The sequence below is a fragment of the uncultured Microbulbifer sp. genome (genome assembly GCF_947498635.1).
In the GTDB taxonomy this organism is placed as follows: domain Bacteria; phylum Pseudomonadota; class Gammaproteobacteria; order Pseudomonadales; family Cellvibrionaceae; genus Microbulbifer; species Microbulbifer echini.
Map to the genome: position 1 here is coordinate 1 of NZ_CANMKV010000028.1, position 56,776 is coordinate 56,776.

Annotated in this window: 42 protein-coding genes; 26 read left to right on the forward strand and 16 right to left on the reverse strand. The window is 51.7% G+C overall.

All coding sequences use genetic code 11. The features are described 5' to 3' along the window. Positions 1 to 1,179 precede the first annotated feature (1,179 nt). The gene (locus Q1A69_RS14230; protein WP_299586608.1) at positions 1,180 to 3,171 is read left to right on the forward strand and encodes an alpha amylase C-terminal domain-containing protein; all 1,992 of its coding nucleotides are present in this window, start codon (positions 1,180 to 1,182) and stop codon (positions 3,169 to 3,171) included. Positions 3,172 to 3,245: 74 nt separating this feature from the next. On the opposite strand, the gene Q1A69_RS14235 is transcribed toward Q1A69_RS14230, so the two are convergent. Together Q1A69_RS14235 and Q1A69_RS14240 are read right to left on the reverse strand one after the other, a co-directional pair. Next, positions 3,246 to 5,147, reverse strand: coding sequence for an alpha-amylase family glycosyl hydrolase (locus Q1A69_RS14235; RefSeq protein WP_299586611.1), 1,902 nt, complete (start codon positions 5,145 to 5,147; stop codon positions 3,246 to 3,248). Positions 5,148 to 5,198: 51 nt separating this feature from the next. Further along, the gene (locus Q1A69_RS14240; RefSeq protein WP_299586614.1) at positions 5,199 to 7,703 is read right to left on the reverse strand and encodes a TIM-barrel domain-containing protein; all 2,505 of its coding nucleotides are present in this window, start codon (positions 7,701 to 7,703) and stop codon (positions 5,199 to 5,201) included. Positions 7,704 to 7,824: 121 nt separating this feature from the next. Here Q1A69_RS14240 and Q1A69_RS14245 point away from each other — a divergent pair, with 121 nt between their 5' ends. Together Q1A69_RS14245 and Q1A69_RS14250 are read left to right on the forward strand one after the other, a co-directional pair. Further along, positions 7,825 to 9,330, forward strand: coding sequence for an MFS transporter (locus tag Q1A69_RS14245; protein WP_299586617.1), 1,506 nt, complete (start codon positions 7,825 to 7,827; stop codon positions 9,328 to 9,330). Between the two features lie 164 nt (positions 9,331 to 9,494). After that, a complete protein-coding gene (locus Q1A69_RS14250; protein WP_299586712.1) occupies positions 9,495 to 10,898 on the forward strand; it encodes an alanine/glycine:cation symporter family protein in 1,404 nt (467 codons plus the stop codon). A gap of 56 nt (positions 10,899 to 10,954) precedes the next feature. On the opposite strand, the gene Q1A69_RS14255 is transcribed toward Q1A69_RS14250, so the two are convergent. Next, the gene (locus tag Q1A69_RS14255) at positions 10,955 to 11,401 is read right to left on the reverse strand and encodes a L,D-transpeptidase family protein (protein WP_299586620.1); all 447 of its coding nucleotides are present in this window, start codon (positions 11,399 to 11,401) and stop codon (positions 10,955 to 10,957) included. A 945-nt stretch (positions 11,402 to 12,346) separates the two neighbouring features. Here Q1A69_RS14255 and Q1A69_RS14260 point away from each other — a divergent pair. Next, positions 12,347 to 12,535, forward strand: coding sequence for a hypothetical protein (locus Q1A69_RS14260; protein WP_299586622.1), 189 nt, complete (start codon positions 12,347 to 12,349; stop codon positions 12,533 to 12,535). Between the two features lie 33 nt (positions 12,536 to 12,568). Then, positions 12,569 to 13,249 (forward strand): hypothetical protein, encoded by a 681-nt coding sequence (locus Q1A69_RS14265; protein WP_299586624.1) that lies wholly within the window; start codon positions 12,569 to 12,571, stop codon positions 13,247 to 13,249. Between the two features lie 74 nt (positions 13,250 to 13,323). Here the strand turns inward: Q1A69_RS14265 and Q1A69_RS14270 are convergent, their stop codons facing one another. Next, on the reverse strand, positions 13,324 to 13,989 hold the full coding sequence (locus tag Q1A69_RS14270) for an outer membrane beta-barrel protein (RefSeq protein ID WP_299586627.1): 666 nt from the start codon (positions 13,987 to 13,989) through the stop codon (positions 13,324 to 13,326). 287 nt (positions 13,990 to 14,276) lie between these two features. On the opposite strand from Q1A69_RS14270, the gene Q1A69_RS14275 reads away from it, so the two are divergent. Further along, the gene (locus tag Q1A69_RS14275) at positions 14,277 to 15,701 is read left to right on the forward strand and encodes an aryl-sulfate sulfotransferase (protein WP_299586630.1); all 1,425 of its coding nucleotides are present in this window, start codon (positions 14,277 to 14,279) and stop codon (positions 15,699 to 15,701) included. 195 nt (positions 15,702 to 15,896) lie between these two features. Here the strand turns inward: Q1A69_RS14275 and Q1A69_RS14280 are convergent, their stop codons facing one another. The 3 genes from Q1A69_RS14280 to Q1A69_RS14290 are packed head-to-tail and all read right to left on the reverse strand — an operon-like array spanning position 15,897 to position 17,483. Further along, the gene (locus tag Q1A69_RS14280; RefSeq protein WP_299586632.1) at positions 15,897 to 16,199 is read right to left on the reverse strand and encodes a putative quinol monooxygenase; all 303 of its coding nucleotides are present in this window, start codon (positions 16,197 to 16,199) and stop codon (positions 15,897 to 15,899) included. A 20-nt stretch (positions 16,200 to 16,219) separates the two neighbouring features. Then, complete coding sequence (locus Q1A69_RS14285) at positions 16,220 to 16,798, reverse strand: DMT family transporter (protein ID WP_299586634.1); 579 nt, start codon at positions 16,796 to 16,798, stop codon at positions 16,220 to 16,222. 10 nt (positions 16,799 to 16,808) lie between these two features. Further along, positions 16,809 to 17,483 carry a type 1 glutamine amidotransferase domain-containing protein gene (locus tag Q1A69_RS14290; protein ID WP_299586637.1) on the reverse strand — a complete coding sequence of 225 codons (675 nt, stop codon included), beginning with the start codon at positions 17,481 to 17,483 and terminating at the stop codon, positions 16,809 to 16,811. A 119-nt stretch (positions 17,484 to 17,602) separates the two neighbouring features. Between Q1A69_RS14290 and Q1A69_RS14295 the strand changes: the two genes are divergently transcribed. The 4 genes from Q1A69_RS14295 to Q1A69_RS14305 all read left to right on the forward strand — a co-directional run bounded on the left by Q1A69_RS14295 (position 17,603) and on the right by Q1A69_RS14305 (position 21,601). Continuing rightward, positions 17,603 to 18,484: a LysR family transcriptional regulator gene (locus Q1A69_RS14295; protein WP_299586640.1), complete on the forward strand. Its 882-nt coding sequence runs from the start codon at positions 17,603 to 17,605 to the stop codon at positions 18,482 to 18,484. Positions 18,485 to 18,535: 51 nt separating this feature from the next. Next, positions 18,536 to 18,850, forward strand: coding sequence for a cupin domain-containing protein (locus Q1A69_RS14300; protein WP_299586643.1), 315 nt, complete (start codon positions 18,536 to 18,538; stop codon positions 18,848 to 18,850). Positions 18,851 to 19,050: 200 nt separating this feature from the next. After that, entirely contained in the window at positions 19,051 to 19,470 is a 420-nt protein-coding gene (locus Q1A69_RS20410) for a DUF1203 domain-containing protein (protein ID WP_366525589.1), read from the forward strand. A 298-nt stretch (positions 19,471 to 19,768) separates the two neighbouring features. Further along, positions 19,769 to 21,601: an Ig-like domain-containing protein gene (locus Q1A69_RS14305; RefSeq protein WP_299586646.1), complete on the forward strand. Its 1,833-nt coding sequence runs from the start codon at positions 19,769 to 19,771 to the stop codon at positions 21,599 to 21,601. 859 nt (positions 21,602 to 22,460) lie between these two features. Here the strand turns inward: Q1A69_RS14305 and Q1A69_RS14310 are convergent. Then, entirely contained in the window at positions 22,461 to 23,342 is an 882-nt protein-coding gene (locus Q1A69_RS14310; protein ID WP_299586648.1) for a polyphosphate kinase 2 family protein, read from the reverse strand. Between the two features lie 49 nt (positions 23,343 to 23,391). After that, complete coding sequence (locus Q1A69_RS14315) at positions 23,392 to 25,929, reverse strand: plasma-membrane proton-efflux P-type ATPase (RefSeq protein ID WP_299586650.1); 2,538 nt, start codon at positions 25,927 to 25,929, stop codon at positions 23,392 to 23,394. Positions 25,930 to 26,543: 614 nt separating this feature from the next. On the opposite strand from Q1A69_RS14315, the gene Q1A69_RS14320 reads away from it, so the two are divergent. Continuing rightward, the gene (locus Q1A69_RS14320; protein ID WP_299586652.1) at positions 26,544 to 27,053 is read left to right on the forward strand and encodes an NAD(P)H-dependent oxidoreductase; all 510 of its coding nucleotides are present in this window, start codon (positions 26,544 to 26,546) and stop codon (positions 27,051 to 27,053) included. A 212-nt stretch (positions 27,054 to 27,265) separates the two neighbouring features. On the opposite strand, the gene Q1A69_RS14325 is transcribed toward Q1A69_RS14320, so the two are convergent. Together Q1A69_RS14325 and malT are read right to left on the reverse strand one after the other, a co-directional pair. Beyond that, complete coding sequence (locus tag Q1A69_RS14325; RefSeq protein ID WP_299586654.1) at positions 27,266 to 28,906, reverse strand: alpha-glucosidase; 1,641 nt, start codon at positions 28,904 to 28,906, stop codon at positions 27,266 to 27,268. A 201-nt stretch (positions 28,907 to 29,107) separates the two neighbouring features. Next, positions 29,108 to 31,828 carry an HTH-type transcriptional regulator MalT gene (malT, locus tag Q1A69_RS14330; protein ID WP_299586656.1) on the reverse strand — a complete coding sequence of 907 codons (2,721 nt, stop codon included), beginning with the start codon at positions 31,826 to 31,828 and terminating at the stop codon, positions 29,108 to 29,110. Positions 31,829 to 32,412: 584 nt separating this feature from the next. On the opposite strand from malT, the gene Q1A69_RS14335 reads away from it, so the two are divergent. The 8 genes from Q1A69_RS14335 (at position 32,413) to Q1A69_RS14370 (ending at position 38,270) form a co-directional block, all read left to right on the forward strand. Beyond that, positions 32,413 to 33,063: an MBL fold metallo-hydrolase gene (locus Q1A69_RS14335; RefSeq protein ID WP_299586659.1), complete on the forward strand. Its 651-nt coding sequence runs from the start codon at positions 32,413 to 32,415 to the stop codon at positions 33,061 to 33,063. A gap of 46 nt (positions 33,064 to 33,109) precedes the next feature. Beyond that, positions 33,110 to 33,721 carry a DUF2799 domain-containing protein gene (locus Q1A69_RS14340; RefSeq protein WP_299586661.1) on the forward strand — a complete coding sequence of 204 codons (612 nt, stop codon included), beginning with the start codon at positions 33,110 to 33,112 and terminating at the stop codon, positions 33,719 to 33,721. Positions 33,722 to 33,797: 76 nt separating this feature from the next. Beyond that, positions 33,798 to 34,226, forward strand: coding sequence for a hotdog fold thioesterase (locus tag Q1A69_RS14345; RefSeq protein ID WP_299586664.1), 429 nt, complete (start codon positions 33,798 to 33,800; stop codon positions 34,224 to 34,226). A 19-nt stretch (positions 34,227 to 34,245) separates the two neighbouring features. After that, complete coding sequence (locus Q1A69_RS14350; RefSeq protein ID WP_299586667.1) at positions 34,246 to 34,953, forward strand: SprT family zinc-dependent metalloprotease; 708 nt, start codon at positions 34,246 to 34,248, stop codon at positions 34,951 to 34,953. A gap of 43 nt (positions 34,954 to 34,996) precedes the next feature. After that, positions 34,997 to 36,364 (forward strand): 23S rRNA (uracil(1939)-C(5))-methyltransferase RlmD, encoded by a 1,368-nt coding sequence (gene rlmD / locus Q1A69_RS14355; protein WP_299586669.1) that lies wholly within the window; start codon positions 34,997 to 34,999, stop codon positions 36,362 to 36,364. Positions 36,365 to 36,519: 155 nt separating this feature from the next. Further along, positions 36,520 to 36,888 carry a DUF2750 domain-containing protein gene (locus Q1A69_RS14360; protein WP_299586672.1) on the forward strand — a complete coding sequence of 123 codons (369 nt, stop codon included), beginning with the start codon at positions 36,520 to 36,522 and terminating at the stop codon, positions 36,886 to 36,888. A 55-nt stretch (positions 36,889 to 36,943) separates the two neighbouring features. Beyond that, complete coding sequence (locus Q1A69_RS14365) at positions 36,944 to 37,327, forward strand: VOC family protein (RefSeq protein WP_299586675.1); 384 nt, start codon at positions 36,944 to 36,946, stop codon at positions 37,325 to 37,327. A 13-nt stretch (positions 37,328 to 37,340) separates the two neighbouring features. After that, the gene (locus tag Q1A69_RS14370) at positions 37,341 to 38,270 is read left to right on the forward strand and encodes an SDR family oxidoreductase (RefSeq protein WP_299586677.1); all 930 of its coding nucleotides are present in this window, start codon (positions 37,341 to 37,343) and stop codon (positions 38,268 to 38,270) included. Positions 38,271 to 38,355: 85 nt separating this feature from the next. Here Q1A69_RS14370 and mnmH read toward each other — a convergent pair whose 3' ends face one another. Then, the gene (gene mnmH, locus Q1A69_RS14375) at positions 38,356 to 39,459 is read right to left on the reverse strand and encodes a tRNA 2-selenouridine(34) synthase MnmH (RefSeq protein WP_299586680.1); all 1,104 of its coding nucleotides are present in this window, start codon (positions 39,457 to 39,459) and stop codon (positions 38,356 to 38,358) included. A 1,033-nt stretch (positions 39,460 to 40,492) separates the two neighbouring features. Between mnmH and Q1A69_RS14380 the strand changes: the two genes are divergently transcribed. Next, positions 40,493 to 42,349, forward strand: coding sequence for an SLC13 family permease (locus Q1A69_RS14380; protein WP_299586683.1), 1,857 nt, complete (start codon positions 40,493 to 40,495; stop codon positions 42,347 to 42,349). Between the two features lie 2 nt (positions 42,350 to 42,351). On the opposite strand, the gene Q1A69_RS14385 is transcribed toward Q1A69_RS14380, so the two are convergent. After that, the gene (locus Q1A69_RS14385) at positions 42,352 to 42,801 is read right to left on the reverse strand and encodes a CBS domain-containing protein (RefSeq protein ID WP_299586685.1); all 450 of its coding nucleotides are present in this window, start codon (positions 42,799 to 42,801) and stop codon (positions 42,352 to 42,354) included. A 547-nt stretch (positions 42,802 to 43,348) separates the two neighbouring features. Between Q1A69_RS14385 and Q1A69_RS14390 the strand changes: the two genes are divergently transcribed. Together Q1A69_RS14390 and Q1A69_RS14395 are read left to right on the forward strand one after the other, a co-directional pair. Further along, the gene (locus Q1A69_RS14390) at positions 43,349 to 43,825 is read left to right on the forward strand and encodes a hypothetical protein (RefSeq protein WP_299586687.1); all 477 of its coding nucleotides are present in this window, start codon (positions 43,349 to 43,351) and stop codon (positions 43,823 to 43,825) included. A gap of 186 nt (positions 43,826 to 44,011) precedes the next feature. Then, on the forward strand, positions 44,012 to 44,581 hold the full coding sequence (locus tag Q1A69_RS14395) for a histidine phosphatase family protein (RefSeq protein ID WP_299586689.1): 570 nt from the start codon (positions 44,012 to 44,014) through the stop codon (positions 44,579 to 44,581). Positions 44,582 to 44,643: 62 nt separating this feature from the next. Here the strand turns inward: Q1A69_RS14395 and cobB are convergent, their stop codons facing one another. From cobB to selD, 3 genes are all read right to left on the reverse strand, one after another. Continuing rightward, positions 44,644 to 45,348 (reverse strand): Sir2 family NAD+-dependent deacetylase, encoded by a 705-nt coding sequence (gene cobB, locus Q1A69_RS14400; RefSeq protein WP_299586691.1) that lies wholly within the window; start codon positions 45,346 to 45,348, stop codon positions 44,644 to 44,646. A gap of 216 nt (positions 45,349 to 45,564) precedes the next feature. Beyond that, positions 45,565 to 46,872 carry an NAD(P)/FAD-dependent oxidoreductase gene (locus tag Q1A69_RS14405; RefSeq protein WP_299586694.1) on the reverse strand — a complete coding sequence of 436 codons (1,308 nt, stop codon included), beginning with the start codon at positions 46,870 to 46,872 and terminating at the stop codon, positions 45,565 to 45,567. A gap of 174 nt (positions 46,873 to 47,046) precedes the next feature. Then, a complete protein-coding gene (gene selD, locus Q1A69_RS14410; protein ID WP_299586698.1) occupies positions 47,047 to 49,332 on the reverse strand; it encodes a selenide, water dikinase SelD in 2,286 nt (761 codons plus the stop codon). Positions 49,333 to 49,591: 259 nt separating this feature from the next. On the opposite strand from selD, the gene Q1A69_RS14415 reads away from it, so the two are divergent. The 4 genes from Q1A69_RS14415 (at position 49,592) to Q1A69_RS14430 (ending at position 56,527) form a co-directional block, all read left to right on the forward strand. After that, positions 49,592 to 54,769, forward strand: coding sequence for a DUF748 domain-containing protein (locus Q1A69_RS14415; RefSeq protein ID WP_299586701.1), 5,178 nt, complete (start codon positions 49,592 to 49,594; stop codon positions 54,767 to 54,769). Between the two features lie 387 nt (positions 54,770 to 55,156). After that, positions 55,157 to 55,522, forward strand: a complete 366-nt coding sequence (locus tag Q1A69_RS14420; RefSeq protein ID WP_299586703.1) for a hypothetical protein — start codon at positions 55,157 to 55,159, stop codon at positions 55,520 to 55,522. A gap of 64 nt (positions 55,523 to 55,586) precedes the next feature. After that, a complete protein-coding gene (locus Q1A69_RS14425) occupies positions 55,587 to 56,009 on the forward strand; it encodes a GFA family protein (RefSeq protein ID WP_299586706.1) in 423 nt (140 codons plus the stop codon). Positions 56,010 to 56,221: 212 nt separating this feature from the next. Beyond that, positions 56,222 to 56,527, forward strand: a complete 306-nt coding sequence (locus tag Q1A69_RS14430) for a hypothetical protein (protein ID WP_299586709.1) — start codon at positions 56,222 to 56,224, stop codon at positions 56,525 to 56,527. The last annotated feature ends 249 nt before the right edge of the window (positions 56,528 to 56,776 follow it).

A 56,776-nucleotide genomic window follows, 5' to 3' on the forward strand; every position in this document is an offset into this window, starting at 1 on the left:
GGTTATGCATTTTCTAAAATGCCTCTTATAATTTAAAAGTGGCACCACTCCCGCGCAGCGGGTTTGTACAACATTTATATAGTGGTCATCATGACTACTATTATCCTGATAACTATCCTGGAAGCAATTATACGTCAGCTTCCTCAAAACTTAGTTAAATCAATTGGTTACATAAACTTGGTACGTATGTCACATTTGGGATAGTGGTCATCGTTACGACTATCCCAATATTTTCTTGAAGTTCTATTATGTTGAATTTAATCATCTTTTTTCTTCAACTTCGTCAGATTCAGAAATAACAGTCACGGTGTACAAAAACTCTAGGCCAATTTGGTCACAAACGTGACAGGGGCTGATTTCTTCGGGTAGAGCTGAAACCGTTAGCTTTAAGCGGAATAGGGTCGTCTGGAAAATAGAGAGCAGATAATTTTGAGGGCCGGACTTAACTAGTAGCCAACCCACTTATAGCGCTTGAATCTCGTAGACTTTATGGGGGTAGGGTTGTAGTTACTCCAGCTACCAGGGGCTGAGAATGATCAAGTTAAAGTGATATTGGCTCAAGCCCTGCACAGCTATGTTTAAAGGGGCTCTCCCCTTTCCGTTTCATGGGTTTATCGTAACCAGTGGGCTGTCGTTTAAATTTAAGTGTGTTGTTTTTCTGAACACTAAATCTCTTCACTTGACGCTAAGTTCAAATTTCTGCAGGGAAAGCCACTACGCCCCCCTGAAGGGGGATGTGTGCGTTAGTACCATTTCTTTACCCTGCTACAGGTCATACCCCAGAGAGGGTGGTCCTTTGTTCCGGAGTCACTGGGTTAGAAGCGCGCATTCGGATTAGATATAACAACAATAACTAGGTTTATAGATCTCTCTGGTCGCCTTTCTCTGGCAGTCATTTGCACTCACTAATACAAGGCATCCGCTTGATTAGGGGGAGCTGCTGAGCTGTTGCTGTGGGTGAATAGCGACTTGAATCTGAAGTTAATTGTTGTGGTATTGGCTTCTTTTATTTCCTGTATTGAAGCTTTTCTGACCTTTAGGGGTGCTGTTTCTAAATTAGCGATTCTGGTGCTCAGATTCGGGAAATCTTAATCCTCGATCAACGGCTTGTGTGCTTGCGGGTTAAGAGGCCTGATACTTAAACAATAACAGCGAAAAGATGACTAAGAGAAAGCAATAATGAACAACCCCTTTCCCCTAAAAAGGCTATTGGCCAGTACTGGCCTTGTGCTTGGTACACTATCTAGTGCCAACGTTAATGCCGGTACCGCTTTTGTCCATTTATTTGAGTGGAGCTGGAATGATATTGCCAGCGAGTGTGAGAACTTTCTCGGCCCCAAGGGCTTCGATGCGGTGCAAATATCACCACCCAATGAACATATCAGCCACTCCACCTGGTGGGCTCGCTATCAGCCAGTGACCTATACGAACCTTACCAGCCGCAGTGGCACCGAGCAGGAACTGCAAAGCATGATCAACCGTTGCCACGCAGCGGGTGTGAAAGTTTATGCCGATGCGGTGATTAACCACACAGCGGCCTGGAATGGTGGCGGCACCGGTTGGGGAGGTACCCAGTGGACATTACTGGACCATCCGGAGTTTTCTTCTAACGATTATCACTCCGATTGCACCATCAATAACTACAATGATGCCAATCATGTGTGGAGTTGTCGTTTGAGTGGTTTACCGGATTTGGATACCGGTTCCGGCTATGTGCAAGGGAAACTAGCCGGTTACCTGAATAAATTAAAAGGCATGGGAATTGATGGTTTCCGTATTGATGCGGTCAAGCATATGTCCCCCGGCGATTTGCAGGCCATTGTGAATCAAGCTGGCAATCCCTGGGTTTTCTCTGAGGTTATTGGCGCTGCCGGCGAGGCTTCGGAAATTCAGCCATACAATTATACCTTCCTAGGCCGTGTCACCGAATTCAAGTATGGCACCGATGTGGCTAGTAACTTTAATGGTCAGATTAAAAATCTTGCCACTATTGGTGAGAGCTGGGGGCTGCTCTCCTCTGGCGATGCTGTGCATTTTATCGATAATCACGACCGCGAGCGGGGCCACGGCGGTGGTGGGAATCTAACCTATCACGAAGGGGCCAAATACAATCTGGCCAATGTTTTTATGCTGGCACATCCTTATGGCTATCCCAAGGTAATGTCGGGATATGATTTTTCCGATACCGATATGGGTCCTCCCAGTAATGGTCCCAATAATTGCCAGAACAGTGAGTGGGTCTGTCAACATCGCTGGGGTAATATTGCCAATATGGTGGGCTTCCGTAACTATACCCACGGCACTTCTATGGATAACTGGTGGGACAATGGCAATAACCAGATTGCCTTTGGTCGTGGGAATAAAGGCTTTGTGGTGATCAATAATGAGAGTGACCCCATAAGCCAAATGCTCTACACCGGCTTGCCCGCGGGCGACTACTGCAATGTACTGGCTGGCGATAATGAGTGCGGTGGCGATGTGATTAGCGTAGAGAGCAACGGTTACGCGACCTTTAATGTGCCTGCCAACTCTGCTGCGGCGATCCATGGTGGACAGTTGGCGACACCCTGTAACGATTGCACTGCCCCTGGCTTCCCCAGCCTTTACTTCCGCGGTACTGCCAATAATTGGGCTACTCAGGCGATGACTCGGATAGACGATAATATTTGGCGTACTACGGTGATGTTTGATGGGAGCCATAATCAGCGGTTCAAGTTTGATGTGGGTACTGACTGGAGCGAGAACTACGGGGACAATAACGCCGACGGCATTCTTGAGTCGGGTGGTAACGATATTTACACCAATGTGGTTGGTACTTATATCGTTGAGGTGAACGATAAAACACTCAGCTATACCCTGACCTGCGCAGACTGCGGCGGCCACGCTGCCAATTTTGCCTCATTGTATTTCCGTGGGACACCGAACCATTGGGGCACCGTGCCCATGCAACTGGTATCGGATAATGTTTGGGAAGTTCAGGTCAATTTTGATGGCCAATCCCAACAGCGTTTTAAATTTGATGTTACCGGCGATTGGAGTGAGAACTATGGTGATAACAATGCCGATGATCATCTTGAGCAGGGTGGTTCTGATATTTACACTTCTGTTGTAGGCAGCTACACAGTGCAGGTGAATGATCAGACGATGACGTATCGTTTAATCGCCCAGTAGATAATTAACTGATGTTGAAACAGAAAACCTGGTTGTAAGCCGGGTTTTCTGTATTAGATAGTTACATTCGATGGTCAATGTTCAAGCCTGAAGAGGTGACTCTCAAAGGGAAGCAGGTTGAGTTTTATTCGCCCCAGGCCATTGTGGATAATCAGTTGCTGCTCTGCGCCTCCGATCTGCCCCTTCAATCGATAGCTACCGTCTTTTAGTGCCCACTGCTTAAGTAACTCACTGGGGATAAATAATTCGAACTCGGTGTTCTCTTGATCAAAATTTGCAACGACTAAGAGTTTTTCCGTTTTATCCCAGCGCGCAAAAGCAAATTTTTTTTCCCCATAGCCTGTACCTTGCTTGCGGTTGTAGCTATGCAAGTCCAGATACTCGCCACGCAGGGCCGGGCTCTGTTTGGAGAAGTTGAGCAGACGCTGGTAGAAGCGGCGTAACTCCTTTTCATTTTCTGTTAGCAGAGCGGTGTCAAAAGTGCCCCCATTGTTCCAGCGGCGCACGCTGGGTACTGACCAGTAGTCGAAAATGGTGGTGCGGCTGGCTTTACCAAATCCGGCATTTTCTTTGGCGGGTTCTCCTAACGCCTGGCCAAAGTACACCAGCGTAGGGGCTGGAGAGAGTGCGGCAGACACCAGCATTGCGGGTTTGCCCGCTTCGGGGTTGCCGGCAAATTGTGGGCTGGCAATACGCTGTTCGTCGTGGTTTTCCATAAAGCGCAGCATATGAGAGGAAATATCTACCAGGCTCGCCTGTACCTCTGCGATTTTATCTGTACTGCCCTTGTTCTCTATGACCGCGCGAATCGCATCGTAGGTGCCGACTTTATCGTAGAGGTAATCCATTTTCCCCAGACGCAGGTAATCACGGTAGCGCTCCGGGGTATAGATTTCGGCGAGTAGCAGCGTGTCGGGATTACGTATTTTGATCGAGGAGTTCAAATAACTCCAAAATTCCACGGGGACCATGCCGGCCATATCGTAGCGGAATCCATCTACGCCAAAATCCAGCCAGTAGTGGGCAATATCGCGGAATTTTTTCCAGGTATTCGGTACTTCCTTGTTCGCCCAAAATTGGGCGTGGGCGCGGTAGTCAAGCTCAGCATATTCCTGGGGTAATTCGGAAAAATGATTACTGCCGTCGGGGCGAACGCCAAAATTAATTTTTACCGTCTCATACCAGTCGTGCATGGCCGGTTGAGCGCTGCGTGCACCATTACCGGTCCATTTGGCTGGGCTCTCGGTAAACTGCCCATCGACAAGATCGTTGGCTTCGCCATTAAGAGGTTGGTAGCCTTTCTCCGTAACGGGCACGCGAAAGTCTTCACCCACTGCATAGTAAAAATTGTTGTTGCGGGCGTAGGTGACCAGGGTATTGTCCTCGGCCCCAAAATCCTGCACGCCTTGGGGTTTGTGCAGGGAGTGATAGGCGCGGGCTACATGGTTAGGCACTATATCAATAATTACTTTCAGGCCGGCCTCGTGGCTGCGGGCCACTAGTGCCCGGAACTCCTGCAAGCGCTCTGCGGGATTATCGGCCAGGTCCGGGTTTACGCTGTAGTAATCCTTGATGGCGTAGGGGGAACCGGCGCGGCCCTTGACCACGTCTGGGTCGTCGTGACTGATTCCATATTCGGTATAGTCGCCAACGAGTGCGTGGTGCAGGGCGCCAGTAAACCAGATATGGGTGGCGCCCAGGGCATGAATTTCACTCAGTGCTTTTGGGGTAAAGTCGGAGAACTTACCCACACCATTTTCTTCGAGTGTGCCCCAGGGTTTGTTCGTGCTATTAGTGTTGCCAAACAGACGCGGTAACACCTGGTAGATAACCGCTTTTTCTCCGGCGGTTTCTTGATAGGGTGTTATCTCTTTTGGATTTTTTTCCTGTCCGCAGCCCCCAGCGCTAAATAGAGCAGCGCTCAATAGGGAAGCCGAAAAGAGTTTGGCAATAAACAGGGAATGTAACTTCTTCATGGTTTCCTGGTAACTTTAAATTTCTTAGTCAGTGACAAGCAGGCTGCTGGATTATGGATTTGTGAGCAATAAATCCAGCGGCTCTTTAGACCAGTTAAATTTCACTAGCAGTTGTTGCTTGCGCTCGTGGTACCAGGCCCCACGGTTAGCCTGAGTAAAGTCTTTTTCACTGTCGAAAATAGGCAGGGGTTCGCCGGTAATATCCAGTTGCGATGGTTCCTGCTGCCAGTTGTGAATTTTCAAAGTGACCCTGCGGGATTCCGGCATACCAGTATAACCCTCGCCTTCACGTCTAAAGGTAAAGGTTAAACCCCGCTGTTTGTTTTCAGCGAAAAAATGCAGCTTCTCGTATTGACCTTTTTTAAAGGCCTGCGCGGTAGCACCATCATCCTCATACACATAGCGCTCGGACTTTGCTGCTGATGGGTGGGCATAGTAGTCCAGGGTCAGGTTTTTACTGGAGTAATCACGGCTGCTGTGGATATCGTCAATGGTGGGAATAATGGCGCCGGCCCGCACCAGTACAGGAATGGTTTTCAGGTCAACTTCTACCAGGGTCTGGTCGCCAGAATGTTGTTCATCAGTCCAGTAATCGAACCAGATACCGCCGGGTAGTTTTATCGCGACTTCATTCAGATCTTCCTCTACTACTGGTGCGACGAGGAAATCCATACCCCACAAGTAGGCATCCTTGTAGTCCAGTAGGGACAGGTCACTTTCGTTTTCAAAAAAAAGCGGACGCATCAGCGGCAGGCCGGTCTGGCTGTTTTCGAAGGCGAGGGTGTAGTTGTAGGGCAGCAGGCGATAGCGCAGCTTGACATATTCGCGCAGGATATCGCGGGTGCGGCGATCGTGGAAAACCGGCTCGGAGGCAATATGCTCCTGGGCGTGAGGGCGGTAAACCGGTTGGAATACGCCGTATTGCAACCAGCGAATATAGAGCTCGCGATTGAATTCCTCACCGCCGGCAAAGCCACCGAGGTCTGAATGGGTATAGCCAAAGCCGAGCAGACCCATACTCAGAGCCAGTTCCACCTGAGGTTGCAGACCGCCCCATTCGCGTGCTACGTCGCCGGTCCAGGGGATCATGCCGTAGCGCTGGGAGCCGGCAAAACCGGCGCGCATCATAATAAAGGGGCGGCGCTCCGGTTGTTTTGCGGTTTGGCGTTCGTGCAGTAATTGCGCCCAGGCGTGGCCGAAGGCGTTGTGGATTTCATCGGCCATGCCGATTGCGTGAACGGTATCAGAGGGGTGAACTTCCGGTTCACCCAAATCGCCCCACCAGCCGGCTACTCCCTGTTCCAATAACCCGTCGTAAATATTCCAGAACCAGTCGCGCCCGTCTTCGGAGAAGACATCGATCAGGCCGGTATTGCCAAAATAAAAATCAAAACGCTTCGGTTCTCCGGCCAGGTTTTTGGCCAGGGCATTATTTACTACGGCTTCCTGCCAGCGTTCGGAGGTGGAGAGGACAAAAGGCTCGGTCACCAGGATAGTGTTGATACCACGGGCTTTCAGGTCGGCCATCATCTTCTCTGGCTCGGGGAAGGCTTCTCTATCCCAGGCCAGGTTGCCCATATGGCCTTTGATATCTGGGCCGAACCAGTAGAGGTCTAACACTAGGGCATCGAGGGGGAAGTCTTCTTCAGTAAACTTGTCCACCGTCGCGCGCACTTCGGCCTCACTGTGGTAGCCAAAGCGGGAGGCAAAGTTACCCAGGGCCCAGCGTGGGGGTAGGGGCTGCTTGCCGGTGGTGGTCACATAGTTTTCCAGCAGCTGTGGATAAGTCTCGCCGGCCACCACGATATAGGCGGTGCGCCCGGCCACAGCTTCAAACTGCAGTATGTCCTCTTCACTGGCGCCCAGGTCCAGAGTGCCGGTGGCAGAGTTGTCGAACAGTAGAATGTATTTGTTGCTGGACAATATGGCCGGCAGGGAGAAATACATTTGGTTGGATTCGGTGGTGTAGCCGTAATGAGCGCGGTTATAGAGCGGTAGGCGTTGACCGCGGCGATCCATACCCAGTATCCGCTCGCCACCGCCCAGCAGTTTTTCCTCGGGCGACAGGGCAAAGCGGAAGCCGCGCATCGTTTCGGTGGCGAAGAAGCCGCTCTCCTCGCTCAGGATTTGCTCTGCTCCGCGCAGGTATTCAATGCGGAAGGGGGACTTGTGGATGACAGCACTGAGTGAACCGGTAGTGTAAACCAGCTTATCCCCCTGCTGTTCGAGCTTGGCCTTTGTCTGCTGGGTATTCTGCGGCGCTAGGGCAAAGGAGGGCAATTGCTTCAGGCCTTTGCGACGATAGAGTACCGATAGTGCTGAGGGGCCTACCGGGGTGATAGTGACCTCGCCTTCACTCGTCTGTACAGTTAGTGAGTCTTCGCTCATCGTGTGGTCGCGGTATGTGCGTTGTTCTGAGGCCTGGGCTTGCGTGCTCAGGCAGAGCATGGTGGCAAGGCACAGCAGACGCAGGAGTGGGAATTTTAGGATCATCGCGCAGGACTTCAGTTGCTTGTTTGGGCTTGATGGTTTTGCGGTGGCCCGGCGCGAACGCATGGGCCTGAGTTTATCCTAAAGGGCTGGTTCTGACCCGCATCCCCCCCGTTGGGGGAGGATGTGGGCTGTGGTGGGCGTGTCAGAATGGCAGAATAAGCATAACGAGAGATGCGGTGACCTTATGAGCCAATTAGAGACCAGTACTGTTCAGCAGCCGCGTCTGCCTTTCTGGCAGGTGTGGAATGTCAGTCTTGGCTTTCTCGGCGTGCAGTTCGGCTTTTCCCTGCAAAACGCCAATGCCAGCCGGATCTTGTCCGACTTGGGCGCGGATCTTCACTCCCTCTCCCTGTTTTGGATTGTGGCACCACTGATGGGATTGATCGTGCAGCCTATCGTCGGTTCTGCTTCGGATCGCACCTGGAGCCGTTTCGGCCGCCGCAACCCCTTTATCCTTTTCGGTGCTATCGCTGCAGCCCTGGGCATGGCGTTTATGCCCAACGCCGGGATTGTTGTGGCAATCGTGGCACCTATTATTTTTGGCGGTGTGATGTTGGCGCTGATGGATGCCGCTTTTAATGTCACCATGCAGCCATTTCGCGCGCTGGTGTCCGATATGGTGCCCTCTGAGCAACGTACTTTGGGTTACTCGGTTCAGTCCCTACTGATTAATATCGGCGCCATCTTCGGTTCGATGCTGCCGTTTATCCTTACCAATGTGATTGGTCTGGAGAATACCTCCCGCGCCGGTGAGGTGGCGCCCTCGGTGATTTGGGCCTTTTACATTGGTGCGACGGTACTGTTGGGCAGCGTGCTGTGGACTGTTATGCGCACCAAAGAGTATCCGCCGGAGCAGTACAATGCCTACAAGGGGATTGATACACAGAAACAGCAACAGGAGCGTGAGCGAAAGGGCTCTCTGTTGCAGCGCCTGACTGGTTTTTTCCGTTTGATGCTGAATATGCCGCGGACCATGCGCCAGTTGGCCCTGGTGCAATTCTTCTCCTGGTTCGCTCTGTTTATTATGTGGGTTTACACCACTCCTGCTATCACCCAGCACGTCTGGGGGGTGGAGGCCAAGTGGTTTGACCCTGCGTATCTGGACAGTATCGGTGAGATTCCCGCGCATATTGCTGCGGCTAAAGGTGCCGCTGGTGACTGGGTGGGTATTATCTTTGCGGCCTACTCACTGTTCGCTGCGATTTTTTCCATTGCCCTGGCGCGCTTGGCCCAGGTGATAGGGCGCAAGCTGATCTATGCCCTGTCGCTGGCACTGGGCGGTTTGGGGTATATCAGTTTCCTGCTGTTCCAGGGGGGCGAGCCTACCCAGGTGAACTTGTTGATTACTGAGGTCTCCGTACCCAGCGGTGCCCTGGGTCTGCTGTTGCCAATGGTGGGAGTGGGTATTGCCTGGGCTGCAATTCTGGCGATGCCCTACGCGATTCTGTCCGACGCATTACCGGCGGATAAGACCGGGGTGTATATGGGTATCTTTAACTTCACCATTGCTGCGCCACAGATAATTTCTGCGCTGTTAGCAGGGTTGATCCTGAAGTCCGTTTTCGATAATCAGGCAATTTATATTATTGTACTGGCCGGAGTGAGCATGCTGCTTGGGGCGTTTTCGGTGTTTTTTGTCCGAGAGAGTGCTGAGGCAGAACCCGAGTTAGAGACCGGCACGGTGTTCTGAAAGTAAAACCGGCACCCAGCGTATAAAGCCCCTCTGATAGGGGCTTTTTTATTGCTGCTTATGCTCTTTGAATATTGACCGGCCCTCTAAGAAGTTCGCGCGCTTTGACAGCCCGGTATCCGCCTACCTAGACTGGCGGTCTCTCACAGTGAAAACCAATGCTTATGTCTTTTTTCGATGCCATTGATCGGGCCCTGCAGGCCTTTGCCAGTTTTGTCTGGGGGCCGCCCCTGTTAGTACTGCTGGTTGGCGGGGGCCTGGCGCTGTTGATTTATTCCCGCGGTCGTCCATATCGCCACCTCGGTCATAGTATTGGCTTGTTGAGCGGTCGCTATGATGACCCGAATGATCCGGGCCAGGTCAACCACAGTCAGGCGCTCTCTACCGCGCTCTCCGGCACACTGGGCTTGGGGAATATCGCCGGTGTGGCCATCGCCATTACCGCCGGTGGTCCCGGAGCGATTTTCTGGATGTGGGTCACGGCTCTGGTGGGGGTGGCTACCAAGTTTTATACCGCGACTCTGGCGGTGATGTACCGCGGTCACGATGCCAATGGGGAGCTGCAGGGCGGCCCCATGTATGTGATTCGTGAGGGCTTGGGGAAACGCTGGATGCCGTTGGCGGTGCTGTTTGCGGTAGCGGGGCTCTGTGGCATGTTGCCGGTGTTCCAGTCTAATCAGACAACCCAGCTACTGCGTGAATCTTTTGCCGAGCCTCTGGGCTGGGTGGCTCCGGGCGGCTCATTGGTGTTTGATTTTGCCATTGGCTTATTGATCGCAATCGCCTCCGCGTATGTGATTGCCGGGCGCATCCAGCGCATCGGTAAATTCTCCGCGCGTATAGTGCCGGGAATGGTGTTGTTCTACCTGGTTATGACTTTGATCGTGATAGGCAGTTTTTGGGAGCAGGTACCCGCGGCATTTATGCTGATTTTTACCGATGCGTTCAGTGGACAGGCTATTGCCGGGGGCGCCCTGGGCACAGTGATCACCATTGGCGTGAGCCGGGGTGCATTTTCCAATGAAGCGGGGATTGGTACCGAGTCATTGGCGCACGGTGCGGCGAAAACCCGCGAGCCGGTGCGTGAAGGGGTGGTCGCTATGCTGGGACCCATCGTCGATACCCTATTGATCTGCACCTGTACTGCCCTGGTGATATTACTCACTGGGGCCTGGCAACAGGGTGAGGGCGTGGCAGGAGTGACTTTGACTGCGCAGGCATTTTCTCAGGTGTTCGGTTCAATGGGGCCTATTCTGCTGCTGATTATGGTTTTCCCCCTGGCTTTTAGCACTATCGTTACCTGCTGGTACTACGGCATGAAGTGCTATGTATTTCTTTTCGGTGGCCGCTGGCAGGGGCTGTATACCGGAATTTATATGGTGCTGATTGTGTTGGGTGCAGTGGCCTCTCTGAATGCGGTAAACAGCATCATAATTGGTATGTACGCGGTGATGGCTGTGCCCACCATGATTTCCACTTTACTCCTGGCAAGATACGTTAACCGCGCGGCCCACGATTATTTTACCCGTATGGATATTGCTTCGCGGAATAGGGTTGAGACCTCATAATAAATAAGAAAGGCGGACTGAAAAGTCCGCCTTTCTTTCCGTCACCCCAGTATTCATTAAGGCACCACAGATACCCGCGTTCCGACTCTGGCATGACGATAAAAGACCTTCGCCATATGCCAGGGAATACGGATACAGCCATGAGAGGCTGGGTAGCCGGGCACATAACCGGCGTGCATGGTGACTGGGCCATTAATTCGCATCATATAATCCATGGACGCTCCGCGGAATCGAGACCCCGCAGGCTTGCGGTGGCGGCGTACATCCACATTACTGCGCAGCACATAACCGCGACGGCTCACATAATGACCGTACAGGTTTGAGCGATGGCTGTATTTCTTCTCGGAAATACGGAAATTTCCTGTCGGAGTGCGATGCCCGGCTTTACCGGTAGAAACCGGGGACATACCGGCCAGGCGTCCACCTTTATAGAAGTAGGCCATTTGGTCGCTGAGGTCGATCACTATGCGAGGTGTTCCCTGCACGTGAGCTTTAAACCACATATGTCGACCATACCGAGGTTGTTCCCTTTGGTACCTGCCGTATCGTGAACTCGCCCTTTGATTTCTGCTGTATCTCGAATGTCCCCTGTATTCCCTGTTGTATCTGGAATGTCTGTCATATTGCCCTCCATGGTTCTGTTGAGCGACGTATAGTGGGCCTTGACGGGAGTTGGGGTTGGAGTAATCCACTGCGAAGGCTAATGGAGCAAGGATTGCTGAACCCACTACCATTACTGCAGCGGCGAAAGAAGCCTTTTTGCGCGTATTCCCGTGTCCTAATGGCAGGGATGGTTTCTGTTGTATGGATATAGTTTGATGATTTTGCAGCGAAGGTCGGCTATGCATTACACACCTCTCTAGTGCCAGTGGTCCGTGTAAACAACCGTGAGTTTTGATTTCAACCTTTGCCTGCCGGGTGTAACAATCCTTGTGCACCGAATAAAAGAGGGCACAACGCAGGTTGGATATTTCCCCAAAGCAGATTGCCGTATACTCGGCCTCGGCTGCGGGAAGCGTTAGCAGAGGTTTTCACCAATGCGGGTCCATGGGATGGTAAGGTCGCTGGTGTAGGCCGGTCACATCAAAAAGGAATAAGTGATTTATTGGTTATTAATTTAAAAGCCATCAGGGTAGTTGCTGGTAGGTTGGTAATCTGGTGGTTAGTACCAGCCAGGTTTCCAAATGGAACAATCCGAATAATTCGCCCAGTCTGATGCCTATGCAGCCGATGCCTATCAGCGGAAGTAACCAAGTTAAATCTGCAACCGAAGCCTGTATATATGCGGAGGTCAGAGAATCGTATTTCAGTGCCTGAACTTACAGAAGAACTTTATGTAGTGAAATAGGGAAACTCCATAACAGGGATTAAATGGGCCACCAGGAAATAGTCAATTGCAAGCTTAGGGCCATACCCTTTTAGTTTTTTTACCCAATGAATAAGTAGATATGAAGGATTATTTCGATAAAGGCAGGAAGAGCCTGGTTGAGCTTTCCCGCAAAGTACCCACAGATATCACCAGTAGGTTAAACGTTTTTCAAGAGGTGGTAGCTGGACTGCCGATATTTTCGTCGGCAGAGCGCAGTAATCAATTTGTGCAAAGCTATGATGAAAGACACTATTTTGTTATTCCCTAAAAACTCTCAAAGGTTGGTTTTACTCTTCATACCATGCGAGTCTTACCCGACGATGCCCCCGAGATGAATGACCTGCCCAAGCGCAGAGTTTTTCATTTTCCCAATACGCATTATGAGGACAGTTTGCGTAAGTTTATGGTGGAGAGTGCGGTAGAGTTATCCTTGGAAAGCAATAACTCCAATAAGAGCTCCCTGGAAAGGCTTGCGGATGATATCGATAATCTCGATAGAAAACTCACCCTTGGCATGTTGCTGGTTGGGGGGGTAGCTGCGGTATTTAATCCCCTCATCGGCGCCGGCCTGGTAGCCAAGGCGGTACTGCCCGGTGTGAGTGGCCTGGTCAATAAGTTCGGCTTGCGCCCAGCCGGAGAAAAATTATCGGAGCTGCAGAGCAAGAAAATGCTTCGTCAGGCGGAGGAGGATGTAGCGAGACAATTCTCAGAGGCCAATACCCTGAAAGTGACCAACCCGATTCTCCAGGAGTTGGAGCTAGCACTGAGAACTACTGAAACTCAGCACGACCCATTGACCGATCCCAATTTGGCCGATGGCTCAATTCCTGAGTTGGATAGTGAACGCTGGCGCGAGCTGACTGAGCGGGCAGTTTACCATGTCTATAAGGATGTTTATCTGGATAAGAAACTGGCCAAGAGGGCTCAGTTGGGGCCGGAGGATTTGCGTTGGTTTGAGGTTCTGTTTACGGGAGCTAAGTAGCTTTACCGTGATTTTTTAGAGGAAAAATTCAGCAGCCGGATTGGCTGCTGAGAAAAATTATACAACGGATTTCTTTAGAAGTTGTATGTCAGTGCCAGGGAGGAAAGACTGGGCTTTCTGTCATCCATTTCGAAAATAGTGTGCTCCAGGCTGAGACTCCAGTTGTTGTAGTTCCAGCCAGCGGAAACACCGTAGTAGAGGTCGGTGCCATCAGTGGTCTCATTATTAGAGAAATCTCCCTGATAATATAAATCATCTGCCACTTGGTCGAACTCATCATTCCATTCAAAGCGTTCACTGAAGCTTCCACTTTGCTTTAATTCGGCATCCCATACTTGATATCCAGCACGTAGACCGGCATAAAAAGTTTTACTGGTGTCGGTGGAGAGGAATACGCCTAACATTTTAGTTTGGGCGTCAATGGTGGCCTTGTAACTAGAGTCGAAATAGTAAGTTCCGTAGCTATCAGGGATGAAGACATTTTGACTGTCTTTTGCTTCTGCCTCGCCCAGATCAGCATAACCGCCCTCAACCGCAAAAAAATTGTTTAGGCGGTATCCCAGTGTGAAAGACCAGCCGTTAGGATCGGAGAGTTTTGTCCCAAACGTGTCTCGTGCTTCTTGCGCGGAGATATCTGTATCTACCTTTCCATAGGAGGATTTTAGATAGAAGCTATTTTCCATTGCCGTAGTGTTGGATGCTGAGAAAGCGATAGCGGAGGCCAGAATAAATCTTTTCAAAGGATATCCTTAAATCATTGTAAAAATGCCACATAATGGGCTTAAATTTGAGAGGGCCAGGGGGGAGCTAGTACCCGCAGAGTGAGGCTTGCCTCAGTCATTTCTTTTAAAAACTGGTATTTATGTACCAGCTCTCAATTTTGGCGGATTTTCCAACATTCAAAGATCTTAGTCAATAACTATCCATTACAGTTTATTGCAAGATATTGAGAAAATTTGTGTCTCCTAAACCACACTGGTATCGCGCCATTTAACAATGCTGTTCGAAATCTTCAGTGAGGATTGCAATGAATAAATTTAGCCATTTGGCTGTTCTTGAAATATTTTTCTTCCTGTTTTTTGTGGTGGGGAGTGTGATGACCTATGGCCAGGAAGGTATTACTGTTCAGTTAACACTCAATACCCATCCTGAAAATACTTTAATGGTTAACGCCAGCGTAATTACTTCTGATAATGCAAGGGTGGCTATCAGATTTAAATCTACGAATACCGACCAGCAGCGTACGGGCTACAGTGAGCTTGCAACAGATCACGAAATGACGGTCGTAGGCTTGCGGGCCGATACGACTTACCGATTTACCGCAGTCGCTCTTCTGGAGACTGGTGAAAGGGTACGCAGTGAGGTGGTGGAATTTAAAACGGGGCCGCAACCCACGGGCGTGCCGAGAGTAGAGCTTCTAAATCAAACGGCAAGCAGTGAGGGCGGGATTACTATTTTTGCACCATCTGCAGATCGGGATAGCACCTTCTACGGGTTCGATGAGGCGGGGGAGCTTGTCTGGTATCTACATGGAAATGTGCCATTGTCAGGTGCGCCGGTAGCGAGAAATTTACACGATGGGCGCCTGCTCTTGTTGCTTGATGGGGAAGCGAGAATTATCTCTTATACAGGAGAGATACTGTCCACTTTCGCTTTACCCGCTTATCACCACGATGTGCAGCTTCTTGAAAACGGAAACTTACTGGTCTTAATCAATGAGACGGGATTCTTCGCTGGAAACTTTCTGCAGGGCGATGCGATTATAGAAATTGACACAAGTGGAAATACGGTTTGGGAATGGTCCGCATTTGACCACATGGATACAGATCGTTTTCCTGGTGCGTTGGCTAACAGGATTTTGTCTAACGGGGCGCTTGACTGGACTCATTCCAATGCCCTCTATTACATCCCTGAGAATAAGTCTATTCTGCTCTCGAGCCGCTCCCAAAGCTGGGTAGTCAATATTGATCATCTGAGCGGCGATGTGAATTGGGTTATGGGAAGGGATATCGATGTTACCGCTGGTTTGGCAGATAAATTCTTTACTTTGGATAGCGGTAACTGGATGGCCTCCCAGCATGCGGCTATGTTGACCGGCAGTGATGAAATACTGATTTATGATAATAGAAATGAATCTGAGTTGAGTGGCAATATTTACAATAGTCGCGCGGTTAAATTTAAACTAAATAAGGCGTCTATGACGGCTGAGCAAACCTGGGAGTTCGTTGCCCCTAAATATACCCAGTCCCTGGGGGATGTGGATGAGCTTCCCGGTGGAAATATACTGTTGTGCGCGGGTGGTCCATCGGATATCAGTACGGGTAGTGATCGGAATGCTTATCTAGTGGAGGTTACTCAGGATGAGATACCGGAGGTTACTTGGCAGTTAAAAGTCAGCGATACAACCATATACCGCGCTGAGCGTATACGTTGGTCGGAATTACTTGAGTAAAGCTTGGATATGGTTAACTAGAGGTGTTAAAACGCTCTCCTCTCCTGTTTTTCTGCAAGATATTAAAGATGTTCTCAAGGAGCAGGAGAGGGAGATTTTATCGTGTACTTATTGAGAGGTTATCTAATTCTTATAAATAGTAACCGTGTTGGATTTTCCTTATTCTATAAATAAGAAATAATTAGCCTAAAAATCTTATTTACTCTTTAGCGCGTCACTGTATTTTTCAATCCTAGGTGCTTCTGCGAGCAGAGGTTGTAATTTTCCCAGTGTATTTTTTAAATGTGCCATATCCCAATGTTGCTGCTCACTTTCCGCAGATTCCCACACCTCAAGGGTAATAAAGGTGTTGTTCTCTTCCCGGGATGGTAGGATTTGATAGCTCAGGCAGCCACTCTCCCTTTCCGAGTCTTCGGCCAGAGTTTTCAATAATTCTACAGCTTGCTGGGTATGGTGTGAAAGTATACTGACTTTTGCCATTACAAATAATTTACTCACTCAAATTCTCCTGTCTATCTTCAACTATTGCGTTTAACAACAAATAAAACACCAATTATCATCATAGCCAAGCCAATAAGACGCTTAATATCCAGGCTGTTTTGTTGGGCGCCAAGCAGGCCAAAGTGATCAATGGCGGCAATGGCAATAAGTTGCCCGAGAAGGACAAAGGATATCGTGTTGCCAACGCCGAACTTGGGCGATACCCAGGTCACGCTAAGAATATAAAAAGCGACTAAAATTCCACCAAGGTACAAATACCACGAGATTTCTTTCTGAAAAATACTCGCGTTAAATCCTTCGGTCTTTAGCAGGTATATTACAGAGATAAGCAGTCCAACAAAAAATAAAACTGTAGTTGCAAGTGCGGAACTGCCGAGTTTGACGCCAAGGCTACTATTCAGGGTAGCCATCACCGGTATACCGATACCAGCCATTAACATCAATGATGGATAGATAATTGAGCTTGGCACTGTATGAGCCTCATAGCAAAGGGATTTGCCCAACATCGAAAGAGGACTGAAAAAATATATCAATGGCGGGCCAATGGTTGGCTTGCTCCAATGAAGACTGATGCAGAGTCCTGCACTAGTCTTCATTGTTCGGTTTTTAGCTGGCAAGCTGCTTAGCGATGGCCTTACCAACGGCGTGTGCACTGGCTGGGTTTTGCCCGGTAATCACACGTCCATCTTCAATAACAAATTCCTGCCAAGGTTGCGCTTTGTTAAATCGAGCAGCTTTTCTGCTAACGGCTTCTTCAAGTAGGAACGGGATGTCCTCAATAGTGCCGAAATCGATCTCTTCCTCGCGGGTAAAAGAGGTTACTGACTTGGTTGCCAGTAAACTCTCACCATTGCTCAAGGTGATGGGCAGTAAGCCTGCGGGGCCGTGGCAAACGGCAGAAACAATGCCTCCGTTTTCGTAGAGCTCTGCACTTAATTTGGCAAAATCTTCATTGCTCGCCAAGTCGGAAAGAAGACCGAATCCTCCTGGGTAGAAAACCGCATCGTAATCTGCGCGACTCAGTTGGCTCACTGGAATGGTGTTATTGATACGATTCTGGAAATTCGCATCGGCAAATACTTGGCTGTTGATCTCGTCGCCCTCAATGTCGGTACCGTAAAGCGGAGCCTTGCCACCTTTAATGGAGGCGATATCGTAATCAATGCCATTTTCATTCAGTACATGTACAACGTGAGTCAACTCTGGGGAATAGGTACCGTTGGCTTGGTCAGTCTCACCAAGAGTTGCGTGGTTGGTTACGGGTATTAGTACTTTCTTCATTTCTCTGTCCTCTGTGCTAATCAATCAGTGGGGAGGATTCTAGATTGTCCTAGTAAAGATGATAATATGCATTTTCAGTGAAATACCTTTGCTATATAGCAATAATCAGGTTTGACAATATGGACAGTTTTGACGGTGTGGTCGAATTTGTGGCCGTAGCAGAGAGCCAGGGATTTTCAGCAGCAGCCAAACACTTGGGGTGTAGTACCAGCCATGTCAGTAGGCAGGTATCGCGTCTGGAAGAACGCCTGGGCAGTGCCTTACTGGCCCGCACCACGCGCTTGGTCAGTTTGACTCAAGCCGGGACTGTTTATTATCAGCGCTGTAAAGAGCTGGTGGTTGGTCTACAGCAGGCCAATGAGCAGGTTAGTCTGCAACAATATGAGCTTAGTGGCACACTGCGGGTGAGCTGCGCGGGAATTTTCGCCGAGCAGTATGTGGCACCGGCGTTAATGGCATTCGGTTTAGAGCATCCAGACCTGAGGATCGATATGGATTTCAATAGCCGAATGGTCAATTTTGTAGAGGATGGTATCGACTTTGCTATCCGTTATGGCCGCCTGGAAGATTCTGGGCTGGTTGCGCGAAAGTTAGCTGACAGGCAGATGATGGCCGTTGCGAGTCCGGATTACCTAAAGCAATTTGGCCGGCCGGCGGGCCCCGGTCAGCTAAAGTCCCACAGCTGCATTGTCGCGAATAATGAAAGTTGGGTCTTCGATATAAACGGGGCCGAGGAGTCAATCCGGGTCGATGGGCGCTGGAGAAGCAATAATGCCCATGCAGTGGTCGAAGCCTGTGAAAAGGGCTTGGGTATTGCCTATATGCCGAAAAGTAGCTTTAGCCGTTCTATAGAAATGCACTTGTTGGAACCAATACTGGAGTCTTTTTGGGGGCGGGGGGCCAGTAGTTGGATTGTTTATCAGAATCGACGTTTCCTACCAATACGTGTACGTATGGCTATTGATTATCTGGTGGACTACTTTTCCGATTGGGAGGAGTAGATGCTATTGAAAAAATCCCCAGTTATGTTCGTCCATCAAAAGTAATTCAAGATGAATAATATATTCGCCCAGCTTCCAATAGACACTAACCGCGAACATTTTTCAGGTATAGTAAAGTCAAAAAATGTACGTATTGAAAGAATTGTATCCTTTGGTCAGTCTTCACCTGAGAAGGGTTGGTATACTCAGGATGAGCATGAATGGGTAATGGTACTATCGGGGTATGGAGATATTGAGTTGGGTTCTGGCAGGGTTGTACGTCTAAAAAAGGGAGATTTTCTTGAGATTAAAGCTGGCCAAAAGCATAGGGTACTAGCGACTGCGCAGGGCATAGCAACGGTTTGGCTGGCCATTTTCTACAAATGAACAGTCTGCTTGAATATATAGACTGAAGATATAAATGCGTTAGCTTTTTCTGTATAGCGATTTGGGTGTAGGTTTTAGTTCCGAATTTGGCCAATATAAGTCTGGCATAGGCAGTAAACTCGGAAGCTAAAGCATACAGGATTGACAGAACTATGGATTTCTTAATAAGAGCGCTCTCGGCAAAAAAATTTCACCGCTTGATGTCGCTATCAGGCTCTCAGCTAAAGCGCCAGAATATATGCTGGAAATATGTAGACAGTAGTCCTGGGTATCCCTGCAGAGTTTCGCTGCAAGACGCTTTACTTGGAGAGCGAGTGCTCTGCATGCCTTTTGCTCACCTGAAGGCAAAGAATTTTTATTGTGCTTCGGGTCCGATATTTGTTCGGGAGAACGCAAAAGAACAATCGTTGAATATGAATGAAATACCAACGATGCTGCGGCACAGGCAGTTGTCTCTGAGAGCATATAGCAGTGAAGATTTAATGGTGATGGCTACGATATGCGAGGGTGTGGAGCTGGAGGGAGAGATAAATAAATTATTGTGCTCTGCAGCGGTCAACTATATTCATATTCACAATGCCATTCCCGGGTGCTTTAACTGCGCGGTCTATCGTGTTTGATTCCTAATATCTGTTTGCTTTTCTTTAGTTGTCTAGTGATTTTTTATCAGGATTATTTAATGCGTCAATGAAGTTCTATTGCATTGGTATATCTTAAATATCTATAGAGCTTGGTTGAATACTATCCTCACCTTTGTTTAAATAAGTAATTCCTGCCACATTTAGAGCCTATTCGGACATTGTAGGATTTTCCCTTTCACACTTGATTGTATGAGCGTAATGTAATTTTATGCGCCATACAATTTTAATTGGTGGCCCTATCTTTTTAAGCCTTTCATTATTAGCCTGGAGTATTTAGATGAAAGTTGGTTTTTTGAAGGCGATACTATATGTGGCAATTGTATCGTCGCTTACAGCTTGTAGTGGTGGTTCAGGCAGTAATGATTCTGTAGATACAATATCGCCTAGTGTTACTTTAAATCCTGCCAGTGGCGATACCCTGTCTTTGACTGGCAGTGTGACTTTGGACTTTAGTGAAGCGATTATTCTTAGCGATATTATTTTAACTGGCGATATGGAGAGACGTGGAGTACTTACCCAATTCGATGCTGACACCTTGAAGCTCTCCCCGAAGGAGAAATGGGAAGAGGGGAAGGTTCTATCCCTTCTAATTAATGCCAAAGATACTGCGGGGAATAGGATGCAGGAGGTGACCGCAAACTATCAGATTGAGGCGGTTGCCCCAGAACTAGTGAGCATTTCACCAGCCGGAGAACGCCTGGAGAAGGGAGGCACAATTACTGTGCAATTTTCTGAGACTATGAATCAAGAAAGCTTGCAGCTTACCGGGTCGCTAACGGTTGATGCATATGATCTCGTCTGGTTAGAGGGCAGCAGGGTAAATGATACGCTCCGTATTTCCCCAAAAAAAGGATGGATATCTGGAAAGGACCGAACTTTTGCCCTAGAAGTTGAGGATAGCGTTGGAAATAAGCTTTCCAATTTTGAGGCAAGTTTTACAGTCCCATTATATTTTAAAAATTTTGATGCTGCTCAGGTGGTTGTTGGGCAGGAAGATTTCTCTAGCACTGTATCGGGACTCAATGAAAAGAATATTGCTGAGTATCCTATAGGTTCTGTAGCAGTGAGTGATAATGGGAAGCTCTTTATCAGTGATACAGGAAATAATAGAGTTCTAGGCTATAATGAAATTCCAAAAGTTAACGGTGCTCCAGCCAATTTTGTTCTTGGCCAAGAGGATTTATATAGCGCTGTATCGAATAATGACAGTACCCTTACTAAGGGATATGGTAAGCCCACGAGAGTGAGTATTTCGAAAAATAAGCTTTTAGTTACTCAGGCCTTTATTCGGCGTAGTTTTCTGTATGATGAGGTTCCAGAAGATGGAGAGGCCAGTCCGCATCTGGCGTTGGGGTTAAGGGACGGTGATGGTGATACTTGCAATAGTTCTGAATTTAGCTTTTTAGAGTCTTCAATTGTGGTCAACGGAAAGATCATTGCCGCGGATACGGGTAATTCTCGTATATTGATATGGGATGAGTTACCGAATGAGCATGAGGCCCCTGCAAATCTTGTACTTGGTCAGTCATCATTTAATCATTGCCTTGCCAATGATGATAAGCAAGATGGCTCTAGTAGTGCCACTACTGCGAGAACACTTTCCCAGCCCAATGATATTTGGAGCGATGGAGAGAAATTGGCTGTTGTTGATACCTTGAATAATCGAGTTCTGCTATGGAATACTTTTCCTAAGAGTAATTTTGTACCAGCGGATGTGGTTCTCGGACAGAAAAATTTTTCTGTTAACCAGGGTGGATCTGGCACTGGGGACGCCGCCGATTGGCCGGTGACCAATAAAACCTTTAATGAGCCCTATTTGGGAATTTGGTCTAATGGGTTACAGTTGTTCCTGGTCGATGGTGTAAACCATCGGGTACTGATTTGGGATCAATGGCCAGAGAATAATTTTGCCGCGGCAGATTGGGTTATAGGGCAAAGTGATTTCGAAAAAAATGCTTTTAATGATACCGATCAAAACGGCACAAATAACCAAGGTGAATTACCAAGTGCATCCACATTGAAATGGCCAGAGGGGGTAGTTGGATATCAAGACAAGTTATTTGTTACCGACAGTGGAAACAATCGTATATTAATATTTAAGTCTCGTTAGGCTGTTGGCTGTTGGCTGATGCGGGCTTAATTAATAATGTCAATGTTTTATAAAGTATATGCTAGCAGGCTCCAGTCGGAACCTGCTGGTATAGTTAATGCGTTTAGGGGTCTCTGAGTTATTATCTAATATCTCCGTGTAGCGTGTGTAGTCTGCAGGAGTAAGTGTTACCTCAGGGGCTTTTCTGGATATTCACACGCTGTGTTACTTTTTCTTAAAGATCTAGATGTTTCTACGGGGCGGAGCCTGGACTGTAAGTCTCTCTAAAAGTCAGAGATATTGCAGGAGTATTGGGAGTTTTTTTTAAATAAAAAAGATACTTACAATGTGGCCCGCGAAGAAGATCATGAAGGTCATACTTAGAAATATGTTGTTCTACCTGTATAGGTAGATAAATGTTGATGTGGGATTTTTATGCAGGGTAGGGGTTGTGTGCACTCTGGTTGTTGTTTGTCTGCCCCGGAGAGATGGCCTTCGATGTTTATCCAACACCAGGTTCCGATAGATTTCTGCTTATAGGGAAAATCTACACCAAAAATCCTAAGCGTTTACCTACAGATGTTGGATGGGGGAATATAGTTACAGGGCTCCCCTTGAAATAAAAATACCTAAAGGTGTTTTCTACTCTTATTTTTTAGAGCATCTTTCGGTCAAGGGTTTTTCGATACACCACGTAATGCAAGGTTGATATTAAGGGTTGGTGATATTTTTCGATGGATGCTTCCTGGCTTTGAATGTCATGTTTATCAATATATCATCACTCCGTCGGATGTTACGGCCTTTACGTTTATATGGGGTTCCATTCTGGGTTCTGAAATACATTCTAAGGGTGTCAAACATAGTATGACTTCTTGATCGGTCAGCCGTTCTTTCTACTTTTAGTGGAACTCTCCAACAGGCCCTCTTTTTCCTCCAAGTTGTCCAGTTTGAAATATTTTCGCTTTATTTCGTTAATATCTACACTGGGTTTTGGAAAACTCATGCTTAAGGATTCCATGGCGTCAGCTACTATAGAGGCAACAGCCAGATTCCTAAACCACTTATGGTTAGCTGGAATCACAAACCAAGGTGCGTGGGGTTTGCTACAGCGTTTAAAAACCTCCTCGAAGGCTTGCGTATAAGGGTCCCAGTAGCTGGCTTCCGTATAATCACTTTCACTAATTTTCCAGTGTTTACTGGGATCGTCGATGCGTTGTTTAAAGCGTTTAAGCTGCTCATCTGCATCAATATGCAGAAAAAATTTCAGAACCAGTGTTTGTTGATCTGCGAGCAATTCTTCGAAGTGATTGATATGATCATAGCGCCTGGACCAGATACTCTCCGGTACCATATTATGTACCCGCTGGACTAAAACATCCTCGTAGTGCGAGCGATTAAAAATAGCTACATGCCCCTGGGCTGGAGTTACTTTATGGCAGCGCCAGAGAAAGTCATGGGCGGCTTCCTCTTTGGAGGGTTGTTTGAAACTGGTAACCGTACACCCCTGGGGGTTCATGGCCCCGAGGACATGGTTGATGGTGCCATCTTTACCCGCTGCATCCCGCCCCTGTAGGCAAATTAATAGGGAGTGCTTGTGTTCGGCATACATCAGGTATTGCTGAGCGCGAATCCTTTTATCTAGTTGATCAATGATCGGTTGCGCTTCTTCTCGATTACTGTAGCAGTCTTTAAAATTGGCATCGATATTATCTAGTTGTATTTTGCTTCCGGGTTTTACCTGGAATGCTTCGAAGCAGTTCATAATTTTCATTCTTTATTTTGTATTAAATAGTTCAGTGGCTCGCGGCGGGTTAGATATCCTGTAGACGGCGATAAAGTAGTTTTTTTATCAGGTCCAGTATAAACATCCACAAAATCATATAGAGCCAAACGAGCCCGATAATCCGCCAGGGTATTGCGGGTACCAGCCAGCCAAAACCACACATTAATACCGTCAAAATCTGGGTGCTGACGATGGCTATAAATAATTTCATTGCGGGTAACGGCTTGGCAAAAAAGGCGGCACGGGAGCGCACGACAAATAGTAGTAAGTGACCGCCGGCGACAATCTGTAAAAATATAATTGTTTGTATTTGGGGTTTGCTCAATGTAATCCAAGATTGCCAGTGACTGTTTTGTAGCCACTCCATACCAATCAACAGTAACCCCATAGTTTGCGCAATAGAAAAAACGCCGATAATGGTTGATCCCAATAATAAATCGCGCATTTCCCAGTGAACTGGCTCTTTTGGCAAGAGGGTATTGTCGTAGGCGATGGTCATAATGGGGATATCGTCGAGTAATGCCACCAGTACGATCATTACCGGAGTGAGAGGAGAAAACCCGAAGAGAATGGTGGCAAAGACCACCACGACCATGATATCCAGCGTCATGGACACTCTGAAGAGCACATAATTAATAATACGTTCAAAAATTTTGCGCGACTCATCAATGGCATCCACAACAGTAGAGAGGCCTGGTGCGGTAAGAATAATGGCAGCGGCAGCTCGGGCAGCATCTGTGGCGCCACTTACGGCGATACCACAGTCGGCCTGTTTCAGGGCGGGAGCATCGTTCACGCCATCGCCGGTCATTGCTACCTGGTGGCCCCGTTCTTGTAGGGCTTTTACGATTGCGTATTTGTGCTCAGGAAAAACGCGGCCAAAGCCGTCGGCACGTTCGACACAATCGACCACTTGCTTGGATAAGTGGTCCATGTTTTCTGAGTCAGTGAACACATCGGCGGCGGCATAAATTTTTTGACCTATACCCACCTGAGCGGCAATTTCCTTGCCGATGGCGACATCGTCGCCGGTGATCATTTTTACCTGTAGGCCGTGTTCCCTGGCCCGACTAATGGTCTGTTTAGAGTCATCACGAGGCGGGTCCTCTAAAGATAAGATGCCAAGAAGCTCCCAGGTTTTTCCATCACTGGAGCGCGCTACGCCCAGAGAGCGTAAACCCCGAGCGGCGAGTTCTTGAACGCAGGCTGAAGCTTTCCCTTTGGCTTCACTGCTGAGCTGACTTAACGCCATCACAGCCTGGGGCGCACCTTTGCAAAAAAACAGGGTATTTCCGCTGGCATCTATTACCTGCGCCTGTGCCCGCTTACTCACCGGGTCGAAAGGGGTGAATTCTTTGAGTTGGTAATTGTTCAGCGTACTCTGATCCTTGAGACCGCTGAATATCGCCTGATCGATGGGGTCACTTGAGCCTTTTTCTGAGGCGATTGCAGCGGCGAGGGTTAATTGCTCTGGATTATCAGCGGCAAACAATTTGGGGTCGTGGAGGCTCAGTTGGTTCTTAGTGAGTGTCCCCGTTTTATCTGAGCAGAGAATATCGACACCGGCAAGCTCCTCAATAGACTCTAATCGCGACACTATCGCTTTTTTGCGGGACAGGGCCAGGGCGCCGAGGGCGTTAGTGACGGTAATCACCGAGGGCATGGCCACGGGAATCGAGGCAATTAATAGAACAAGGACTGTACGTAAAATATTAACAATGTCCGACCAGTGCCAACTGGGGGCCACCACTATATCCCGATAGAGCTGGGTACCTACCAGTAACAAAGCCAGCACCAGGCACAGCACTATCAGGAAATCGCCAATATGAGTAACGGCTTTTTGTGAGTGGGAGGCGCCTTGACCGGCACCGGCTACCAGCTTTGCGGTGCGGCCAAAAAAAGTATTGCGCCCGGTGCCAATAGTAACGGCGATCATTTCACCGCGCTTGGCAATACTACTGGAATAACCGATGTCTCCTATTTTTTTGCTGACCGGTAATGACTCACCCGTAAGGGCAGCCTGATCGATACTGATAGATTTACCATCGACAAAGCGCACATCTGCGGGCACAACCTGGCCGAGCTTAATTCGCACTATATCCCCGGGAACCACATCGGCCGCGTCAATGGTATGAAAACTACCATCGCGCAACACTTCCGCCTGCGGCGCCATACTGGCCTTGAGCGCGGCCAGAGCATTGGAGGCCTTGTGCTCCTGCCAAAATCCCGCTATCGCGTTGTAAAGTAGTAGCGCCATAATAATGGCGAAGTCTGGCCAGTGACCGATAAGTGCCGAAAGCAGGGCGGCGGCTTCGATCATCCAGGGAATGGGTCCCCAAAAAAAACGCAGAAACTTGAGTAGTGCGCTTTGTTCTTTCTCCTGGATGCTGTTGGGGCCATAGCGTTGCAGCCGTGACTCGGCCTCGGCCTGGCTTAACCCCTGAGGCGAGGTGTTGAGTGCCTGGTATACGGAGGGTAAATCGGCTTTCTGCAGGTCAACCTGGGAGCCTTTTAAGTCGGCTTTATTGGCGTTTCCGCTTTCGGATTTTGGTCCGGGTATTGGCACGGATTGATTCCGCCTGTTGAAAATAATTTCCCGTCGAATGGACCGCCTGTCAACGACAGTTGGGGTTAAATACGGCTAATCATTCTTTAATGATTGGGCGGCGTATTCATATTATTTGAACATTATAGGCTGTGATCTGACGGGCACCCGTAGCTAATAGTTTTCACCTAAAGACATCCTCTATTAAAGGTGTCCAGGCTGAAGTCCCAAAAGGCTTTAACGCGTGCTGAATTGCGTATTTGAGGATGAGAAAGTAACCAGAAATGGCTTTGGAACTCTTTAATCTCGCATACTTTCTTTAGTTTGTAAGGTTGCACCATTTTTTGGTCCCCTTCGGGTAAAATGCAAAACCCAGCTTTGCATTGGCTGCACTCTGTAGGGAGCCGTGATCTGCCACGGCTATCAGGTATCGAAGATCGTTCCAGTCCATCATTTTGCGCTTATGCAATTATTAATTGCAAAAATTGATAATTGAGTTGCCAATATGCAGAGATCATGGTCTCCGCATCACTGGTATTCACTAGCTGGAGAGACTATGAGTCACAAAATTCTTGCCATTTATGCCTTTGCTTTAGGGGGGGCACTGGACTTCCTGGTCATTGGCCGAGCACTGGTTGTCACGACAGACTGCCACTGAAGTCACCGAATTGGATTTAAGTGTTAATCCGGTTCCGCATTTGAGCGGTGAAATGGTAAGCGCCTTCTTCACCCCTGAGGAACAGAAAAGTGCAGCCCAGAAAGCGCTAACGGAGTATTCGGACAACCTTATTGAACAGGTCAAAAATGCAGATACGGTACTGATTGCAGCACCCATGTATAACTTTGGTAGCCCATCTACTCTGAAAGCTTGGTTTGATCACTTAGCGCGGGCGGGGGTGATTTTTACGTACACAGAAAATGGGCCAGAGGGTCTGATTAGAGATACCAAAGTGGTATTGGTTACGACATCTGGCGGTTTCTATAAAGATTCTGTCATTGATTTTCATGTGTCCTACATCAAGCATTTTCTCTCATTTATTGGCATCGACGATGTCGCTGTCATTTATGCCGAAGGGCGGAATATGGGGGATGAGCACAAAGAGATTGCCTTAATTCAGGCTAAGGTGGCTCTTGAAGCGATCTGATCTATGAGGCGCACAGCAAAGTTAAGCAAAATAAAAAAGCCGGCTTTGGGCCGGCGAAGAAGCGGACGTCGAAAGGATAAGTGACGTTGCAGAGAGACAGAAAAACTAACCAATAGCTGTTGGGAGAGATACTGTCGTTTTTCTGAATTGATCGCCGGTGGCTATAGGCACCGGCGTAAGTAGCTCTTCCCCGAATTGTTAAAAGCCTGCGATCAAGGGATGCTTTGCAGCACACAGGCGCCGGCGGGGGGGAGAACCAGTGTGCTGCCACTGTGCTCCTTGGCAAACAGGTTTGGAGTAATATCCTCGGCACCGACAAATGCTTCTGGCAAGGAGAATACCTCTTCCGTCGCCCCCAGGTTTAGGACCACCAGGAGTCTTTCTTTTTCGGTGTGCCGTACGAACACCATTAAGTCGTTGTCCGTATCGATCACTTCCTGTTGCGCGGTCGCCAGGCTGTTTGGTAGATGTCGGTGCCACTCGATCAGCGCGCGGAACTGGTTGAGCATGGAGTATTGACTGTCTTCCTGCAGGTTTACGGCAAGGTTCTGGTGCTCTTCTGAAACCGGCAGCCAGGGTTTGCCGGTAGTGAAGCCGGCGTTATCTGCACTGGTATTTGTCCAGGGCATGGGTGTGCGGCAGCCGTCGCGACCCTTGAACTCCGGCCACAGATTAATGCCGTAGGGGTCGACTAAATCCTCAAAGGCAATATCCGCTTCCGCTAATCCCAATTCCTCCCCCTGATACACACAGACGCTGCCGCGCAGTGTCAGCTGCATCAACAGAAACAGAGGCGTGCGTTTGTGCGCGAGTGCCGGGCTAAAGCCGCGGTTCCAGCGAGTAATGGAGCGCGGTACATCGTGGTTACTAATGGACCAGCAGGGCCATCCTTTTTCAATTACCGCGCGGTTCTTTTCCAGGGTTTCGCGCAGGAATGGCGCGCTGCAGTCCTCGGTTAATAAATCGAAGGAGTAGGCCATGTGCAGGCGCTGGTCTGTAGTGTATTCGGCCATGATTTTGTGGGTGTTGTCGTCGCCCACCTCGCCTACGGTAACGGTGCCGGGATATTGATCCAGCAACTTGCGCACACGCTGTAAAAACACCAGATTTTCTGGCTGGGATTTGTCGTTCTTGTGCCATTGGTAATCGTAGTGATTGACCGGGGGCAGCCCTTTCTCGTCCAGCTTGAGTGGGCGCGCGGGATTGTCGTTGAGGGCTTGCTGATGGAAGATAAAATTGACGGCGTCCAGACGGAATCCATCCACACCCCGGTCGAGCCAGAATTTCATATCCGCCAGTAGTTGCTCCTGCACCTCGGGGTTGTGCACATTGAGGTCCGGCTGCTCTTTGAGGAAATTGGCGAGGTAATACTGGCGGCGGCGGGTGCACCAGCGCCAGGAGCCGCCACCGAATACGGATACCCAGTTGTTGGGCGGGTTGCCGTCGTCTTTAGGGTCCTGCCATACATACCAGTCTGCTTTCGGATTGTCACGACTGGCACGGCTTTCTTCAAACCAGGGGTGACGGTCGGAAGTGTGGCTCAGGATCTGATCGATAATGATTTTCAGACCGCGGGCGTGGGCCGCTTCGATCAGTTGATCGAAATCCTGCAGACGGCCAAAAATCGGGTCCACATCGCGATAGTCCGCCACGTCATACCCGAAATCGACCATGGGGGATTTAAAAAAGGGTGAAATCCAGATGGCATCGACGCCGAGGGACTTCACGTAATCCAGCTTTTGCGTAATACCGGGGAGATCGCCGATACCATCGCCATTTGCGTCGCAGAAGCTGCGGGGATAAATCTGGTAAATAACGCTGTTACGCCACCACTCGGTACTGTTGCCGCTCATGGATTACTGCCTTGTTTCAATATTCGATGCGTGGGGCGGGCCCACCCTGATTAAGGATGGGAGGAGTATGGCTGAGGGTGGGGCCGCCTTCCTCCTCCCCGCAGAGGGGGGGAGAGGGGGCGTTTGGCGGGCATTGATCGGATTACTACCGGCGGGCACAGGTAATGGGCGCCAGCACTTCCCCGTTGGCACGGCGATGGTTTATGGCTGGGGACGGTCCTGTACTGAGCGCAGCATCTGCTCGGCCAGGGTGATGGCCTCCTGGCGGTCTTTGACATCCAGTTTTTGATAGAGGCTGCGAATATGGGTCTTGATAGTACTTGCCGCCACCTTGAAGTGGCGCGCGATACGCTCATTGGATAAGCCCGAGTGAATCGCGTTTAACACCTGCCACTCTCGTGGGGTCAGGGGGGAGTGGCGCAGAAAGTCCGGCACTGCATCACTGGCGAGAATCTCGCGGATTATGGTGTCATCCAGTTCTATGCGGATACCGCCGTCCAGTTCCGGCTGCTGCTGGGCAAGCTTGATCAGTGTCTGGGCTTTGCTGGCAGATTTTTCATCTAGACCATGTTCCAGGGCGGCTTTGAGGATCACGATCAGGGGCTTGCCTATCTGAAGGAAACTGGCACGAAAACCCCTTCCGGCCGCCAGTTTCAGGGCTTCCGTAATCGCCTCTAGCGCCCCGTTATGCTGCTCGCGCAGCCACAGAAGGTGGGATTCCAGCACACGGTTGCGCAGGCGATCGGTGACCAGGCTGCACTCCTTGGCGACGAACTGCAGGCGGCTCAGCAGGCGGTTGGCGTCAGACCAGCGATGTAACTCGATCAGCGCGCGAACATGATTGCGCCCGTGACACTGTTCAAAGTGATTGCTTGGCCTGTCCGCGACGGGTACGGCCTGTTCCAGCCAGCAGGCGATGGCCTGCTGGTTGCCCAGGGCGCGCCAAGTGCGGATACGGGCGGCATCGGCATTGGCAATCCAGTCGCGGTGATAACGGCCATCGGAGAGCAGGCGCTCTATGCGTTCCAGCCACTCGAGCGACTCCGCTTTTTCGCCGCGCGCCTGGGCGAGTTTTAACAGCAGGGTGTATTCGGGCAGCAGCCAGTGTTCGCCTACTTTGCGGTTGATCTGCATTCCGCGCCGGGCGGATTGCTCAGCGCCTTCCAGGTCTCCATGTTCCCACTGCAGCTGGCCGCGCAGGCGACAGACAAACTCGGCGATAGGCAGGGTGGAGAGGTGGTGTTTTTGCACCAGGTTGTACACCTTGTCCTGCAGCGAGGCTGACTTTTGCAGAAGCCCCTGGGCGAAGGCGATCTCGGTCTGCTGGCAGATGGCCCAAGCGGCGCTGGGAATATCCCCCTCGGCGATCGCTAGGGCTTCCACTTCCTGCATGTGGGTGCAGGCGGGTTCTAGTGCTCCCAGGCAAAAGCTGGTTTCGCCGGTCACTAATAGGGCGGAGATGCGCTCTCCCAGCTGTTCGGGCTGTAAAAGCCCCAGGGCCTCTTCGGCGTACTCCTTGGCCTGCAGAGTCTGGCCGCGGGCGATAGCCACCTGAGCGCGCATGGTGGCAAAGGCCCCTTCAAATTGGCGCCACTGCTGCGAGTCCTCCCTTTGCAGCCAGCTCTCGGCGGCAGCGAGTGTTTTTTCACAGTGGTCGTAGTCAAAATTCTCCCGCGCCATTTTCGCCGAGAGCAGTGTGAAGCGCGCGCTCTTTTGCAGCGATTCACTGCCCAGCCATTCCAGGCCATCGCGCAACAGGCGGGACTGGCCCCCGCGCAGTAGTGTTTCCCCGCGGGAGTTGAGCAATTGGCTCAGTCGAGCGCGGTCGCCACCGGCAAGCGCGTGGCGCAGGGCCTCCACCGGTTGTTCCATTTCCTGCCAGGAATCACAAGCGAGAGCGTGCAGGTCCAACAGCTGCTCTCGATTGGTGAGCTGGCGCTGCAGGAAGCGGGCAAATACTGGGTGAAAGCGGAACCACTGGCGGCTGGAGTCCTGTGCTTGCAGGAAGAGACCGCGCCGAGCCGCCGCCTCCAGAAGCTGCTGGCCGTCGCTGCGGCCGCTCAGGCGCTCGGCCAACTGGGCGTTGACCCGGGTGAGAATTGAGGTACGCGCGAGCAGTTCGCGCAGTTCGGGCTCCAGTCGCTCCATTACTTCCTCGGCCAGGTAGTCGAGGATATGGCTGTGGCCCTGCTCCAGTTCCGCCAGGTAGCGGTCCACCTCTTCGCGATTGCGTACCGAAAGTGTGAACAGCTGCACTGCCGGTGGCCAGCCCTCGCTGAGTTGATGCAGTTGTGCGGCACGATCGGCATCGAGGTTAAATGGCAGGCGCTGCTTGAGCAGGCGCGCGATTTCCTCAGTATTTAAGGCCAGTTGATCGCTGCCCAATTCCAATAGGCGGCCCTGCACACGCAGGGTTGCGAGCCCCAGGGGTGGTTGGCTGCGGCTGTTGAGTACGATCCCGACGCCGGCGGGGGCGTGGCGCAGCAAAAAGCGGGTGGTGTCGTGTACCACCGGGTTGTCGATATGGTGGTAATCGTCGAGCACGATGCGTAGCTCACTGGGCAGGCTGCGCAGTTCTGCCAGCAGGTGGCTGATGATGGTCGTCGGGTCCGGGCACTGTGGTGCCGCCAATAGACGACAGGTTTGTGGCAGACCCTTGCCGGTGGCGCGGTGCACGCTCTCAACCAGGTAGCGACAAAACTGGCTCGGCTCGTTGTCGCTGGTATCCAGGGTGTACCAGGCTACGGGATTTTCTTGATTGGAAGCCCAGGAGGTGACCAGCGTGGTTTTGCCATAGCCTGCCGGCGCGGTTACCAGTAGCAACTGGTCGCTGTGGCCGTCGCCGAGCAGCGACAGCAGTCGTGGGCGCACCAGGGTATGCTCCGGGCAATCCGGCAGGCTGTATTTGGAACTTAATAGCATCGCTGCGGGCAGGATCGTTTTAAACGTCTGATTTTTATACAGAGGGTATTATGCACTAGCGGGGTGCTTTTGTGACAGGTTTGCACCGGGCTCTGCTCTTGCCTATTGGATTCGCTTCGGCGCCCGCTGTGAATTCAATGAACCCCATGGATGCCTAGAGCGGTCGGCGCGGAGAACATCGCCCTGTGTTTGCCGCAACCGATGCAGAGTTACCCGGCAGAGGCACCGGCTTTTCCGGCCGGTATCCATCGCCGTAGGCGCGGGAGTTTTTACGCAGAGGGTGTACCTTGGACCTCTGCAATGTGCCCAAAACACGTATTTTTTAGTAAAAAAACACTGGCCAAATACGATGATGTTTTCAGATTTTCCTGTTTTATAAGGAAAATCACGTTACTGCCGTTTCTATTGTTATGGCTAATCCTGCGCGATAACTGGCCGCGACCTTATTGCGTCACCTCGTCACCTTGATGCCTTGTGGGCTGGTGAAAAGGAAGTCTCCGTGGCATCCGTGCAGCGATCTGGGTCGACACACGGGGTATACTCCCGGCACTTGTCACTGCTTCCCAACAGGATGGATCTCGCTTATGTCGCTGCAATATCATTCGATTCCGGTTACGCCCTTTCAGCAGAATTGCACTCTCCTCTGGTGCGAAGACAGTAAGCGTGCGGCGGTAGTGGATCCCGGTGGCGATCTCGACAAGATCCTCGCCGCCGTCGAGGAACGCGGACTCAAGCTGGAAAAGATCCTGCTCACCCACGGCCACCTGGATCATGTAGGCGGTACGGCGGCACTGTCCAAACAGCTGACGCTGCCGATTGAGGGGCCCCACAAAGGCGATGGTTTCTGGATTGAGCAGTTGCCGATGCAGGCACAGATGTTTGGTTTTCCCTCGGTCGAGGTGTTTACCCCGGATCGCTGGCTGGAACAGGGCGACACCGTCAGTGTCGGCGATCAGACGCTGGAAGTGCATCACTGTCCCGGCCACACCCCAGGGCATGTGATCTTTTTCCACCGCCCGAGCAAACTGGCGCTGGTGGGTGATGTGCTCTTTGCCGGCTCTATCGGGCGCACCGATTTTCCTCAGGGGGATCACGATACCCTGATCCACTCGATTACCGAGCGCCTTTGGCCTCTGGGCGATGAAGTGCAATTTGTGCCGGGCCACGGACCTATGTCCACTTTTGGCCAGGAGCGCCAAACCAACCCGTTTGTCGCCGCTAAGCGTTTTGGGTAACGGCGAAGACACGGAAAAACAATAATTAGCCGGGGAGACGATTCCCATGCCTGCAAAACTGAGTGTATTGCTGTTGGTTTTTACCATCGTCATCAGTGGTTGTGCAGTAATTTCCGAGGAGGAGTGCCGCGCCGGGCTCTGGTATGAGCGCGGTGTTCGCGACGGAGCCCGCGGGCGCTCTCAGGCCCTGGTCTACGATATCGCACAGGAATGCCAAGGCCATGAAGTGTATGTGGACAGTGAGGCTTGGCTGCGTGGGCATGAAGAGGGCGTGGAGCAGTTTTGCACCGCCGAAAATGGTTATAAGCAAGGGCGTCAGGGGCGTAAATACGAGGGTGTATGCAATGGCCCCAGCGCCGATATCTTTGTGCAGCACTACCAGCGCGGCCTGGCCGAGTATCGCGTCGCCCAGCAGTACCACAATTTATTGTGGCGCCGGGATAATTTAGAGCGCGAGCTCTATTCCCTGCATCACGCCCTCCGGCACAGCGATAGCGATAGCCAAAGACGCGCACTGCATTTCCAGCACAGCCGACTCGAATGGGAGTTGCGCCTGCTGGACTTGGAGCTGCACCGCTACGGGCTTTTCGGCCCCGAATATTTCACGCCCGGTTTCTATCCGCGCGGCTTTTTTTCATCCGGTTTTTTTTACTGGTGAATAAAAGGGCTCTGCGGGACTGAGAAATACGATGTTCCCCGCGAGCCCATTACAGATTTTCAAGAGAGTTATTCCCATGGCAATTTGGCACGACACCCCCACCCTGGAAGAAATTAATCAGGGTACCGCGCAATGTATGCCCGGCCACCTGGGCCTGGAAATTACAGAAATCGGTGAGGATTATCTGGAGGGAAAACTGCCGGTGGACCACCGCAACCGCCAGCCTTTTGGCATTCTGCACGGCGGCGCCAATGTCGTGCTGGCGGAAACCCTGGGTTCCATCGGGGCGAATCTGCTAGTGGACACCAGCAAATTCTACTGTGTGGGTCAGGAAATCAATGCCAACCATCTGCGCCCGGTGCCGGAAGGTGAAGTCACCGGCCGAGCCAAACCGGTACATATCGGGCGTACCAGCCAGGTCTGGGAAATTCTGATTTATGCACCCAATGGCAAGTTGAGTTGTATCTCCCGTATCACTATGGCAGTTGTGGCTCATGGCGGTTAGTTATTTGGGGGCGGTCTAAGTGCGTGAGGTTCGGGAGTTTATTTTTGAAGATATTCCCTATCGCCTGGTGCGCTCGACACGGCGCAAACGCCTCGGTTTGGTACTGGTACAGTCCGGGGTGGAAGTGCGTATTCCACAGCGCTGCGCCGCGCGATATGGCCACGAATTCCTGCAGGAAAATATCCAGTGGGTGCGCGCACAGTTGCTCGCGGCAAATCAGCGCGCAGCGCAGACACCGCAATACTGTTTTGAATTTGGTGAATTTTTTCCCTGGCTGGGTAAATCGCTGCCATTAAAACGCGCGTTGTACAGCCGTGAAACGGCTATCGCTGAGGGGGCGATCCATCTCTATACACGCGCCGCCACACCGACGGCAGATCAGGTGCAAGGGGCATTACAGCGTCTCTACCAGCGTGAGGCCCTGGCTCTGTTAACCGAAAAATCCCAACAGCTGGCGTCACAGTTAGATTTGCAGTTTTCCTCGGTGCGGGTACGTCGTACCAGGAGTAAATGGGGGCACTGCAGTATTTACGGTGATTTACAGTACAACTGGTTGGTGTGCCTGGCCCCGGAGGCGGTAGTGGACTATTTAGTTGCCCACGAAGTTAGCCATCTGCGCCACCACAACCACGGCCGCGATTTTTGGCAGCTTGTGCAGAGCGTTTGCCCCCGTTTTAAGGAACTGCGCCGCTGGCTGCGCGACAACGGCCACCGCCTCACAGTGTAGGCGGCGCTTACATTTCAGATGTTTTGAATATTCAGTAATTTCTATGAGCAAAAAACCGCGCTTTATTACCCCGCGTAAAACAGTAAAAAAACCATTGCCCATCCAGGCTGAAACCACGGTGGAAAAATTTAGTCACGATATGCGCGGTCTCGCCCGAGTGGGCAAGAAAACGGTATTTATCGATAACGCACTGCCTGGGGAAAAAGTGCAGTTTCGTTACAGTGCCCATCGCTCCCGTTTCGATGAGGGTGTTGCCGGCGACATTTTACAGACCTCGCCGCAGCGCTGTGCCCCACGCTGTCCTCACGTGGCGTTGTGCGGTGGTTGCTCACTACAGCACCTGCAGGCCGATGCGCAAATTGCCGAAAAACAAAAAATCCTATTGGATCAGCTGGCCCGTTTTGGCGGTATTGAACCGGAGGAAATCTTATCCCCTCTGGTTGCCGAGCCCTATGGGTATCGGCACAAAGCGCGCATCGGCATTCGCCAGGTGAAAGCTGGGAAAGGCAGGAAACTAATTTTCGGCTTTCGTGAGAAGCGCAGCAATGATTTGACCGATATCGATGAGTGCCATGTTTTGCACTCCTCTATTGCGCAGCAGATACCCACTCTGAAGCAATTGGTGGCGCAGAGTGACGGGCGCGCGTATTTTTCGCAGCTGGAAGTGGCGGTGGGCGACGATGCGGCAGCCCTGGTGTTGCGCCACCTGCAGCCCCTTTCGCAGAGGGACCGGGAAGCCTGGCTGACCTTTGCAAAAAATACTGGTATACACATGTATATACAAGCTGGTGATGCTGCGACTATGCAGCGTTTGTGGCCAGAAGGTGGTGACGCCTTGCTCAGTTATCACTTGCCGGAATTTGATCTGACTCTGCGCTTTCAGCCGATGGATTTCATCCAGGTAAATTTTGAAATTAACCGCTTGATGGTGAACCGCGCCGTGCAGCTTCTCGATCCACAAGCGGACGAACGCGTGCTGGATCTTTTTTGTGGACTGGGCAATTTTACCCTGCCGCTGGCGCGCCGGGCAGCAGTGGTCGTCGGTATCGAAGGCGCCGGTGCTCTTACTCAGCGGGGCAAGGAGAACGCAATTCTCAACCGACTGGATAATGTGCAGTTTCACACGGCGGATCTGAATGCTGAGATGGTAAAAAAAGCCTGGGCCAGCGGTGGCTTCGATAAAATTATTCTGGACCCGCCGCGCGATGGCGCCCTGCAGGCGGTGCGTGGTATCGCCCGTTTCAAGGCGCGAAAAATTGTGTACGTGTCCTGCAACCCGGCCACGCTGGCGCGGGATGCCGGCGAACTGGCGCAGTTTGGTTACCGGCTCAAAAAAGTCTGTGTGATGGATATGTTTCCGCAAACGGCCCATGTGGAATCCATGGCGGTCTTTGAGCTGGACCCCCAGTGAGGTGAACCCTTTGTTCCAGGTGGCCGAATGTCATTTAAAACGTCCCGGTGCGGAAATATGAAACGGTTTTGTCGGGTGCCAACACAGTGGCCTGCGCATTGGTGCCGCGGGCAAACTGACGTAAACTGCGGACAAACCTATTAAGCGAAGATGTTATGCAAAGCGAACCCCTAACCGATGATTTTGAAGAAAACTGCGCACGCTTTTTACCAGAGGCTGTCGAGCAAGGCTGTGTCTGGGCGCTGCAGGGGGAAGAGGGTTTTGCACTGTGCGAATCGGAAAAGCGCGCCCAGACGGAGGTGATGCCTTTCTGGTCTCAACAGGAGTTTGCTCAGGCCCACTGCGTGGGCGACTGGGCGGATTACCTGGCGGTGGCTATCGACCTGGAAGAATTTATGGACGACTGGCTCACTGGGATGCACGAGGATGTACTGTTGGTGGGGCTGAATTGGAATGATGATTTGGAAGGTGTGGAACTGGAGCCGATCGACCTGCTGGAACAATTGGAGCAGGAGCTGCAGTAAGCCGCGCCAGAGTGCCTCAGAGAGCGGATAAAAATTCAACAACAGGGTGTCTCAAATGGGGCAGATTCTCGGCCTGCACACCGTTATTTACGGTGTGGCGGATATTACAGAGGCGCGTGCCTGGTATGCGCAGCTGCTGCAACAGGAACCCTATTTTGACAGTGATTGCTACGTGGGTTTTCGGCTCGGCCACAGTGAACTGGGCCTGAATCCGGATGCCCGCAGTGCAATCAGCCGCGCTGATGGGGTCATCGCCTACTGGGCGGTTGCGGATATAGCCGCGCAGGTTGAGCGTCTCGGAGCCATGGGTGCGCGACAACACAGTGAAGTGGTGGATGTTGGCGAGGGCGTGCTTATGGCGAGTTTTCTCGACCCTTACGGCAATATCTTCGGGTTGATCGAGCAACCACAGGTCCAGCCGGAGGATTCGAACCAGTAACGGAGCAGTCCCCGTGAACAAACCGCCAGTTTCCAGTTTTCGAATATCTGCCGATAGTTTTGCAGCAGAGAGCCTCGCGCAAATCGGGCGAGGCTATGTGGCGCCCGACCGAGTCGCACTGATCACCGGCTGTTCCAGCGGTATCGGCCGCGAACTGGCTCTGACGCTGCACCGCCGCGGCACCATTGTTATTGCCACCGCGCGTCGCCCGGAAAGCCTGCAGGATCTGGCTGACCAGGGCATCGCCACCGAGGCCCTGGATGTCAATTGCCAGGCGGATATCAACCGTGTGTTACACGCCCTTAAAGCCGCCTATGGACGCCTGGATATATTGATTAACAATGCCGGTTACGGGCAGATGGGCCCGCTGCTGGAATTGGATACCCGCTCCTTGGAGAATCAGTTCCGCACCAATGTGTTCGCGCCTTTGGCTCTCGCCCGCGCCAGTGTGCCGCTGATGCGCTCTGGTAAAGGGGCCGTGATTTGTAATATCGGTTCTGTGTCCGGCGTTTTGGCGACGCCTTTTTCCGGTGCTTATTGTGCTTCCAAGGCCGCTCTGCACACGCTGTCGGAAGTATTGCGCCTCGAATTAAAGCCTTTTGGGATTCGGGTAATGACGGTTCAGCCGGGAGCCATCGCCTCGGAGTTTGGCCGCCATGCCGAGGTATCACTGCGCGGCCTCTTACCGCCGGACTCACTGTATAAGCGCCAGGAAGAGGTGGTGCGAGCCCGCGCTCAGGAGTCCCAGCAAAATGCCACACTGGCCAGTTCCCTGGCGCGCAAGCTGGTGCGGGAACTGTTGCGCAAGCGCCCGCGCACCCTGGTTCGTATCGGTAATCGCAGTAGCCTGCTGCCCTGGCTAGCGCGCTGGTTGCCGCGCAATTTACGCGATTGGATTTTATTGCGCCGTTTTAAATTGCATCGCCTGGCGCACAAACCCTAACCGGCACTGTGGTTTGTCACTTTAGTTTTACTGATTCGCAAATGAATCAGTAAACGAAATAGTACGGCATAGAGGGGGTGTTTGATTAAGCGCTTTCTTCGATGCCGTGTAATACTGCTTTCTCCAGCCACTCTTTTACCTCGTCATAATTACCGCGAAATAAAATAGCGCTCTCGCGCTTTTCCATCAGGTAGCTGTAGCTGCCGTCGTAATACTCTCGCAACAGGTTAATCACCAGTGGGATATAGGCGTCATGATGACCGCTGCGCTCTAACTCGCCATTGGCTTCGACCAGTTGCGCATCCAGCTGTTGATAGCGCAGCCCCCCGAGGCGCTTGCGGATTTTGTTGAGATTGTTGCGCAGCTTATCCCCCAGTGCTTTGGCGGAAATCGCTTCCCCGCCAAAGTGCGGCAGAGCTTCGCAGACATAGTCGCGCACAATACGTTGTGCGCGTTGTTCCAAAGGTTCTTCCACCAGGACCCTGGGGGCCTTTTTCATGGCACTTTGCAGCAGTGGCGGCAGGGCACAGCGGCCGATAAGACGGCTCTCATCTTCAATAAAAACTGGCCCAGCAGCTTGTGACAATTTGAGCAAGTTGATACTCAGCTGGTTTTCAAAATCGATTTGCGCCGGCTGCTTACCATCGGTGCTACCAAAACTGGAACCGCGATGCCGGGCAATGGCTTCGAGATCGAGCGAGCGATTGATTCCCTGAATCAGTTCTGTTTTACCACTGCCGGTATGTCCGGCAATGACAATCATTGGTAACTGTTGGCTGAGATTTTCCAGTTCGGTAAGCAGATAATTGCGCATGGCCTTGTAGCCCCCCTCAACCAGTGGGTAGTCCACCCCTGCATCGCGCAGTAACTGCTGTGTTGTACGGGAGCGCAGGCCACCGCGAAAACAGTAGAGATAACCCTGAGGGTGCTGGCGAATAAATTGGCACCATCTATTTAGTCTTTGCTTCACCACATCGGTAGTGGCCAGCTGCCAACCCAAGTCGATAGCGGCTTGCTGCCCTTTTTGTTTGTACTCGATACCAATTATTTCCCGCTGACGGTCATCTAATAGTGGAAAATTTTGCGCATAGGGGAAGGCACCGCGCTGGAACTCGATCGCCGCGCGCACATCCATTAGCGGAATATCATTGAGAAAGAGTGCGCGGTAATCCGCAGTATTTTGCCGCAAGGGAGATCTCCAAAATTTCGTATGATGTTCGCTATTGAGACTTGGTCATGCAAAGCGTAGGGCCAGATTGTAAGGCTTTTGCTCCGGTTATCGATCCTGGGCAGCGAAATTGATGAGGATATATCGACTTTACTATCAAGTTAATCGCTGTGTAAGCACAGAGGACCACCGGTGATTACGCAAATCTATGAATTGTGGATAACCTTGTGGAGCGAAGGTATTTACTGTGTGTAATAAATTCATGTGCTCTTGTTTATCTTATGGATAAGCATTTTTTCCACATCTTTCGCCTGTAATAATCAAAAGAGTCACATTTGACACTCAAGGAAAGATTAAAAATAGAGGACGGTTAAAACGAAACCTGTGAATTGTTTTATCCATTCTTTATTTTCTTGTTGATTGTGGGGGAGTGCGCGGAACTTTAAAGTTTGGTATTTATATCGGCCATTTAATGGTGTTTTTTCAAGCAATACGTGGTGATTGCCGGGTTTAACGTAAAAGTTTATTGGATCGTTTAACCGCGATAATGTCGATAAGCTACTTCAGGGGATGGTCATATATGATTAAACCGCTGTGATATACAGGTACTCTTCCTGGTGTCTGAAATATACCTTTGTGGTTGGGTGCGTCATATAAAACGACCTTGGAATCTGGCTGAGCGTCCGAGTGGATAAGCTGTTTGCTGGTTTCGCCGAGCGTAGTTTTTTGGGGTGATTTATCCGCAAGTTGGATACAGGTATCTCTATTGGTGTTGATCTTTTCTTTAGAAGCCCGGTTCTCTAAGGGAGTATTGAGGATATGGGGGCCGCTCAGAGCGGTATCGGTGAATATCGCGAGAACTCTTCTCCCCCTTTTGATTCAAGCTGGTAGAGAATCGTTCCTATTAAAAGCTGGTGGGGATTTCGCATCAAGGTCATTGACTGGAGTGGGTGTTCTGGCAGCCGTTGTCTCCTCAACCTTGGATCCTTGTATACCCTGAATGGGTGGCTGTGTGCGAATTCCCACAGGCACGGTTTTCAGGAAATCCCCCCCCATGACCCTCGACCAGCTGCTGATTTTGATCATTCTCACGATTACGATTGCGCTGTTTATCTGGGGACCGTGGCGCCACGATATAGTGGCGCTCTCTTCTTTGCTCGCCTGTGTATTTTGCGGATTAATTCCTCCGGAGAGAGCTTTCGTGGGGTTTGGTCACCCTGCGGTGGTCACCGTGGCTTGCGTGCTGATTCTCAGTCGCGGTCTGCAGAACACCGGCGCTATGGGCGCCCTGGCACAGCGGGTGATACCGCGTAGCGGCAATATCACCGTTGCTATGTTGTTGCTCACCGGCCTCGGCGCCCTGTTATCTGGTTTTATGAACAATGTGGGCGCGCTGGCGCTGTTGATGCCGGTAGCGGCGGATCTGGCGGAAAGGCAGGGACTGCCTCCTGGGAAGGTACTGATGCCATTGTCCTTTGCCACGATTCTCGGCGGCATGACCACATTGATTGGCACGCCGCCAAATCTGGTGGTCTCGGGCTTTCGCGACAGCGCCGGGGCCGGCAGTTACGGCATGTTCGATTTCACCCCGGTGGGATTAGTGGTAACGCTGGTGGGTTTGTTGTTTATCGGTCTGCTCGGTTGGCGCTTGGTGCCCGGCCGCGGCCAGGCGGGTGTGGCCAGTTTTGACACCGGAACCTACCTCACCGAAGCGCTGGTGGGGGAAAAGAGTTCCGCAGTGGGCAAGAGCCTGGGGGAAATCAGTAAGTTGCTGGGTGCCGAGGATGCGCAGGTGGTTGGCTTGGTCCACAACGATACGCGGGTGACGGCAGCCGCGCCCTGGCGGCGGGTGAGCAGCGGGGATATTCTGGTGATTGAGGCAGAGCCGGAATCCCTGGCGGCAAGCCTGTCCAGCCTCGGGCTTAAGATGGTTGGAGGTGTTGAGGCCGAGAGGGATAAAAAGGTCGTGGTCCAATATGGCGGTGCGCGGCCGCTGCAGGATGCCGATGGGCGAGACAAAAATCGGAGTAAAGAAAAGAGTGTTCCCGCCGGTGAGGAAATGCAACTGCGCGAGCTGGTGGTGATGCCCGACTCGTCTTTGGTGGGGCGCGCAATTCAGTTTTTGCACCTTTCGACCCGCTACCAGATCAACCTGCTGGCTCTGTCCCGGCGCGGGCGTCGCTCGGTGCGGCGCCTGCGCTCCACGCCGCTGCAAGCCGGCGATGCTCTGCTGATGATGGGCCCCGATGACAATCTCAACAGCTTTGCGCGGGAGCAGGGTTGCGTCCCTCTGGCTCAGCGAGATATCGGTATGCCCAATAAGGAAAAGGCCGCTATCGCCCTGATAGCCATGGCGTTGGGGGTGGCAGGTGCCGCCTTCGGCTTGGTGCCCGCGGCAGTCTCATTCGCCACCTGTGTGCTGGCGTTTATGGCATTAAAAGTTGTGCCGCTGCGCACTATGTACGAGGCTTTGGATGGTTCGGTTATCGTTCTGTTGGGGACGTTAATTGCGGTGGCGGAGGTTATGGAGAGCACGGGTGCCGCGGACCTGGTGGCGCAACTATTACTGGATAACCTGGCCCAAGGTAGCTCGGTGGTGGCGCTGGGATTGATATTGATCGTCACCATGATGCTGTCTGACGTTATGAACAATGTGGCCACCGCGGCGGTGATGTGTTCAATCGCTATCAGTACGGCCGAGCAGCTGGCGGTCAACCCAGACAGCTTCCTGATGGCGGTGGCCATCGGTGCCTCCTGTGCTTTCCTTACGCCGGTGGGCCACCAGAACAACACTTTGATTTTGGGGCCTGGAGGCTTCGACTTTGGCGATTACTGGCGTATGGGCCTGCCCCTGGAGATACTGGTGGTCATTGTGAGTATCCCTATGTTGTTGTGGGTTTGGCCCCTCTGAGTTCAGGCGACGGAGTCATCCACTGGCTGGGCCAGTTCTGCCAGATAGCTGCTGCAAAAACGCAGGATATCGGTCACGGTGATGATGCCCACCAGTTCCCCTTCGCGCATGACCAGTACTGAGCCAATGCCAGTATCCGCCATGGCCATCAGTATCTTGTCCAACGGATCGTGAATATCGGCAATAAAAGGCCGACGCGCGCAGAGATCGTGCACATAGAGCTGTTGTTCTTCCAGGCGGTGCCCAGGCGCATTGGCCCTTTCAATATCCCCTTTGGAGATAACCGTTTCCAGGTCACCGGCGCGGGTAACCGGCAAGTGGCGCACCTTGTGCTCGGCCATGAGCGCTAGGGCTTCCTCGACAGTGGCATCGATATCGATATGGTAGGGAAAAGGCGTCATCAGTGCTGCCAAAGTGGGCATATGATGAATATTGTGGGTATTGGACGACATAGCTAACGGTGGGTATCCAATGGTTTTTGGCAATGGGCGCTATAACAAAAGCCAGCGCAATAAATTTGCAATTGGCGACTACGAATACAATATAGTCAAAACAGAAGTGTTTGAATATCCTTTTAGAGAGGCGAATATCCCCGCCTTTGTTACATTTTGATAGCAATATGAGTGGAGAATCCTATTATATTCAAAGGATAGGGTGTAAACAGTTGATATTTGTTGGCGAAGGATTATTATTCGCGACCTCAGCCGCGAAATATAAACAGTGGTTCGGTCCCATTGCCGCAAATGGCTGACGTTGGCTAGTTTTTAATAATGTATTTGCCGAATATATCGAACGCTGGGGTCGACCGGCGCAGAGATATCTCATTTTTTGATTCGGTCAATTCGTAATATGCCGAATATAACATCGCTTAACCGCCCGTAATCGGCTAGTGATGTGGTTAACAGTTTTGATATTTTGAATAACCGGGCACGACTCTGTGTCGGCTTCCGCCACAGTGTTTTCTCTGTATTTTTAATAACCGTCGTTGAGGTTTATTGAATGTTCCAGGAATTTGAACAACTCGAACAGCAAATTGCCGAACACCAGGCAAGAATAGAAGAACTACAGGAGCAAATGGCTCAGGCAGAGCGTAAAAAAGATGGCGTCATCGCTTTTGATAAGGCGTTGGTTAACCTGGCAGCCGAATATCAGATGGAAGAAGAGGAATTCTTCGTTGCGCGCGGCCCCCAAATCGTTGAATGGTTGGTTTCTCAACTGAACGATGAAGAGGCTCCGGACTACATCCAGACGCTCAAATCGCGTGTTGCCCGCCATCTGAAGAAAGAAGGCGATTCTCCCCGCCGTGGCCGACGCGCTGGCGTCGTAAGCAAGTCTGCTGAACCCAAGCTGGAGACCGGCCACTATCGCAACCCTTATACCGGTGCCACGGTAGAAAAGAAAAAGCGCAATCCCAAAGCGTTGAGTCAGTGGATCGACGAGTACAGCCTCGATACCGTTAAAGAGTGGAAAATCTAATCCACTTTGCCTTTCAACCCGGCGCCGGTAATACCGGTGCCGGGTTGTACTTTCCCCTCCCCTTACAAAATTTACTTTTCTTTACTTGTTAAACGTATATTCCTGTATTTCATCGCATATAGGTTTACTTGCTCGCCTATCTTTTGCATAACTCCCAACCGATTATTGGATTGTGAGAATGTATCTGTGTTTACCCGTATCGCCCGCCTGTTAACCTGCATCGCTATCGCTTTACCCGCAGTCTTTGTTTGGGCCGAAGCACCCGCTTCGCAGTCCGCCAGTCAGGTTATTTATCTGGTGCGCCACGGGGAAAAACAGCGGGGGCCCGACACCGGTAGCAATCCGAATCTTTCTGAGCAGGGCCAAGCGCGTGCGAGACAATTAGCATGGATGCTTGAGGAGGTGGGTATTGATGCGATTTACAGCACCGCCTATATCCGCACAAAAGAAACTGCTCGACCGCTGGCCGAGCTGCGTAACTTATCAATACAGACCTATGACCCCCGCAAACTCAAAGAACTGGCCGAGCAGCTGAGCGGGGCCGGTGATCGAATACTGGTGGTGGGGCATAGCAATACTACTCCACAGCTGGTGGCGTTGCTCGGCGGGCAGAAGGGGAAAGCAATCAGGGAGTCGGATGAATATGATCGCCTCTATATTGTTATCCGTGATCGCGACCAAGTGACCACCTTATTGCAGCGCTACGGTGCTGATAGCACGGCAAAGCCCGCGACTGTGAATACGAAGACACCGTAATTAGGCTTCTGTGGGCTATTTAAGTGCGACCTTTGAGTCCTGTAAAACTATTCTGGGGTTACTCAGCCGAGGATTTCCCGCACAAAATGATCGACAACTGTTGAGGCTAATCCATAGCGATGCTCGGCAAAGGCATCGCCAACACTGCTGGACTCGAGATTTAATTCCACACTCTGGGCTCCCGCTTGATTGGCGCACTCCACAAAACCCGCGGCTGGGTAAACATTGCCGGATGTGCCGATGCTGATAAACAGATCGCACCGGCTCAAGGCTGCGTAAATGGTATCCATCTGTAGAGGCATTTCTCCAAACCAAACGATATCGGGGCGCAAAGTCCCGAGTTGGCTACAGCAATTACAGGGATCGTCGGTGTGTAAGTCTCCTTGTTGAGGAAATAATTGGCCACTGGCACTACAGCGCGCTTTGAGCAATTCACCATGCATATGAATCAGTTTTTGAGTGCCTGCGCGTTCATGCAGGTCATCAATATTTTGCGTGACTAATAAAAATTCTCCGGTGAACTCCCTCTCCAATTTGGCCAGGGCGCGATGGGCTGCGTTGGGACTGATCTGCGCAGACAGCAGATGGCGACGCCGTTCATTGTAGAAGCGTTGCACTAATTGTGGGTTGCGTGCAAAGGCCTCGGGCGTGGCGACATCTTCAATACGCTGGTTTTCCCACAGGCCGTCGGTCCCGCGAAATGTGCGGATGCCGGATTCAGCCGAAATACCGGCACCGGTGAGTACCACGATACGTTGATATTGCATAAGGATGTCTTTCGCCAAGCTGCCGTCATTAGCGGTCGAATTATTTTAAGTATCTGAGGAAGTGTACGGCGATAAACCTTACATCTAAAGGTTGAACAGCTGTATTGTTTCACTAAAGGCAATTATTCCCTGGGTGGCCAGGGCGCAGTTTGCAGTTTATAGGCCAATTGGAAAAGACGGCCGGAGGTGGCCGCCCTTTTTATGGGGATAATTTTATCAGTGCAATTTAAGCCGGGGGTTGACCGCGCGATTGGCCTGGCCGATCAGGTAGAGCAGCATAGCTTTGGGCCAGCCGTGAATAGCCGCCAGGTGCATGCGGTAGAGGGAGCGATAGGCGAGGCCGGCAATACGCCCCTCCACGGTGAGACTGCCTTTTACTAGAGTGCCCATTAGGTTGCCCACCGCGGTGTATTTACTCAGGGAAACCAGTGAACCGCGATCGCGGTAATAGAAATGTCCCAGTGGCTTTTCCTCGATCAGGGCAATCAAATTGGACGCGGTGAGCTTGGCCATTTGCTGTGCCGCCTGGGCTCGCGGTGGCACACGCTGTTCGTTACCGTCGATACAACTGGCACAGTCTCCCATGGCAAAGATATGCGGATCGCTCTGGGTTTGCAGGGTGGTTTTGACCTCGATCTGGTTGAGGCGGTTAGTGGCGAGGCCGTCGAGGCGAGTGAGGAACTCCGGTGCTTTGACACCGGCAGCCCAGACGCGAATTGCCGCGGGGATCTCTCTGCCGTCGCCGGTGGTGAGGCCGCTGTCGCTGGCGCTGGCGATACTGCAGCCGGTGAGTACACGGACCCCCATTTTACTCAGTTCGCGCTCGGCGTTGTTGCCCAGCCGCGCGGGTAGAGCCGGGAGTAGGTGCGGTCCGGCTTCGACGACCGTAATGTCAATGGCATCGGCGCCGATTCGCCCATAGTTTCCCATCTGTTTACTTGCACCAATCAATTCCGCCGATAGCTCTACTCCGGTGGCACCGCCGCCGACTATGGCAATCTGCAGCGTTTTATTGGTGTGCGTCTCAAGGCGCAGAAAGTGATTGAGTAGCTGCTGGTGGAATTTTTGTGCCTGCTCGCTGCTGTCGAGAAAGACACAATGCTCGCGCACACCGTGGGTATGGAAGTCGTTACTCTTACTGCCGATACAGAGTACCAGGTAGTCGTACTCCAGCTCGCGTGCCGGCACCAACTCGCTGCCCTCGTCATCCATTACTGCGCCCAAGGTTAAAACCCGGTGCTTTCTGTCGAGGGACTGCAGGGCGCCGAGCTGGAACTCATAGCCGTTGGCGCGAGCGTGTACCTGGTAATTGAGAGCGTCCATATTGGCGTCGAGTGCGCCGGCGGCGACCTGGTGGAGCAGGGGTTTCCAGATGTGGGTGCGGTTTTTGTCGACCAGAGTGACTTGTGCAGTGGGGGCATCGCGTTTGCGCCCCAACACGGTGGAAAAGCTAAAATAATGCCCGAGTCGCGTGGCTAGATGCAGGCCACTGGCGCCGCCGCCGACGATCACAATTTTTTTCATGGTGGGTGGTCTTCCTGTCGATTGCTAAAAAGCCGACTCCCCAATCTGTGAAGACCTCTCGCCGCAATACTTGGTTGTCGGCGTTTGTTCTGGCGTCAGTATCTCCCCCTTGGGCGGCGATAGCAACTGGTGAGAGGTGGGCGGCAAGCCGAGGCAGGGCGGGTATTTTGTGTATCACACCTGGCTGTGTTCTGCCTCGCTGTCGCGGGTGATTAATTGCCGCCAGTGCCCCTCGCGGCGCAGGTTTATCTTGGGCTGAACATCGCCGCCAGCGCTGACAACCCCAATGATGGCGGCCTGGCTGCACCCGCTTTGTAGCAGTGTGCGCATACAGGCCTCGGCTGTGTTTTCGGGTACGGCGGCGAGCAGGCCACCGCAGGTTTGCGGATCGGTGAGCAGGGCCCAGTGCGGGAGCGACTGCCACTCCCGTGGATTTTCCACAAAGGCGTAGGCACTGGCGTTTTGTGGCTGCAGGCTGGAAAGCCAACCGCGCTCTATACACTGGCTGGCGCCGGGAATCAGCGGGAGTTGTTCGGCAATCAGGGTGGCGTTAAGCCCATCGGGTTTCAGCATTTCCAGCAGGTGGCCGAGCAGCCCGAACCCAGTGACGTCCGTGAGGGCGTGGGCACCATGCTGGGCGAAAGCCTCGGCGGCGGCGGCATTGCTGTGCAGCATGCACTCCAGAGCCTTCTGCAGCCAGCGCCCCTGGACCTCCCCCATTCCCTCGGCGGCGAATATGGTACCCACGCCTAGGGGTTTGCTCAGAATCAGGCAGTCTCCCGCCTGGGCTCCGCGCTTTTCCAGCAACTGATCGCGCTCGGCCAAACCGTTTACGGTGAGGCCCAATTGCATTTCTGCGCCTTCGGCCGTGTGTCCTCCAGAGAGGGCGCAGTGATGCCGGTTGAGCTCATAAATGGCGCCGGCGAGCAACTGCTGCAAATCCCGCTGGGTGATTTCCTCCGCTGCAGTGGGCAGGGTGGCCAGTATCTGTGCACTGACTGGCTGCGCGTGCATGGCGAACAGGTCGGAGAGTGCGTGCAGAGCGGCGAGTCGCCCGAATAGCCAGGGGTCGGCAACGGGCGCACGCAGCTGGTCAGAACTCTGCACCAGTAACTGTGAGGCGGGCAGGTCCATTACCGCTGCGTCGTCACCGAGTCCGCGCAGGAGAAAGTCGGACTGCTGGGCGGGCAGTTTGGCCAGGGCGCGGCGCAGTACCTCCGGGCCTACTTTGGCGCCGCAGCCATTGCAGCGCATACCCGCCAGGGAGATCCCCTCGCGCTGGCCCAGCGCTTCGCGCGGTCGGGCCGTCGGCATTGTTTCCAGGGTGACCGGTAGATCTTCGAAGCGCTGCATAAAGCTGCGGTCGATATGATCTTTCCAGTGCCACAGAGGCGCGCCCACCGCGGCAAGGCCATTGCGTACGGCCACCGCGCGCTTGCCGCCACAGGACAGCAGGCTCAAAAAGCGCTTTTGTGGGCGGTAACTCTGCAGCGGGCGTCCAGTGAGAGTGGCGCGCAGGTTGTGGAATAGAACTGGCCCCTGGCGCACTGCATAGACACCGGCCTTGGGCAGTGGCTCGGCGGCGAAGCTGGCCACATCACCGGCGGCAAAAATATCCTGGTGTCCACGAGCGCGCAGCTTGCGGTCCACCAAAACGAAGCCTTTTTCATCCAGTGCCAGGTCGGCGTCTGCGAGCCAGGGCGGGGCACAGGCATTCGTCGAGAGGAGAACCTGGTCTAAACCGAGCAGCTCACCACTTTTGTTGCGCACGCCTTGTTCGGTAATTTCCGCCACGGGCCAATTGTGATGTTGCAGCACACCGAGCCTTTCCAGTTCGCGCGCCACGAGTGTGCGCGCGAGAAATGGATAGCCCTGGGGGATTTTATCGGCGGCGTGTATCAGGTGTATTTGTACGCGCCCGGAGTAGATTTGCTCCTCCAGGCTGTGAGCCATGGCCATGGCCAGCTCGCAACCGCCGGCACCGCCGCCGACGATGCCGAGCCGCAGGGGCGTACGGTTTTTCTGCACGTGCCTCTGTAATTTTTTCCAAAAGTTATAGAAATGCCCGATGGGCTTGATCGGAATGGCCAGCTCAGAGCCGGGTAACTCGCGCACGGGGGTGGCGCCGACATCGAGAGACAGAAGGTCGTATTCCAGAGGCGGGCGCCCGAGTAGAGAGACCGAGCGCATTTTGGCATCGACATGGTGGGCGCAGGCCTGAATAAATCGTGCTCCGGCGGCGCGGCACAGGCGTGCCAGGTCAATATGGGTGTCATCCAGGGAATAGTGTCCCGCGACCATGCCCGGCAGCATGCCGGAATAGGCTGTCTGAATCTGCGGGGAAACCAGAGTCAGACGCGCGCCCGGCAGCGGATTCATGGCCCACATTTGCAATACTATGGCGTGGGTATGGCCGCCGCCGACCAGAACGATATCCTGGTAATTAGGGTGCTCCTGCATGTTCGCTCACTGCTGTTTCTGTGGAACGGTCGCCGGGGTAAAGCCTTTGCCCGCCAGCCAAATACTCCCGCCGCGCAAATTCACTCTTGGATAAATAGTAGACAGCATGGGTAGGGGCGAGACCCATAGCACGACGTCGGATTTCATTATCGCGAATAGTGACGCCAGGGTAAAAAAAACCACGGGCCTGGTCTTTACTTTATGGGCTTGGCTGTCGTTGCAGCTTGCGTTCAACTCATTTCGCGGCGCTATTTTTACAATGCCAACAGAGCCTGCCGATCATAAAAATCACTTTCGCCATCTGCTGTGGTGGTTGATAGGTGCATTATTGCTGCTGGAAGGGTTTTCCCTGGTCGTTTCAGGACTGGTGCGCGATAAAGCCAGTGCATGGATGGCCGAACGGGGACTGGATTTCCAGGCGCAATACTTTCGCGTGTCACTGCTCGATCTGAGTGTGCTGGTTGTGGATGCCAGGGCAATAAACCGCGAGGGGCGGGGCTTTTCTGCTCAGGAAATCCTACTGGACTACAGCTGGTGGCAACTGTTGCGCGGCCGCGCCAACTTGCCGCGGGCCTCGGTCAGTGGCGCCTATATGGATTTGCAATCCGCCCCCGGTGAGCGGCACAGGGCGTGGGAGGTGGGTGGTTGGAGTCTGGCCCAAAGCGAGCGCAAGGACAGGAATTTTCACCTGATGATCGGTTCGGCGCGGATACGCAATAGTGAGCTTTGCTATCTGCACCGGCCCATCTGGTCGACGGCCTCCTGTGTTTATGTCGGCGATGTAGATGCGCGGGATTTTTCCTTGGGATTGCGGCGCAAGGGCGATGTTCCCCTAGAGGTGGATATTGCCGCCGTGGAGATTCAACTGCGCGAGCTGTTGGCGAGGGAGCGCAGCGCGGTGCGACATAACACCACCTTGGCAGAAGTGCACTTAAAGGCGGTGGATTTCCGCTGGCCCAGCTTACGCACCGAGGCCGAATCTTTCAGTGCAGAACTTTTCTCCAGCTGCCCGCCACAGCAGTGGGCCGATGCGATTCAGGGATTGCAGCGCTTGATTGGTCACTGCGCGGCAGCGCGTCGTTTACAAGCTGCGGGAGATCTGAAGTTCGATTTTGGCCGGGTGGCAATGGCTCAGTGGCGCCGCGCGAGTGGTGAAGGGGTTGTGCTGCGGCGCAGCGATCAGCGCTGGCAGGATTGGCGCGCAGAAACCATCGCTATTCGCGATTTTGATTATGTCCGTCCGATCAAGCGGTTGCGCTGGGGTAGTGCTGGCGCCACCGCTTTTGACTGGTGTCCCAAACAACTGCGCGACAGCGAGCGCCATTTTTGTGTGCGCGCCACGACCCTAAATCTTCCCGGCCCCACCAAATTCGACTGGAGTCAGCGTTTAAAGATATCCACCGGGCCGAGCCGTGCGCAACAGGTGCGCTATCTGGATGTGGCCCAGCCGCACCGCCAACCCCTCACCGCACAACAAGCCCGGTTGGGTCCGCTGGAATTCGATATTGTCAGCCGTATTCTGTCGGTGGGCAGCTTATCGGTGGATAGTGCTAGCGGCTGTGTGCCCGGTGCGCTGTGGCACAAACCCGATCATTGTGTACGCCTGGCGGGTCTGCGCGGAGAAGAGAAAGTGGCACTGCGCTTCGGTTCGTCACAGAAGAAAATTCCCTGGGGATTCGCCAGTGGACCGGTACATCTGGCGCAGATGCAGCTGGTGGGACTGGCGGAGGAGCGGTTGCGGCTGCGCAAGTTGCAATGGCAAAGCATCGATACACTGGCATCCGGCACGCCCTATTCAATTCAGAATTTCTCCCTGCTGTCCCTATCTGGTTGTTTATCGCGAGGTCTGTTGCCGGACGGGTGGGGGCCATTGTGCGCCCAAGTGAATAGTTTGCAGGGGCGGGGCAACTTTGCCTGGCAGCGAGGGGAAGAGGGTTATGCCATTTTCGGAAAATTGGGGGTGCAGCGTTTGATGCTGGGGGATTCTACCAGCGGCAATAGCGGGCTCCTATTACAAAAACTGGCCAGTGGTGCCGGGTATTTCCGGCGCGAGCCGGTCGAAGATCCCTGGGCCGCCAGCGCACAGGCATCGGATATTGGACCTGGCTCAGAAGATTACGGCACCGAAAAGGGGAGGCTGCAGGATCAGGGCCCATTGGCCAGCCATCAACTGGCTACCGTTGATGCGCCAAATTTCAAATTGCAGAATGCCAGCCTTCAGCGTCTCGATGGTTGCCTGCCCGACACTTGGGCCCGACTAATTTACCGCGCGACTCTTCCCGTGGAAGAAATGCCAGCCTGCTTTGATCTGCGCGATCTGCGCCAAGAGCAACCACTTCGCATTGCCTGGTTGGGCGGGCTGGATATTGCCACAGCTGAGGTTTCCATCGAGCGCGCCGAGGTTCGTACGGCTCAGGACCGCTCGCTGCTGGAGATCAAAAACTTGAATTTACCGCTGGTTAGAATCCGTCGCGCAGAAAGCGCCGCATTGAGTACCTATATTGCACTGCCGGGGAGTGCGCTAGAGGCGCTGTATGGCTGCCTACCGAATATTGCGAGATTGTCGAAAACGCCTATCCGCTGTGTGGATTTGCACAGTGTTCAATTGGGACAGGCCTTCCACCTGGAGTTTGGCCTTCAGCAGGCTTCGGCGAACTTGAGCGATTCCAGTATGGCTCAGGTTCAACTGCTTAAGGCCGGGGGAAAACCGGTGCTGGATCTACAAGACCTCACCATGCCGGTGATGGAATTCCTCTGGTCACGCAATGGGGCCGCAATGTCGGAGGTAAAGTTTGAGGCGCTGTCTGCGAAATCATTACTGGCTTGCTTGCCAGCGCGTACTGGATTGCAAGAAAAGCTACCGCACTGTGTTTTCAGTCAAGATCTGCGCTCTATTGGCAGCAGTGGTGTGGCGCTGGGGCAAACAGCGTTCACCCGAACAGATTCCGGTGTGCCTCTCTGGCAATTTGAAACACTGGCGATACCGCAGGTGTCCTTTTCGACAGATTCCATCGATCTCTACGACTTATCGATGGACAATATATTGATTTGTGGTCTGCGGAGCCTATTGCCCAGTGAGGCTGATCGAGTCAACTTGGCTGACTGTATTGAGACCTCACGAATAAACTTTACTAGTGACCCCATCCGTATTGGTTTTGGTCCTCACCGTGACCGCCTCTGGTTGGGGCCGGTGCAAAGCGGGCCAATTGCCTTTTGGCAGAAAGGACGCGACTTTCTTCAAGCTGGCCTGCAGCAACTGAGTTGGCAGGGGTTCAGCTGGAAGGGTGGAAAGCAGTTTTCCGTTATTGATTTGAAAATCCTTAATACCCGGGTCTGTCTGCCGGAATCTGGTAAGTCGGTGAATGTCGAGCGACTTGAAGGTGCCAGGGTCGGGGACACACAGCGCTGCTACGGACTCGATGAGCTGTATATGCCCGGCAAACAACAGCTATCTCTGAATCGGCCCTTTGCACTTAAGGGATCGCTACAAATGTCCGGTCTGTCAATTCCAGGAAAAAATTCTCCTCCACTGAAATTCCCCAGTTTTCAGCTAGATAATATTTCTCTTGAGGGTGAGGCGCTCGCGCTTATACAAAATGTCAGTGGCTGTCTACCCGCCGGACTGCTTAAAGACAAAAAACTTGCCCCCTGTTATCAGCTGGGGCAGTTGCGTTTGGGGGGAATGGAAAGTCAACAAACGGCTACAGGGCGGAATTTTCTGCTTAGAGATATCAGTGTGGCGGATATACAAATGCACGAAGCGGGTTTTCCACAGGCCCTGCCTCTACCGCTACTGAAAACCGGGCGGCTTCAAGTAGAAAATCTGCGCTTTAGTGGCCGTTCTGTAGGGGTACACCAGCTGCAACTCCAGGGTATCGCCAGTTGTATTCCTGCGAAATATTTTGATCAAGGCAGTCACTGTTTCAATCTCGATGTGGTAAGACTGGATGGCAATTTCAGCGGCACTCACGGATTGACGCTCTCTCTATTCAAAGTTGAGAATATTGATGTGCTTTCCCCTGGCGGGGAACTATTAGCAGAAGGGGAGAGTGTAGAAATCTCGCACTTTTCTATGAATGCCAAAGAGTGGTATTTCGCCTGGGGTGAAGCCGTTCATTTTCATTTTTTTAACCGAGATCCGAGCGCACCGGAATTCGAGCGCCATAGTACGATAGGGGATTTCAGGCTATTACATATAAAAGCCTTATCTTTTGATCGGCGCAGGGAGTACTTAACGATTGATTTCATCGATTTTTTTCGACCGCGTTTTATCCTACTGCGGGATGAGCAGGGCCAGTTTCCGGTAACCTGGGAAATCGCCGAGCTTCGCGGTATGCCAATTCATAGAAATATGCCCAGCAAGAAAAAAGATCGGCCACCCCTCTTGTACCATGTCGGTGATATTCATCTGCGCCACGGCACCTTTACCTGGGTGGATCGTAAACATGAATTTCGGGCACGCCTGCCTGTGCGCGATATTAATCTTAACCTGAGTGATATCAGTAATCTGGGGGAGCATCCTCCTGCGGTCGTGGTGGCCAATGGTCGCCCTGGAGGATTTGGCGATCTTCAAGTGGGAGGGACGATCGATTATCTGGGGAATAAAAAGTGGAACGCAGATCTGACTGGTTACCTGGCCAATGTAAACCTGATCCCGGCAACCCCTTATATGACCCAACTGTTGGGTTTCAAAATACTACAGGGGCAGATGGATGCAGTAGTGAATATTCACGTACACGAAAACCAGCTGAATGCCTTTGCCGATGTCGTGCTGGAGAAAATCAAGGTTCGGCGAGTGCGAAAAGACGATCAACTGTCAGTGAAAAAGCGATTTATTCCCCTAAACCTGGCCCTTTGGTTATTAAAAGATGGAAAAGGGAATGTAAAGTTTGGTATGCCCGTCACCGGAAATATCCGCGACCCCAAGTTTTCAATGGAGTTTGTATTTAGCGAACTACTGCAAAAAGCCATTATGGATGCGCTATTTAGTTACTTTACCCCTTATGGGGTTTATCTATTGGCTAAGTTAGCCTGGGGGCGTTTTATGGCCAAATCATTTGATACTATCGATTTCCAGCCGGGCAGTGCGGAATTGGATGGTTTGGCTTTAGCGCAGTTACAACAAATGGTTGAGGTGCTACACAAACACCCAGATGCCCGTCCTGGGGTTTGTGGAATCGCCAATGCCAGGGACTGGAATGCAATGTATCCAAATTCCACAATCGGACTGCGCGGTAGCCGCCGCTATCTATCGAACTTTTATCGCCGACCGCCCATTACATTGCGGGAGGAGTTTGAGAAACTTGCACAGGAGCGTAGTCGCAAAGTTGAGCGATACTTGATTGATTCAGGCATTCCCGCGGCAGAGCTGATTCCCTGCGCACCGGATTATATGGGGCGAGATTTTGGTGATCCGAGAGTGGAATTTTCCAATTGATTCTAAAAATATAAAAGAAAAGAAGCTTCATTGAAACCAAAAGGTATTAACGCAGATTATATTTTGAGAAACGCACCATTTCCATAAAGTTCTCCTCACACCCTGTGGAAAAAATGTACTTAGCTACTATATGGAATGGGTTTTCTTATCCAGAATTAGAACCATTTCAAACTCTATGTGTTGACAAGCAGGTGAGAAATTTTCTGCAATGATTTTGCACGTGCAGCTTCCAAAAATTAAGCGCTTTAACGATGTTAGGTTGGCTTGATGCGGTTCTTAATTCTATGGCATGGTTAGCGTAGAAATACCTCTTTTTGGGTAGTGCTATTTACCACCAACATTGCCACTATCTATACATAATTAAACATCAGTATTCAGGGAATGAATATGAGATTAATCCTGTTTTTCCTATTGCTGTTTTCAACCTCTGTATTTGCTGTTGAACAGCAGCAGCCTCTGAAAACTATGTCAACGTGTTTGGTAATGAATAAATGGAGTGCCTGGGGTATGTGGGAATTCCAGGTTTACGCAATGGCCAGGGAGAAGATCTTAATTGGTGATAAGGAAAATCACTTCTTGATTACAGCGGATGAGCGGGGTTTTCGCCACATTATTGCTGGTGAGGAAGTCGCAAATTACCCAGAGGCAACCACCCTGGAAGATCTGGGGCGGTTGTGCATGGAAAATTGCCCGCTGAATCACACCAAAAGAATGAATTGGTTCAAGCGACGCTGCAAGTCTTATGAATCTTAGATAGCCCCACGGCAAGAGTTAGTAAGTGTACGCTTCTATAGCTTTACAGAAGAGAGAGAAAAATATGAACGAATCTAATCAAGTCCAGGGAAGCTGCCTGTGCGGTTCTGTGACCATTAAGGCTGAGCTGCCTTCCTCTGACCTTGGAGTCTGTCACTGTAGCATGTGTAAGAAGTGGAGCGGTGGTCCACTGTTGGCGGTAGACTGCCAGACCAGTGTGGAGATTTCCGGTGAAGAGCATGTATCTGTATTTGACTCTTCGGACTGGGCTGAGCGCGGTTTCTGTTCCAATTGTGGCTCCCATCTCTTCTACCGATTAAAGGAAACCCAGCAGTACTCGGTTCCTGCCGGTATTTTAGATCTCCCTCCAGGAGTAGCTATGACGCATCAGATTTTTATTGATGAAAAGCCTGGTTATTACGATTTTGCCAATGAAACCAGAAACATAACCGGCCTGGAATTGGTCACTGAATTTTCCGGAGAGTGAGTGATCACATACTTCTGATTTCTTTTTTGGGGACCATTTGTCCCCCTTTAAGGTTACTATTGGTTGCTAACAGCGCTCGCAGTCTAAAGGCGGCTGCACCCATAGTAAAATTCGTGGGTAATTTGGGCTATCTAGAAGCAGTCTTATCAAGCTGTGAAAAGGGCCTAAATAATGTGGAATGATCAAGTGGTAATAAGGAGTGGCAGAGCGCCATGACAGAAACACAGATAGTAGAAATTTTCCTAGCCAATCAGTGGTGGGCCATCATTGCCTTGGTGGTATGTGTCATAGGTGTAACCCTGTGTTGGTTTGGGGGCCTAATGGCTGCATTGACTGCTTTGGGTAATAAGCACTGGGTTTGGGGAGTTGTCACTATATTTCTTGGCCCTATTACCGGGATTCCCTATGCGTTGCGTTATAAAGAAGCGGAGTATGCTCGCTCTTTGATGCTTCGAGGAGTATGGGTGTTGTTGCTTGGTTTGGTTATTGCTATTTTGGTTTTATTTTTAGGCCGCTAGATTTATTGCGCGTTACTTTTAAGGAAGCTCTGAAAAATAGCTTTCTAGCTCTAAATTAGGTATCACACAATAAAAAAATGACTGTTTTTTAGTCAAAAGTCAGGTTTCCATAGGCATTTATCCTCATTTTCATTCCCTGAAATCTGTGTTTTGCAGATTTCAGATGCACTGATCCTAGTGCGGCAGATATTTTTTTCCAATCAATAAGTTGGTAAAGCCGGCCAGCATACACAGACGCTGGGTGTTTTT

What these genes read in the sequence shown, in the direction of transcription:
- Q1A69_RS14230 (WP_299586608.1), top strand. Translation starts at nt 1,180, where the DNA reads ATGAACAACCCCTTTCCCCTAAAAAGGCTATTGGCCAGTACTGGCCTT.
- Q1A69_RS14235 (WP_299586611.1), bottom strand. Translation starts at nt 5,147, where the DNA reads ATGAAGAAGTTACATTCCCTGTTTATTGCCAAACTCTTTTCGGCTTCC.
- Q1A69_RS14240 (WP_299586614.1), bottom strand. Translation starts at nt 7,703, where the DNA reads ATGCGTTCGCGCCGGGCCACCGCAAAACCATCAAGCCCAAACAAGCAA.
- Q1A69_RS14245 (WP_299586617.1), top strand. Translation starts at nt 7,825, where the DNA reads ATGAGCCAATTAGAGACCAGTACTGTTCAGCAGCCGCGTCTGCCTTTC.
- Q1A69_RS14250 (WP_299586712.1), top strand. Translation starts at nt 9,495, where the DNA reads ATGTCTTTTTTCGATGCCATTGATCGGGCCCTGCAGGCCTTTGCCAGT.
- Q1A69_RS14255 (WP_299586620.1), bottom strand. Translation starts at nt 11,401, where the DNA reads ATGTGGTTTAAAGCTCACGTGCAGGGAACACCTCGCATAGTGATCGAC.
- Q1A69_RS14260 (WP_299586622.1), top strand. Translation starts at nt 12,347, where the DNA reads ATGAAGGATTATTTCGATAAAGGCAGGAAGAGCCTGGTTGAGCTTTCC.
- Q1A69_RS14265 (WP_299586624.1), top strand. Translation starts at nt 12,569, where the DNA reads ATGCGAGTCTTACCCGACGATGCCCCCGAGATGAATGACCTGCCCAAG.
- Q1A69_RS14275 (WP_299586630.1), top strand. Translation starts at nt 14,277, where the DNA reads ATGAATAAATTTAGCCATTTGGCTGTTCTTGAAATATTTTTCTTCCTG.
- Q1A69_RS14285 (WP_299586634.1), bottom strand. Translation starts at nt 16,798, where the DNA reads ATGAAGACTAGTGCAGGACTCTGCATCAGTCTTCATTGGAGCAAGCCA.
- Q1A69_RS14290 (WP_299586637.1), bottom strand. Translation starts at nt 17,483, where the DNA reads ATGAAGAAAGTACTAATACCCGTAACCAACCACGCAACTCTTGGTGAG.
- Q1A69_RS14295 (WP_299586640.1), top strand. Translation starts at nt 17,603, where the DNA reads ATGGACAGTTTTGACGGTGTGGTCGAATTTGTGGCCGTAGCAGAGAGC.
- Q1A69_RS14300 (WP_299586643.1), top strand. Translation starts at nt 18,536, where the DNA reads ATGAATAATATATTCGCCCAGCTTCCAATAGACACTAACCGCGAACAT.
- Q1A69_RS20410 (WP_366525589.1), top strand. Translation starts at nt 19,051, where the DNA reads ATGTCGCTATCAGGCTCTCAGCTAAAGCGCCAGAATATATGCTGGAAA.
- Q1A69_RS14305 (WP_299586646.1), top strand. Translation starts at nt 19,769, where the DNA reads ATGAAAGTTGGTTTTTTGAAGGCGATACTATATGTGGCAATTGTATCG.
- Q1A69_RS14310 (WP_299586648.1), bottom strand. Translation starts at nt 23,342, where the DNA reads ATGAACTGCTTCGAAGCATTCCAGGTAAAACCCGGAAGCAAAATACAA.
- Q1A69_RS14325 (WP_299586654.1), bottom strand. Translation starts at nt 28,906, where the DNA reads ATGAGCGGCAACAGTACCGAGTGGTGGCGTAACAGCGTTATTTACCAG.
- malT (WP_299586656.1), bottom strand. Translation starts at nt 31,828, where the DNA reads ATGCTATTAAGTTCCAAATACAGCCTGCCGGATTGCCCGGAGCATACC.
- Q1A69_RS14335 (WP_299586659.1), top strand. Translation starts at nt 32,413, where the DNA reads ATGTCGCTGCAATATCATTCGATTCCGGTTACGCCCTTTCAGCAGAAT.
- Q1A69_RS14340 (WP_299586661.1), top strand. Translation starts at nt 33,110, where the DNA reads ATGCCTGCAAAACTGAGTGTATTGCTGTTGGTTTTTACCATCGTCATC.
- Q1A69_RS14345 (WP_299586664.1), top strand. Translation starts at nt 33,798, where the DNA reads ATGGCAATTTGGCACGACACCCCCACCCTGGAAGAAATTAATCAGGGT.
- rlmD (WP_299586669.1), top strand. Translation starts at nt 34,997, where the DNA reads ATGAGCAAAAAACCGCGCTTTATTACCCCGCGTAAAACAGTAAAAAAA.
- Q1A69_RS14360 (WP_299586672.1), top strand. Translation starts at nt 36,520, where the DNA reads ATGCAAAGCGAACCCCTAACCGATGATTTTGAAGAAAACTGCGCACGC.
- Q1A69_RS14365 (WP_299586675.1), top strand. Translation starts at nt 36,944, where the DNA reads ATGGGGCAGATTCTCGGCCTGCACACCGTTATTTACGGTGTGGCGGAT.
- Q1A69_RS14380 (WP_299586683.1), top strand. Translation starts at nt 40,493, where the DNA reads ATGACCCTCGACCAGCTGCTGATTTTGATCATTCTCACGATTACGATT.
- Q1A69_RS14385 (WP_299586685.1), bottom strand. Translation starts at nt 42,801, where the DNA reads ATGTCGTCCAATACCCACAATATTCATCATATGCCCACTTTGGCAGCA.
- Q1A69_RS14390 (WP_299586687.1), top strand. Translation starts at nt 43,349, where the DNA reads ATGTTCCAGGAATTTGAACAACTCGAACAGCAAATTGCCGAACACCAG.
- cobB (WP_299586691.1), bottom strand. Translation starts at nt 45,348, where the DNA reads ATGCAATATCAACGTATCGTGGTACTCACCGGTGCCGGTATTTCGGCT.
- Q1A69_RS14405 (WP_299586694.1), bottom strand. Translation starts at nt 46,872, where the DNA reads ATGAAAAAAATTGTGATCGTCGGCGGCGGCGCCAGTGGCCTGCATCTA.
- selD (WP_299586698.1), bottom strand. Translation starts at nt 49,332, where the DNA reads ATGCAGGAGCACCCTAATTACCAGGATATCGTTCTGGTCGGCGGCGGC.
- Q1A69_RS14415 (WP_299586701.1), top strand. Translation starts at nt 49,592, where the DNA reads ATGCCAACAGAGCCTGCCGATCATAAAAATCACTTTCGCCATCTGCTG.
- Q1A69_RS14420 (WP_299586703.1), top strand. Translation starts at nt 55,157, where the DNA reads ATGAGATTAATCCTGTTTTTCCTATTGCTGTTTTCAACCTCTGTATTT.
- Q1A69_RS14425 (WP_299586706.1), top strand. Translation starts at nt 55,587, where the DNA reads ATGAACGAATCTAATCAAGTCCAGGGAAGCTGCCTGTGCGGTTCTGTG.
- Q1A69_RS14430 (WP_299586709.1), top strand. Translation starts at nt 56,222, where the DNA reads ATGACAGAAACACAGATAGTAGAAATTTTCCTAGCCAATCAGTGGTGG.